Source organism: Candidatus Salinivivens marinus, assembly GCF_965655845.1.
Classification (GTDB): domain Bacteria; phylum Pseudomonadota; class Alphaproteobacteria; order Rhodobacterales; family Rhodobacteraceae; genus Salinivivens; species Salinivivens marinus.
In genome coordinates this window covers 124915-179869 of record NZ_CBFHHX010000005.1, presented here as the reverse complement: position 1 = coordinate 179869, position 54955 = coordinate 124915, and the positions used below count along the sequence as shown (strand labels likewise).

48 protein-coding genes and 1 tRNA gene are annotated in these 54955 nt (G+C 41.5%); 22 read left to right on the top strand and 27 right to left on the bottom strand.

Annotated elements, in window-relative coordinates; translation table 11 throughout:
• Nucleotides 1-5: 5 nt before the first annotated feature.
• Nucleotides 6-101 (top strand) — tRNA-Sec (locus tag ACTF5Q_RS06540).
• A gap of 80 nt (nucleotides 102-181) precedes the next feature.
• Here ACTF5Q_RS06540 and selD read toward each other — a convergent pair.
• The 8 genes from selD to ACTF5Q_RS06500 form a co-directional block, all read right to left on the bottom strand.
• Complete coding sequence (selD, locus tag ACTF5Q_RS06535; protein WP_155537883.1) at nucleotides 182-1249, bottom strand: selenide, water dikinase SelD; 1068 nt, start codon at nucleotides 1247-1249, stop codon at nucleotides 182-184.
• Between the two features lie 219 nt (nucleotides 1250-1468).
• Complete coding sequence (locus ACTF5Q_RS06530; protein WP_438953833.1) at nucleotides 1469-2113, bottom strand: hypothetical protein; 645 nt, start codon at nucleotides 2111-2113, stop codon at nucleotides 1469-1471.
• A gap of 135 nt (nucleotides 2114-2248) precedes the next feature.
• Nucleotides 2249-2704 carry a glycine/sarcosine/betaine reductase selenoprotein B family protein gene (locus ACTF5Q_RS06525; RefSeq protein WP_438953832.1) on the bottom strand — a complete coding sequence of 152 codons (456 nt, stop codon included), beginning with the start codon at nucleotides 2702-2704 and terminating at the stop codon, nucleotides 2249-2251.
• Nucleotides 2705-2826: 122 nt separating this feature from the next.
• Nucleotides 2827-3687 carry an HpcH/HpaI aldolase/citrate lyase family protein gene (locus ACTF5Q_RS06520; protein WP_153902188.1) on the bottom strand — a complete coding sequence of 287 codons (861 nt, stop codon included), beginning with the start codon at nucleotides 3685-3687 and terminating at the stop codon, nucleotides 2827-2829.
• A gap of 9 nt (nucleotides 3688-3696) precedes the next feature.
• Nucleotides 3697-6000: a molybdopterin guanine dinucleotide-containing S/N-oxide reductase gene (locus ACTF5Q_RS06515; protein ID WP_438953831.1), complete on the bottom strand. Its 2304-nt coding sequence runs from the start codon at nucleotides 5998-6000 to the stop codon at nucleotides 3697-3699.
• Between the two features lie 2 nt (nucleotides 6001-6002).
• Entirely contained in the window at nucleotides 6003-7217 is a 1215-nt protein-coding gene (locus ACTF5Q_RS06510) for an aminomethyltransferase family protein (protein WP_438953830.1), read from the bottom strand.
• Between the two features lie 2 nt (nucleotides 7218-7219).
• Nucleotides 7220-7603: a VOC family protein gene (locus ACTF5Q_RS06505; RefSeq protein ID WP_438953829.1), complete on the bottom strand. Its 384-nt coding sequence runs from the start codon at nucleotides 7601-7603 to the stop codon at nucleotides 7220-7222.
• 22 nt (nucleotides 7604-7625) lie between these two features.
• Nucleotides 7626-9281 carry a choline dehydrogenase gene (locus ACTF5Q_RS06500; RefSeq protein WP_438953828.1) on the bottom strand — a complete coding sequence of 552 codons (1656 nt, stop codon included), beginning with the start codon at nucleotides 9279-9281 and terminating at the stop codon, nucleotides 7626-7628.
• A gap of 137 nt (nucleotides 9282-9418) precedes the next feature.
• Here ACTF5Q_RS06500 and ACTF5Q_RS06495 point away from each other — a divergent pair, with 137 nt between their 5' ends.
• A complete protein-coding gene (locus ACTF5Q_RS06495) occupies nucleotides 9419-10330 on the top strand; it encodes a DMT family transporter (protein WP_438953827.1) in 912 nt (303 codons plus the stop codon).
• An 8-nt stretch (nucleotides 10331-10338) separates the two neighbouring features.
• On the opposite strand, the gene betI is transcribed toward ACTF5Q_RS06495, so the two are convergent.
• Entirely contained in the window at nucleotides 10339-11010 is a 672-nt protein-coding gene (betI, locus tag ACTF5Q_RS06490; RefSeq protein ID WP_164377392.1) for a transcriptional regulator BetI, read from the bottom strand.
• 170 nt (nucleotides 11011-11180) lie between these two features.
• On the opposite strand from betI, the gene ACTF5Q_RS06485 reads away from it, so the two are divergent.
• From ACTF5Q_RS06485 to ACTF5Q_RS06470, 4 genes are all read left to right on the top strand, one after another.
• Complete coding sequence (locus ACTF5Q_RS06485) at nucleotides 11181-12128, top strand: ABC transporter substrate-binding protein (protein WP_438953826.1); 948 nt, start codon at nucleotides 11181-11183, stop codon at nucleotides 12126-12128.
• Nucleotides 12129-12289: 161 nt separating this feature from the next.
• On the top strand, nucleotides 12290-13375 hold the full coding sequence (locus tag ACTF5Q_RS06480; protein ID WP_438953825.1) for a quaternary amine ABC transporter ATP-binding protein: 1086 nt from the start codon (nucleotides 12290-12292) through the stop codon (nucleotides 13373-13375).
• Nucleotides 13372-15444 carry an ABC transporter permease gene (locus ACTF5Q_RS06475; protein ID WP_438953824.1) on the top strand — a complete coding sequence of 691 codons (2073 nt, stop codon included), beginning with the start codon at nucleotides 13372-13374 and terminating at the stop codon, nucleotides 15442-15444. Before ACTF5Q_RS06480 ends, ACTF5Q_RS06475 begins: the two co-directional genes overlap by 4 nt.
• Before the next feature lie 16 nt (nucleotides 15445-15460).
• Nucleotides 15461-16885, top strand: a complete 1425-nt coding sequence (locus tag ACTF5Q_RS06470; protein WP_438953823.1) for an aldehyde dehydrogenase family protein — start codon at nucleotides 15461-15463, stop codon at nucleotides 16883-16885.
• Between the two features lie 13 nt (nucleotides 16886-16898).
• On the opposite strand, the gene ACTF5Q_RS06465 is transcribed toward ACTF5Q_RS06470, so the two are convergent.
• The 10 genes from ACTF5Q_RS06465 to ACTF5Q_RS06420 all read right to left on the bottom strand — a co-directional run bounded on the left by ACTF5Q_RS06465 (nucleotide 16899) and on the right by ACTF5Q_RS06420 (nucleotide 27493).
• Entirely contained in the window at nucleotides 16899-18065 is a 1167-nt protein-coding gene (locus tag ACTF5Q_RS06465; RefSeq protein ID WP_438953822.1) for an aminomethyltransferase family protein, read from the bottom strand.
• 165 nt (nucleotides 18066-18230) lie between these two features.
• The gene (locus ACTF5Q_RS06460) at nucleotides 18231-18956 is read right to left on the bottom strand and encodes an MBL fold metallo-hydrolase (protein WP_438953821.1); all 726 of its coding nucleotides are present in this window, start codon (nucleotides 18954-18956) and stop codon (nucleotides 18231-18233) included.
• A 97-nt stretch (nucleotides 18957-19053) separates the two neighbouring features.
• Nucleotides 19054-20382 carry a GH1 family beta-glucosidase gene (locus tag ACTF5Q_RS06455; protein WP_438953820.1) on the bottom strand — a complete coding sequence of 443 codons (1329 nt, stop codon included), beginning with the start codon at nucleotides 20380-20382 and terminating at the stop codon, nucleotides 19054-19056.
• A gap of 56 nt (nucleotides 20383-20438) precedes the next feature.
• Nucleotides 20439-20912, bottom strand: coding sequence for a phosphoribosyl-AMP cyclohydrolase (locus ACTF5Q_RS06450; protein WP_438953819.1), 474 nt, complete (start codon nucleotides 20910-20912; stop codon nucleotides 20439-20441).
• A 158-nt stretch (nucleotides 20913-21070) separates the two neighbouring features.
• On the bottom strand, nucleotides 21071-21715 hold the full coding sequence (locus tag ACTF5Q_RS06445; protein ID WP_438953818.1) for an HD domain-containing protein: 645 nt from the start codon (nucleotides 21713-21715) through the stop codon (nucleotides 21071-21073).
• The gene (locus ACTF5Q_RS06440; protein ID WP_438953817.1) at nucleotides 21705-22559 is read right to left on the bottom strand and encodes a phytanoyl-CoA dioxygenase family protein; all 855 of its coding nucleotides are present in this window, start codon (nucleotides 22557-22559) and stop codon (nucleotides 21705-21707) included. Before ACTF5Q_RS06440 ends, ACTF5Q_RS06445 begins: the two co-directional genes overlap by 11 nt.
• Nucleotides 22560-22660: 101 nt before the next feature.
• Entirely contained in the window at nucleotides 22661-23698 is a 1038-nt protein-coding gene (locus ACTF5Q_RS06435; protein WP_438953816.1) for a lipocalin-like domain-containing protein, read from the bottom strand.
• Nucleotides 23688-26066 (bottom strand): ABC transporter permease, encoded by a 2379-nt coding sequence (locus tag ACTF5Q_RS06430; RefSeq protein WP_438953815.1) that lies wholly within the window; start codon nucleotides 26064-26066, stop codon nucleotides 23688-23690. The genes ACTF5Q_RS06435 and ACTF5Q_RS06430 overlap by 11 nt, the downstream gene beginning before the upstream one ends.
• Nucleotides 26063-26719 carry an ABC transporter ATP-binding protein gene (locus tag ACTF5Q_RS06425; RefSeq protein WP_438953814.1) on the bottom strand — a complete coding sequence of 219 codons (657 nt, stop codon included), beginning with the start codon at nucleotides 26717-26719 and terminating at the stop codon, nucleotides 26063-26065. The genes ACTF5Q_RS06430 and ACTF5Q_RS06425 overlap by 4 nt, the downstream gene beginning before the upstream one ends.
• Nucleotides 26720-26857: 138 nt before the next feature.
• Nucleotides 26858-27493: an SGNH/GDSL hydrolase family protein gene (locus ACTF5Q_RS06420; protein ID WP_438953813.1), complete on the bottom strand. Its 636-nt coding sequence runs from the start codon at nucleotides 27491-27493 to the stop codon at nucleotides 26858-26860.
• A gap of 304 nt (nucleotides 27494-27797) precedes the next feature.
• Between ACTF5Q_RS06420 and ACTF5Q_RS06415 the strand changes: the two genes are divergently transcribed.
• Nucleotides 27798-28466, top strand: a complete 669-nt coding sequence (locus tag ACTF5Q_RS06415; RefSeq protein WP_438953812.1) for a transaldolase family protein — start codon at nucleotides 27798-27800, stop codon at nucleotides 28464-28466.
• On the opposite strand, the gene ACTF5Q_RS06410 is transcribed toward ACTF5Q_RS06415, so the two are convergent.
• Complete coding sequence (locus ACTF5Q_RS06410) at nucleotides 28463-29221, bottom strand: IclR family transcriptional regulator (protein WP_438953811.1); 759 nt, start codon at nucleotides 29219-29221, stop codon at nucleotides 28463-28465. The genes ACTF5Q_RS06415 and ACTF5Q_RS06410 overlap by 4 nt on opposite strands.
• A gap of 103 nt (nucleotides 29222-29324) precedes the next feature.
• Between ACTF5Q_RS06410 and ACTF5Q_RS06405 the strand changes: the two genes are divergently transcribed.
• From ACTF5Q_RS06405 to ACTF5Q_RS06375, 7 genes are all read left to right on the top strand, one after another.
• A complete protein-coding gene (locus ACTF5Q_RS06405; protein ID WP_438953810.1) occupies nucleotides 29325-30920 on the top strand; it encodes a GMC family oxidoreductase in 1596 nt (531 codons plus the stop codon).
• Nucleotides 30921-31040: 120 nt separating this feature from the next.
• On the top strand, nucleotides 31041-32135 hold the full coding sequence (locus tag ACTF5Q_RS06400) for a TRAP transporter substrate-binding protein (RefSeq protein ID WP_154036812.1): 1095 nt from the start codon (nucleotides 31041-31043) through the stop codon (nucleotides 32133-32135).
• Between the two features lie 125 nt (nucleotides 32136-32260).
• Nucleotides 32261-34723: a TRAP transporter large permease subunit gene (locus ACTF5Q_RS06395; protein ID WP_438953809.1), complete on the top strand. Its 2463-nt coding sequence runs from the start codon at nucleotides 32261-32263 to the stop codon at nucleotides 34721-34723.
• A gap of 9 nt (nucleotides 34724-34732) precedes the next feature.
• Entirely contained in the window at nucleotides 34733-35797 is a 1065-nt protein-coding gene (locus ACTF5Q_RS06390; protein ID WP_438953808.1) for a DUF475 domain-containing protein, read from the top strand.
• A 2-nt stretch (nucleotides 35798-35799) separates the two neighbouring features.
• On the top strand, nucleotides 35800-37107 hold the full coding sequence (hisD, locus tag ACTF5Q_RS06385; RefSeq protein WP_438953807.1) for a histidinol dehydrogenase: 1308 nt from the start codon (nucleotides 35800-35802) through the stop codon (nucleotides 37105-37107).
• Entirely contained in the window at nucleotides 37100-37861 is a 762-nt protein-coding gene (locus ACTF5Q_RS06380; RefSeq protein WP_438953806.1) for an SDR family NAD(P)-dependent oxidoreductase, read from the top strand. The genes hisD and ACTF5Q_RS06380 overlap by 8 nt, the downstream gene beginning before the upstream one ends.
• On the top strand, nucleotides 37858-38838 hold the full coding sequence (locus tag ACTF5Q_RS06375) for a zinc-dependent alcohol dehydrogenase (protein WP_438953805.1): 981 nt from the start codon (nucleotides 37858-37860) through the stop codon (nucleotides 38836-38838). Before ACTF5Q_RS06380 ends, ACTF5Q_RS06375 begins: the two co-directional genes overlap by 4 nt.
• A gap of 2 nt (nucleotides 38839-38840) precedes the next feature.
• Here the strand turns inward: ACTF5Q_RS06375 and ACTF5Q_RS06370 are convergent, their stop codons facing one another.
• The 3 genes from ACTF5Q_RS06370 to ACTF5Q_RS06360 all read right to left on the bottom strand — a co-directional run bounded on the left by ACTF5Q_RS06370 (nucleotide 38841) and on the right by ACTF5Q_RS06360 (nucleotide 42000).
• Nucleotides 38841-40217, bottom strand: coding sequence for a TRAP transporter large permease (locus ACTF5Q_RS06370; protein WP_438953804.1), 1377 nt, complete (start codon nucleotides 40215-40217; stop codon nucleotides 38841-38843).
• 10 nt (nucleotides 40218-40227) lie between these two features.
• A complete protein-coding gene (locus ACTF5Q_RS06365; RefSeq protein ID WP_438953803.1) occupies nucleotides 40228-40917 on the bottom strand; it encodes a TRAP transporter small permease in 690 nt (229 codons plus the stop codon).
• An 81-nt stretch (nucleotides 40918-40998) separates the two neighbouring features.
• Nucleotides 40999-42000, bottom strand: coding sequence for a DctP family TRAP transporter solute-binding subunit (locus ACTF5Q_RS06360; protein WP_020043825.1), 1002 nt, complete (start codon nucleotides 41998-42000; stop codon nucleotides 40999-41001).
• Nucleotides 42001-42234: 234 nt separating this feature from the next.
• Here ACTF5Q_RS06360 and ACTF5Q_RS06355 point away from each other — a divergent pair, with 234 nt between their 5' ends.
• A complete protein-coding gene (locus ACTF5Q_RS06355) occupies nucleotides 42235-43014 on the top strand; it encodes a methyltransferase domain-containing protein (RefSeq protein ID WP_438953802.1) in 780 nt (259 codons plus the stop codon).
• Between the two features lie 42 nt (nucleotides 43015-43056).
• Here the strand turns inward: ACTF5Q_RS06355 and ACTF5Q_RS06350 are convergent, their stop codons facing one another.
• Together ACTF5Q_RS06350 and ACTF5Q_RS06345 are read right to left on the bottom strand one after the other, a co-directional pair.
• Entirely contained in the window at nucleotides 43057-43773 is a 717-nt protein-coding gene (locus ACTF5Q_RS06350) for a cupin domain-containing protein (RefSeq protein WP_438953801.1), read from the bottom strand.
• A gap of 34 nt (nucleotides 43774-43807) precedes the next feature.
• The gene (locus tag ACTF5Q_RS06345) at nucleotides 43808-45838 is read right to left on the bottom strand and encodes an FAD-dependent oxidoreductase (RefSeq protein WP_438953800.1); all 2031 of its coding nucleotides are present in this window, start codon (nucleotides 45836-45838) and stop codon (nucleotides 43808-43810) included.
• A 103-nt stretch (nucleotides 45839-45941) separates the two neighbouring features.
• Between ACTF5Q_RS06345 and ACTF5Q_RS06340 the strand changes: the two genes are divergently transcribed.
• The 7 genes from ACTF5Q_RS06340 to ACTF5Q_RS06310 all read left to right on the top strand — a co-directional run bounded on the left by ACTF5Q_RS06340 (nucleotide 45942) and on the right by ACTF5Q_RS06310 (nucleotide 54195).
• Nucleotides 45942-47060 carry an aminotransferase gene (locus tag ACTF5Q_RS06340; RefSeq protein ID WP_438953799.1) on the top strand — a complete coding sequence of 373 codons (1119 nt, stop codon included), beginning with the start codon at nucleotides 45942-45944 and terminating at the stop codon, nucleotides 47058-47060.
• A gap of 64 nt (nucleotides 47061-47124) precedes the next feature.
• Complete coding sequence (locus ACTF5Q_RS06335; protein WP_438953798.1) at nucleotides 47125-48084, top strand: ornithine cyclodeaminase family protein; 960 nt, start codon at nucleotides 47125-47127, stop codon at nucleotides 48082-48084.
• A 12-nt stretch (nucleotides 48085-48096) separates the two neighbouring features.
• Nucleotides 48097-49065 (top strand): pyridoxal-phosphate dependent enzyme, encoded by a 969-nt coding sequence (locus ACTF5Q_RS06330; protein ID WP_438953797.1) that lies wholly within the window; start codon nucleotides 48097-48099, stop codon nucleotides 49063-49065.
• A gap of 100 nt (nucleotides 49066-49165) precedes the next feature.
• Nucleotides 49166-49591 carry a hypothetical protein gene (locus ACTF5Q_RS06325; protein WP_153691818.1) on the top strand — a complete coding sequence of 142 codons (426 nt, stop codon included), beginning with the start codon at nucleotides 49166-49168 and terminating at the stop codon, nucleotides 49589-49591.
• A gap of 144 nt (nucleotides 49592-49735) precedes the next feature.
• On the top strand, nucleotides 49736-50608 hold the full coding sequence (locus ACTF5Q_RS06320) for a phosphotransferase (RefSeq protein WP_438953796.1): 873 nt from the start codon (nucleotides 49736-49738) through the stop codon (nucleotides 50606-50608).
• Between the two features lie 9 nt (nucleotides 50609-50617).
• Nucleotides 50618-53050 carry a GcvT family protein gene (locus ACTF5Q_RS06315; RefSeq protein ID WP_438953795.1) on the top strand — a complete coding sequence of 811 codons (2433 nt, stop codon included), beginning with the start codon at nucleotides 50618-50620 and terminating at the stop codon, nucleotides 53048-53050.
• Between the two features lie 161 nt (nucleotides 53051-53211).
• Nucleotides 53212-54195, top strand: coding sequence for a DMT family transporter (locus tag ACTF5Q_RS06310; RefSeq protein WP_438953794.1), 984 nt, complete (start codon nucleotides 53212-53214; stop codon nucleotides 54193-54195).
• A gap of 18 nt (nucleotides 54196-54213) precedes the next feature.
• Here the strand turns inward: ACTF5Q_RS06310 and ACTF5Q_RS06305 are convergent, their stop codons facing one another.
• Together ACTF5Q_RS06305 and ACTF5Q_RS06300 are read right to left on the bottom strand one after the other, a co-directional pair.
• Entirely contained in the window at nucleotides 54214-54612 is a 399-nt protein-coding gene (locus ACTF5Q_RS06305; RefSeq protein WP_438953793.1) for a gamma-butyrobetaine hydroxylase-like domain-containing protein, read from the bottom strand.
• Nucleotides 54613-54755: 143 nt separating this feature from the next.
• Nucleotides 54756-54955, bottom strand: a 200-nt coding sequence (locus ACTF5Q_RS06300) for a M20/M25/M40 family metallo-hydrolase (RefSeq protein ID WP_438953792.1), incomplete at its 5' end; no start/stop codon positions are given.

Here is a 54955-nt window from a genome sequence, read left to right as displayed (position 1 = left end):
TATGTGGAAGAGGATCGCACCCTGGTGGGGCGCCTAGACTTCAAATCTAGTGAGAGGCGTACCACGTCTCTGGTGGGTTCGACTCCCACGCTCTTTCGCCAAATATTTTAATTAATTTGTAGTCAAAAATTTAACTTAAGAAGAAATTTTGGTTATTGGCTTTTTAATGGCCTTTAAAGTGTTAGCTTTCGACCTGTATCTGACCTGGTTCTTTAGTCTCTATAACTTGGCCAATTACTGCACAAGGTACAACACTATTTTTTTTAAGGTCGGTCAAAAGTGTCTTAAGCCGGGCTTTTGGTACCGACATCAGTAAGCCACCTGAAGTCTGCGCATCTGCTAACAAGAGTTGAAAGTTATGGCTTATGTCGGCCGAAAATGTTGTTAGTGGAGCTGCAGTTTTGAGATTGCGCTCAGTACCTGATGGGCAGAGGCCTTTATCAAGGAGATCCCCTACACCTTTGAAGAGGGGTATTTGAGAATAGAACAGCTTGGCACCAAGTTTTTTTTGATTAGTAATTGAGGATGCTTTCAGCATATTACCAAGATGTCCAAGCAAACCGAAACCGGTAACATCAGTAGCAGAGTCTATATTATTATCTATCATTACTGAGGCTGCAGTATTATTGAGAGTGGTCATCGACAGGATGGCCTCATCTAATCTGCTGGAGGTTAAGTATCCTCGTTTGGCGGCTGTAGTTAACACACCTGTGCCAATCTTTTTAGTTAAGACTAAATAATCACCTTCTTTTACGCCAGTATTATCGATGATTTTGTCTGGATGTACTACGCCTGTCACAAAAAGACCAAATTTTGGCTCTTTATCAACAATTGAATGGCCACCTGCAATCGAAATTCCAGCTTTGCTACAAATACTGGCTGCGCCCTTTAGAACGGCACCGAGCTGATCTACGCCTAATACTTCAATCGGCCAACTAACAAAACTGAGGGCACTAATCGGCTTTGCGCCCATGGCATAGATATCACTAAGGGCATTGGCGGCAGCAATCCTCCCATAATCAAATGGATCATCAACAATCGGTGGGAAAATATCGACGGTCTCGACTAGTGCTAGTTCAGCAGAAAGCTGATAAACTGCAGCGTCATCAGATCCAGCGTGGTCTACCAATAAATTTGGGTCATCCGCCTTGGGAAGATGGGCTAGCGCTTGGGCTAGATCAGCTTGTGCAATCTTTGCAGCGCAACCCGCCGATTTTGCCATGCTGGTCAGAGAGGGTGCGGTGGACATTGTCTTTAACCTTTCATAGCGACTTTAAACTAAACTAATTCTGGATCATAAACTTGAAATTGCCTATCCTTGAAATCCTGTGTCATGGGAATGTAGACATTTTGCCAGCGTGTTGCAGTAATACGCAATAGTAAAAGTTCATATATTAAATAAAGATAAGATATCCTTAGACTGGCAATTCTTAATCTTATATCCATTTTCGATAATGTCGTTTTGGTATTACCAACCTGCTGCGGACGTTCCTGGCAACGGACCCTCAGACCAAAAACGAGGTGCCATAAGGGACATCTCGACGATCTGAAGCATAACCTTATCTTTGGAGGTGAGAGATACAGCTTCAAGTAATAAAAGAAGCCGCCCTGCTTTGGTTTTTTCCCAAAACCACTCTCCCATTAGTTCTAAGTCATCGATATTGTCGCGGTGGGTGCGTGTTTCGGTGTAGTAGGCTTCCAGATCCTCGACTACTAGTTTCAGAAGTGGAATTGCAGGCATGCCTTTTCTAGGACTTTTTGGAATTTCTCCGTCGAGAAAACTAGCAACGAAGGGCGCTAACTCTTCGATCGCAAGCCCGCTGGCACCAACTGTTGTGCGCCCCCGCGCTGCGATTGCGGCGGCGTAATCTGGTCTTAAAGCCTCCATTTCGTTTCTGACTTCGGATAGAATAACATCTACATCGCCAATGTCACTTACATTCAGAACCAACTCAGGTGGTAGCGCATAGCCCATGCGCCCCTCCTTAACAGGAATAATTTCGGGGAAATCTTCGATGACAGGGCCGTCGCTTGCCTCCAGTAATTCGAATGCTGCACGAATTACTTTTTTCTGAAATTCTGGGTCGTTAGGCTTTCCCATGCTTCTTCCCATTGGAAAATCCAAGAACAAAGAACGAGGGGGGCGAATTACTTCAATGTGTTCTCTTACGAAACCTACCAGTATTGTTGATAAACCTTCTGATTCAAAATAATGAGCCAGCCCGCACACGGCGCGCGTGCAAAACGGTCATATGGGTATTAGAAAGACCGTGTTTACACCTTCCTCCTTCATTTGAGCCGCAACTGCTCGTGCTGATTTTTCCATCGTAACAGGATCTGCTGCACCCATGAAAGAATAATGCTCGTCTGCAACTGAAGCAATTTCTCCATCGGCTGCCATTTCTTCTAGTCTGTCGAGTGGTATAATTGTGTTTAGATCTTGTTGCCATGCAGATCTGTCAAATTCTACAGCGACGTGTGTCATTACCAAGTCACGGTCAGTTTTGTGAATGGTCCTTGAATCCTTCGCAAGCCAAGAAAATGGCTTGTCGCCTCGTCTTGAAACGGCTGCTGTCGAAACGATTGATACACGCCGCTCATTGGCGGGTACTGGTTTTGTCCATGAATAATTAGTTGGAACTGTAAGCTCAAGATTTGATATAAAGCGTCTGCCGACAGCTGGCATTTCGGATATTTTGGTCAATTAATTTTTCCCATCTTGGAATAGCAATATTTTAGTCTCAGAATGAATTATCTAGGCATATTCAGCAACTAAAATCTACTAAATTGTTAATTAAGTTTATCTGAATATTTGGTAAGAGAGTCCTAAAGCCCCATTCTATCAGCGATGCTTACCATTCTATACATTTCCCTCAATACAGGTTTTTCGATCAATTTTCCATCAATTACAACAAGACCAGTATCTGCTTTTTCAAATTCAGCAATAGTCCGTCTTGCACGAGTAATTTGGTCGGGCGATGGTGTGAATACTTCATTTAGAATAGGAATTTGTTTGGGGTGTATTGAGCCCTTACCAGAGAAACCGAGCATACGTGCTTGCTCGGCGGCTACTCTCATACCATCGAGGTCCTCTAAATCCATATATGGTACATCTATAACGTCTAGACCAGCACTAGCTGCTGCATGAACCACCTTTGAACGTGCATAAAGCAAAGGTTCCCAAGCCATGTCACAACGTAATTCAGGCGCCATATCAATAGCACCAAAGAACATAGCATCTATTCGAGAACTCGAATGGGCAATTTCGTAGGCGGCTTCTAAGCCCTCATTGGTTTCAATGATGACGTGTAAACGGGTATCATGCCCTGCTTCCGATAATAGTTGATCCAACATTTTTACTTCGTCTGGGCTCCGCACCTTTGGCATCATAAGTGCGGGAGGTGGGGTTTTGGCAGATAAGATGGCATTTACATCTTCAATCCCAAATTTCTCCCGCATTGAATTGATACGAACAATGCGTTCAACACCATCATTGGGCTGTGGTTTACTAAATAGAGCTAGGGCTTTTTGTCGAGCCTCTGCCTTATCCTTTGGTGCGATACCATCTTCTAATTCCACACAAACAATATCTACACCACTGGCGAGGGCCTTGGGAAACATATCAGGTCTAAGTCCTGGCACAAAAATGAAACTTCGACGTGGCTGCATGGAAGTATTTTTAATCATTGGTCTTTCCTATTTCTTTTCAATAATTTCTGGTGGGTTAAAAGCAGTTATATCTTGAACAGGGCCATCATATATTTCGATTTCAGTTAGACAGCTATGAGCTGCTGGGCCTTGGCCCAGCTTTGAGGTGCCGATATCAGGTGATAACACATTAGGGTTCCCATGCTTACACATGCTTTTAGGATCATTAGGCTCAGCAGGATCATACCACGAGCCAGTGCTTATGATAACCACTCCTGGCATAACATCAGCTGTGATGTTTACTCCACATAGACAGGAACCTCTACCATTGAATACTCTAACGATGTCACCCTGAGTAATACCGCGAGATTTTGCGTCATCGGGGTTCATTTCTAATGGCTGGTGGCCTTTTATTTTTATCGAGGAACTCAAAGTCCCGTTATCCATCTGTGAATGGAGCTTTGTCTTAGGTTGGTTTGAGATGAGATGCAGTGGATAGGCTTTCTCTTCTGCGCCTAACCATTCGTCTGGTTCCATCCATGTCGGATGGCCCGGGCAGTCATTATAATTAAAACTATCAATTGTCTTAGAAAATATTTCAATTTTTCCACTGGGAGTTTTTAAGGGATTTTTGTCAGGATCTTTAAAGAAATCTGATAGAAAAATGCGGTCTTCTTTTAAATCGGGTGATTTATAGAAGCCGGCTTCACGGAAACTTTCATAATCGGGCATTTGAACATTTAATTTTGCAGCTCGCTTACATGACTGTTCCCAAATCCATTTTTGCCAGTCTTCTGCAGATCGGCCTTCGGTAAAAGAATCTTCGGTGTTCATGCGGCGCGCTATTCCAGCAAAAATATCATAATCGTTCTTAGCCTCACCAACAGGCTCAATGGCCTTGTCCATCGAAATCACAAAAGGATCACGAGGTGTCATTCCAATATCTTGCCTTTCAAGCGTGGTGGTGCAGGGAAGGATTATATCGGCATGCCGCGCTAGAGCATTCCAGCACCATTCATTTACAACGACAGTCGAAGGTTTCTCCCAGGCTTTTCTCAATCGACCAAGATCTTGATGGTGATGAAACGGATTACCTCCGGCCCAGTAGATCATATCAATATCTGGATAAGTGTACTCACGACCATCATAATCAAACTTCTGGCCAGGATTCAGTAACATATCGCTTACCCGAGCAACCGGAATGAAATCAGTTACTAAGTTTTTCCCCTGAGGAAGGGGAGCATATGGCATTTTGAAAACATTGTTGCCTAGGTAATTTGTTATAGTATAGCCATAGGCTACTCCACCGCCAGGTTTGCCCATTTGACCAAGCATTGCAGCCAGAGCAGTTACTGCCCAGAATGGCTGCTCACCATGCTGCTGGCGGGTCAACGACCAACTGACTGTAAGCATAGTTCGTTTCTTAGCCATCTCACGCGTCAAGGCAATGATGTCTTCTTCAACCATACCGCTGATATCAGCGGCCCACGCAGGTGTTTTGGGAACGCCATCTTTCCGGCCAAGCAAATAGGCTTGAAATTTTTCAAAACCCTCGGTGTATTTATTTAGGAAATAGTCATCGTGCAAATCCTCAGTAAGCAACTGATAGGCCATAGCCAGCATTACAGCTACATCGGTATTGGGTCGCAACGTATACCATGCTTCGTCAATATCTGATTTTACATCAGAGCGACGTGGGGACAGATTTATAAATTTTGTACCAGCTGAGGCAGCCTCTATTACCCCGAGCCGTTGGATGTGAGCACCAGTTCCACCGTTGCTGATCTGACTATTAAATGCAGGCAATCCTCCAAAAGCTACCATTAACTCAGTATTTTCACAAACAGATTGCCAGCTTGTTTGCAAAGTCAATAATTCCATTAAATTACCGCCCAAAACATGTGGGATGATGACTTCAGCGGCAGCATAACTATAAGTGTTTTTCGATGAGGTATACCCGCCGATCGAATTAAGGAAACGGTGAACCTGGCTTTGAGCATGATGAAAACGGCCAGCGCTCGCCCATCCGTATGATCCAGCATAAATTGCCTGATTACCCTTTGTTTTGATGACGCGCTTTAGTTCATCTGCTACAAGTTTTTCAGCCTCATCCCAACTTAATGTAATGAAACGTTCACTACCCCTTTTATGTGTTGCTGTTCCGGGCCCACCTTTCAGCCAACTCTCACGTACTGCTGGTTTGGTTATCCTTGTGCGATCCTCAAGTAAATCAATTATTGATGGACCAATTGGCGATGGATCAGGATCTTGGCTGAAGGGATTAAGTTCTGAAAGCCGTCCATTTTTGACTACAAACTCATAAACTCCCCAATGTGAACTAGTGAGTCCCATAATTAATTCATTCCAGTTTTGTTGGTAATATCAAGAGTTATACTTTCCTGTAAGTCAAGTTTTGCCATTTTAGATTTTTTCTTATTTTTGTCGTAAAAAGGTAAAGCAATAATCTTACAGGTATGCTTAGAGCTATCCAAATTGCCAATATAATAATTGTTTCCTATGTGATCCTCTGCCAAGTTAAATCTGACATAACCAATTCCTGCATTGAATTCAGGTGAATAGGTGCCGGTCGTTACATATCCCACAATATTTTTGCCATCATGAATAAAATCACCACCCTTCGGTGTATAGCTCCGTGCTAGCATCCCATGAATTCGGTTGCCCGTATTCCTCTTTTTAAGGGCTTCGTATCCGATGAAATATTTTTTATCCCTATCGACAAATCTGCGAAGTCCCGCTTCATCGGGTGCCATGCTTGTATCAAAATCACTGCCACTATCTAGAATACCTGCCTCTATTCTGCGAATATTCATAGCCTGCATACTACTGAAAATCATTCCATATTTTTTACCAGAAGTGATTAGCTCGTTCCACAAACGCATATAATCTGTATTTTGGCCAAGTGTGTATATTTCATACCCTAATTCACCAGTCCATCCCGTTCTCGATATGAATACTGACTGTTCCCCAATTGTATAAAACCCAGCTTTAAAATATCCCATGCAATGATCGACACCACCATTTGTGGCTAAATTTATGACTGCAAGCGACTTTGGCCCTTGCAACTGAAGGACGCGCGATTGTGGGTCAGAAATTGACACATTATAATTATGTTTATGAGCGAGAAACCAGGTATCTAGGTCACCATCAGGATGCACGAACCAATACTTTTTATCATCGAGGCGAAATAAGATGCCATCCATAAAAAGGCCACCTTGGTGGGTGCAGGCAAGCGTATAATGTCCGCTACCAACTTTCAGCTTGTCGCTGTTGCGAGTAAAAATTCGGTTTAAAAATTCAACAACATCTGGTCCGCTTATCTCAAGGGGTCTTTCAGGAACATCAAAAAGGGCAGCTCTATTTCGCAACGCCCAGTACGCTTGCTGGATGTCTTCTCCATTGTAATGGACAAAAAACCGACCAGCCGCCAATCGCAGAATGGTATTTCTGTTAGCATAGCACTCGTGAAAAGGTGATAATGAATTACTACCCGTATAAACGGGATGCGCATTACCTAAATTAGGGAGGGCTAGCCCAGGTTTAGTCATCATGATCACCCTTTGTCATGTACGAAACAGAGTTTGTTTCCGTCGAGATCTCGAACGTAGGCATAGTATATTTTTCCATCCGCAGGTCGATAACCTGGAGCGCCCTCATCCTTTCCTCCTGCATCAATACCTGCTCTATGACAGTTTGCTACGATTTCAATGTTTTCTACCGAGAATGCGATCATAGTCCCATTTCCAGAATTTGCGTGGTTACCGTCAAAGGGTTTGGTTATATAAAATTCAATATTTTCTGGTTTGTTTAGAAGAGAGTAAGCAGCAAAATCGTTATTAAGTTCTACACGGATCATATTCATTTTTGGCATTAATTGATCATAAAATTTAACTGCACTTTCCAGGTTGTTTGTCCCAACCATCACATATGCAATCATTTCTTAATTCCTCTAACAAGCATTAACGCTGGCAAGTTTCGTAATTTTTGTTTTGCCATACTGGCACCTCTATTCGATCAAGAGGTGGTTTCCCTAGAACAGAGTCACTGAGTTTTTCGGCAATCATTATGGTGGGACTGTTGGTATTTCCATTGGTTGCCGCAGGCATGATTGATGCATCTATAATTCGTAGCTTTGAGATGCCATGAACCAAACCATTCGGATCGACTACTGCTTCGCGGTTGTTACTAGCTCCCATACGAGCAGTCCCGGAAAGATGCCATTGTGTATTAAGTTTTTCTTCAATACAGACATCTAACCCACTATCTGATTGCGTGGCATTGCCAGGATAAATTTCTTCGCCGCAAAATGGCTTGAATGCAGGTTGTTTCACAATCTCACGTACAATTCTTATGCCTTTGCGTAACAGGTCGCGATCACGAGGGTCCTTCAAGTAATTTGCTAGAATTTGCGGTGGTGTTGCGGGGTCAGCATTCCGAAGAGTGATATTGCCTCGACTGAAGTTACGCATAAGTCCAACATGGATTTGAAAAGCATGCTCAGGTAGAGGTTTCCATGTTTGGTCATCTACTGCGGCGGGTGAAAGCGTTAATTGAATATCAGGATATTCAACTCCGGCTCCTGATCGTACGCAGGCTACAGCTTCGAATTGATTCGAAGCACAGATACCATCACGGCGTAAGATCCAGCGAATCCCGGCAAATGTTCGACCAATGAGCCGAGTCTGGGGCCAAATAGAAACTGGCTGTAGGCACCGATATTTGAGGACAAAATCAGGATGATCGTTGAGATTTTGGCCAACGCCTGGCAGATCTGCAACAATAGGGATGCCATGTTCCTTTAGATGTGAGGCGGGGCCTACTCCAGATAGCATCAACAACTGTGGACTGCCCACCGCACCTGCACTTAGGATGACTTCTTGCAATGCCTCAACTTTAATGGTCTCTCCATTTGCTTTGTTGTAGCTAATACCAATAGCTTCATTGCCATTGAAAAGAATCTTTTGAACTTGCGCATCGGTTATAACTTTTAGATTTTGTCTTGGTCGGGCTGGATCAAGATAGGCCTTCGCCGTGCTGTTTCTCTCGCCATTATCGATGCTCATGTCAAAAACACCAAACCCTTCTTGGCGATACCCGCAGATATCATCGGTGACTGGATACCCTGCTTCACTACCAGCGTCGAGAAATGCCTTATATAACGGGTTTTGAGGTTTGGGCCTGTGAACTACTAAAGGACCATTACCGCCCCGATATTCGCTCTCACCTCCGGAGTAATTCTCAAGGCGTTTGAAGTAAGGCAACACGTCTGCATAGCCCCAGCCCTCGCAACCCGATTGTCGCCATCCTTCAAAATCTAGTGCATGACCACGAATAAAGCATAGGCCGTTTATAGATGAGGACCCACCCAGTGTTTTGCCACGATCATGGGTGATTGTACGTCCCCCCAATTCAGGTTCAGGTTCACCGAGGTAGGCCCAGTTATATTTGGTAGTTTGGAGATTTTTTAGAACTGCAGCTGGAATTTTAAGAGACAAAGCATTGTTTTTTGGTCCAGCTTCAACGAGAAGAACACGATTTCTACCGTCTTCGGTGAGACGATTTGCTAGCACACAGCCAGCCGAACCGGCGCCAACAATTATAAAATCATACTTCATTAATTCTCTCGCAATTCGTAAAAACAGTAGTTAAAAATTCTACTAGTTAAAATAAGCTTAATCTAAAACTGACCCTTTGACAATTAACTTACCAATAGTTAGTTTAAATAAGGTTTGCATACAGGCATGAATGATTAATGGAAAAATGGTCCACGATAGCCTTGGCTCGCTTTGCTTGCCTCTACGCAGGGGCTATATGGGGAATTTTCTGGATCCCAGTGCGAGCCATCAATGATGCTGGTATTCATGGGTTATGGAGCTCGGCGATTTGGTTCGCTGTTCCTACGATAATTCTTTTGCCAGTAACGGTTTTAAGATTTAAATCGATAAAAATTGCAGGCATTAGTCTTCAAATTACTGCCATTCTTTCGGGTGTTGCTTTGCTCTTTTACACGCTTGCATTTCTTTACACTGACGTTGTTCGTGCAATGCTCCTTTTCTATTTGACACCCGTTTGGAGCACATTATTGGCAGCCATAATTCTTCACGAAACCATTACATGGCAGCGCATTCTTGCCATAATTCTTGCAATAATGGGGATGTTGATCATTTTTGGTTTGGGGCAAAACTTTCCCATCCCTAAAAACGTTGGTGATTGGTTAGGTATTCTTTCTGGAATTATATGGGCGATTGCTACCATTCGTATACGCAAGCATGAAGGACATTCAGCGGTGGATATGACAATCGGCTTTTTTTTCTGGAGCTTGATTGCTTCTCTCATTTTATGTTCTTTTTTGGATGCTAATCAATTTCCATCAATTGAAAAAATATTTGGTATTCTACCCTGGCTTTTTGCTTTTATGGCTATTTTTGTTATCCCGGGGGCTTTTGCATCATTGTGGGGCCCAAAGTACGTCAGTCCAGGCCTTGTTGGCTTACTAATGATGACTGAAATAATCTTTGGGTCTATCACAGCTGCACTATTTGCCAATGAACCGTTCGGTATTAGAGAAAGCCTTGGTATTATCTTGATAATATCGGCAAGTGTGCTCGAACCATTGTCTGAGATTATTAGAAATCGATCTGTTAAGAATAGTTCTGCTGACTAAGCAAACATTTATTGCGGTCGAAATAGCTCTGGACTTAGGGCGATCTTAGCGATGGTTTTGATTTTCTCGCGAGCATCTTTATGATGTTTTTGTTCGTCTAAAGATGCTCCTACAAGATAGAGTGTAGTAAACTCAAATTCATTGAGTGCCTTTTCGCAATCAGGTGTGATGGCAAATAATCCCGCACGCACCCATATTCCATCAATTAAGGTGCCAAGAAGATTGGCGACTTCCGGCACTCTGTCCCCCTCAAGAAAATGCCTAAGTTCATGTGATAAATTACTTTTAATACGAGCATTGTTGGCTGCCTGTACTCTTTGACACATGGCATTGTGGGGAACTTCTGCTAAGAGAGATACCCAGGCTTGGCAGACTTCCCGGTTGTAAATTGTTTCTGAAAAGTTTGCGTAAGCAATGGCCCAAAATCTTTCATACGGACTTTCAGCGTGCCGATAAAGACGCAATAGAGACATACTTAATACTGAATTTGAGCGTCTAAAAACAGCCTCAAGTAATGCGCTTTTGTCCTTAAAGTGATGAAGAACAACGCCTTTTGATACGCCGGCTATTTCGCCAACTTTCTCAAGTGTTGTGCCTCGTAAACCATATCTGATGACCGCTTCAAATGCTGCTTGTGAGAGCTCTGATCTTCTGATTGAACTAATTGATCGCGCCTGCATTTTAAAAATATCACATAAATTAGGATCTTTTTAAGGGATAACTGTACTGAAGTGAGAGGTCAACTCAACACTATTGACTTATAATACTTTCTAAGAGAAAGTTTCTATACCACAGGAAAGTTTTGCATCATTGCTGATGTACCTTTGTAATGTGTCGAAAGGGAGGAATAATGTTTAAAAAGTTTAAGACTGCGGCACTTGCCGCTTCAATAGTTGCTTTTGCTAATGGGATAGCTGTGGCAGGAAACGTGCCAGAGTCCTCTGATCCAATCAAAGTGATTAAAAATGACTGGACAGGTCAGCTATTTTCTACAGAAGTAGTTGGTGAACTGCTTAAGGAAATGGGCTATAATATTGAATATGTAAGTGCTGGGGCATTACCACAGCATCCAGGAATTGCTCAGGGTAATCTTCATCTTCAAACTGAAGTTTGGACCAACAATGTTGGCGACCTTTATCCTAATTTTGTAGATAAAGGTGAGATTGTAGTAGTTGGCGATCTAGGTCTCGATCCTAAGGAGGGTTGGGTCTATCCCCCATATATGGAGGAGAAATGTCCAGGTCTGCCAAATTACATGGCGCTTTATGAATGTCAGCAGGCGTTTGCTACTGCTGCAACTTTTCCCAATGGTAGAGTTATTACTTATCCAGCGGATTGGGGTACTCGTTCCCGTGATCTAGTTGCGAGCCTTGAGATGCCGCTTGAACCTATTCCAGGTGGTAGTGAAGGCGCCATGATGGCTGAATTGAAGTCAGCCTATGCCGCCCAGGATCCAATACTGATGATGATTTGGCAACCACACTGGATTTTTGCCGATCTAGATCTCAACTTTGTCGAATGGAATCCAGTAGACGGTGAATGTATTGAAGAGACTCAACAAAAAGAAACCGCGTGTGGCTTCCAGCAGGCTGCCGTTCACAAGGTAGTCTGGGGCGGTTTTGAGGCAAAATGGCCGGCTGCATTCAAAATGGTTTCAAATTTCAAACTCACTAATGAGGATGAGAACTGGGCCATTTTTGAAGTCGATAACAACGGACGAGATGTTGAGGATGTAGCAAAAGAATGGCTTAAAACGAACGAGGCACTGTGGAGGTCCTGGATCGAAGCTGCGATGTAATTTGATTGCATGTTAGAAATTGTTGGAACGGCAGAAACTTCTGCCGTTCTTTGCTTCTTATTAAATTTTTAATGTAATTTAATTTGCATTATGGATTTGATGTGTGTGTAATCAGATGAGCACCTCTATTAGTGGTTCAAGTTTTATTGGGAGGACGCCGCGTGGAGAATTATGATGCTGGTCAAACTGTAAAGCTCTCATGCCGCAATGTATGGAAAATTTACGGTGATACTTCTGATTCATTTTTTATGGACAGAAACGGCAACGTTGATGATCCGCAGGCACATGTAAAAAAAATCCTAAAAAGTGAACACATTGTTGCCAATGCTGATGTTAGCTTTGACGTTTATGCTGGAGAAATTTTCGTTATAATGGGCCTTTCTGGCTCCGGTAAATCAACAATTGTCCGTTGCCTATCTAGGTTGGTTGAACCAACAGCTGGTGATATCATTCTTGATGGCGAAAATTTACTTGAAAAATCAGCAGAAGAGCTCATTGAAATTCGTCGTCACAAAATGGGTATGGTATTTCAGAGCTTTGGTCTTATGCCGCATCTTAACGTGATTGATAATATAGCATTTCCATTGAAGCTTCAGGGTATTGAAAAGGCAGATCGGTATGCTCAAGCTGAAAGAGTTATTGAGCTAGTTGGTTTGCAGGGCCGCGAAAATAATTTTCCAAATGAATTATCAGGAGGCCAACAGCAACGCGTTGGTATTGCGAGGTCACTTGCTGTGGAGCCGGATATTTGGTTACTTGATGAACCTTTTTCTGCTCTTGATCCATTAATCCGGAAACGGATGCAGGATGAGTTTCTTCGTATCCAATCAAAACTTCAAAAATCAATTGTCTTTATTACCCATGATTTTCAGGAGGCCCTACGATTAGCTGATCGAATGGCCATAATGCGTGACGGCATGATCGTTCAAATTGGCCGTCCTGTTGATTTGATCCTTAATCCTGTCGATGATTATGTCAGAGAGTTTACAACCGATGTGCCTTGGGAGTCTGTGCTGTGTGCATCAGACGTTTGCCATAAAACTTCTGCATCTACGAAAGGACTGGGGCGAGTACCTGCAGCTACACAGATCGATAGTTTGCTTGGATATCTTGCCAAGAATGATAAAGGAGTTGCAGTTGAAGCTGAAGACGGCTCGATAATTGGCATTGCAACGGCAAGCGGTGTTCTTGAAGCACTTGCGAACAGCAGCAATGTGCCACCAGCAAATGTCAAAGGAACAAAATGAGTAAGTTTAAACTAGATCCTGGGTTTTTCCCTTGGCTAGTTATCATTTTTATTACCTTAGCGTTGATCGTTTTGCAGGATCACTTAAAATGGCTGGCAAATTATCCGAAGGATTTGGTCATTCCATTTGATCGTTGGCTAAATTCTGGGATGGGTTTTTTGATTACTTATTTCGGCTGGTTTTTTAGAGGTGTATCCTGGTTACTTGAATGGCCTATTGATGGTGTTCGCATAGTACTACAATCTCTACCCTGGGCTGTTATTAGTTTCCTAATCTGTATGTTTGCCTTTATTGCAGCCGGTTGGCGGCTCTCTTTATTTGCACTTATATCATGCCTTTATATGGTAATTATAGGCTATTGGTCTGAAAGCATGAATACACTTTCACTAGTTGCCATTTCGGTTCCTCTTGCTGTGCTAATCGGTTTTGGTTTTGGTGTTTGGGCGTTTCAGTCGCAAGCTGCCAAAAGAATAATAATGCCAATGCTGGATATACTACAAACGGTTCCAGCATTTGCTTATCTTCTGCTAATTTTAATGCTGTTTGGCTTTGGTACAGTCGTAGGACTCATTGCTAGTATCCTATATTCCTTCCCACCGATGGCGAGAAATGTGATTGTTGGGCTTGGTCGAGTTCCTGCAGAGGTCATTGAGTCAGGCCTTATGTCGGGTGCTACACATCGCCAGTTGTTTTGGCAGGTTCGTATTCCAAGTACAAAAAGGCAGCTTCTTTTGGGTGTTAATCAGACGACAATGGCATCGCTTAGTATGGTAATAATTGCCTCAATTATAGGTGGTACGGCAGATATAGGATGGGAAGTTCTATCACAAATCCGTAAAGCTCAATTTGGTGAAAGTCTGCTTGCAGGATTGGTTATTGCACTCATGGCCATACTCATCGATCGTGCAACCTATGGGTTCGCCAAAAATTCCAGTGATTACCAACCAAAATATAGCTCACCTATGTTGTGGTATGGGCTCATAATCATTGGAGGAACTCTGATATTTTTCTTCCTCTCAAGGTTTATACCTGCTCTTGATGTTTGGCCTCGAGAGCTTGAGCTCAATCCAGCGCGCAGCATGAACGAAGGTCTTGAATATATAATCATCAATTACCGGGCGGCTATAGAGACTATAAAGACTGTGGCGTTCTTCTTTGTTATGCTTCCAGCAAAAATTGGTCTTCAGGGCTCGGTAAGTCCATTTACATGGGGCTTTGAATTACAGATTTGGCACTCAGCTAGTTATGCAATCGCGATGACTGGGCTGTCGATTTGGTGCGGTGTTCGCTTTAATATTCAGCTCGGTTTCATGATGTTACTTTTTGCAATTTTCTTTTTTATTGGTCTCACAAAAATGCCGTGGCCAGCAATTCTGATCATCTACACATATATTGCATGGAAACTTGGAGGATTAACTCTTGGCGTCGGCACTTTCCTCGGGCTAGGCTTTCTTGTTGTCAGTGGTATTTGGCCTGAAGCCATGTTATCCCTCTATTTGTGTGGTATCGCCGTTATACTTTCTTTTGTGCTGGGTTCTGGGCTTGGGATATGGGCCGCACATAATTCAACAGTGTCGGCTATTTTGCGACCGATCAATGATACTCTTCAAACTATGCCGTTATTCGTCATTCTCATCCCGTTTGTAATGATCTTTAAAATTGGTGAATTCACCGCTCTGCTTGCAATTATTGCGTATGCAATCGTCCCATCTATCCGATACACAGAGCATGGTTTGCGCAATCTGCCAGAGGGTGTTATCGAGGCTGCCCAGATGATGGGCTGCTCTAAGCAACAGTTATTATGGACTGTAAAGATACCGTTGGCTTTACCGGTTATGATGCTAGGTCTGAATCAAACTATTATGTACGGAATAGCTATGCTTGTTATAGCTGCGCTGGTTGGAACAAATGGGCTTGAGCAAATCGTTTATATAGGTTTGAGCGACGGAAATTTTGGATTAGGCCTGATTGCTGGAATTGGGCTTGCAATTATTGCCATGACAGCAGACAGGATGACTCAGGCATGGAGTTATAAGAGACAAAAAGATCTAGACCTTCAAATTGATTAGATGGAAGCAACCCATAATGGAAAACTTGAGGAAATTTTATATAGACGGTCAATGGGTTGATCCAATATCAACCCGAACAATGCAGGTGGTTAACCCAGCAAGTGAGGAAAAAATTGGTGATGTTGCGCTTGGTAATGCCGAAGATGTTGATCAAGCCGTAGCAGCTGCAAGTTCAGCTTTTGAAAAATTTTCTCAATTCAGTAAGAAAGATCGACTAGATCTCTTAAAAACTTTACTGTTTATCACAGATCGCCGTTTGGAAGACTTAGCCCAGGCTATGAGCATGGAAATGGGTGCCCCGATAACTATGGCAAGGAGTGCTCAAGCTGATGCTGCGACTGGGCACCTCAAGGGGTTTATCGATGCTCTTGAAGATTATGAAGAACGTATCAAATTAAAAAATGGTGATATTATAGTTCGTGAGCCGATTGGCGTTTGTGGGCTAATTACGCCATGGAATTGGCCGATAAACCAAATTACCCTGAAAGTTCTACCTGCATTGGCAACTGGGTGTACTTGTATTTTAAAGCCGAGTGAATATACCCCGATCTCCGCCATGATTTATGCAGAAATCTTAAACGAGGCAGGTTACCCAAAAGGGGTTTTTAATCTCGTTCATGGAGAGGGTCCAGTAGTGGGGACGGCAATGTCTCAGCACCCGGACATTCAGATGATGTCATTTACTGGTTCAACCCGAGCGGGTACTGCTGTCACTTGTGACGCAGCAGAAACCGTCAAGCGTGTCACACTTGAACTTGGCGGTAAATCGCCAAACCTTGTTTTTGCTGATTGTGATCTTGAAGAACGAGTTATCGCTTCTGTAGATGAGTGCATGTTCAATACAGGTCAATCCTGCGATGCCCCCACAAGGTTGTTGGTTGAACGTGCTTGTTATGATGATGTCCTTAGTATTGCAAAGCGAGCAGCTGAACAGACAAATGTTGGCAATCCAGCTGAGGAAGGGGACCATATTGGTCCTTTATTTGACAAGCTTCAATTTGAGCGAGTTCAGAGGATGATCAAGGTTGGGATCGATGAGGGAGCAACATTGTTAGCAGGAGGTTTAGGAAAACCAGAGGGGATGGATAAAGGCTGGTTTGTTAAACCAACAATCTTTTCAGATGTTTCGAATGATATGAGAATCGCTCAAGAAGAAATATTTGGTCCTGTTCTAGTGATAATCCCCTTTGAAAATGAAAGTGAGGCTGTTGCCATCGCCAATGATACACCCTACGGGCTTGCTGCATATTTGCAGACTGGTGATCCAGATCGTAAAGAACGGGTTTCTGCCAAGCTTAAAGCGGGTGCCGTGCATATTAATGGTGGTGGCATTGAATACGGCACTCCCTTTGGCGGCTACAAGCAATCAGGCAATGGTCGTGAAGGAGGTTTGATGGGCCTTGAGGATTATTTAGAAACAAAAACACTTCATGGTCTTTAGTGAACTGAGATTGTTATGGGATATTCCTATCAATACCGCGGACAATATGGTGATCTCTGTCAAAGAATGGAGTTTCTACGATTGTAGATGAATGCCGACTTCCATCAGGTAGCTGAAGGATCATCGTTCTGCCAGTCCATTCACCAGGATTAAAAAATCGAGCGTAACCAATTCCCAGTCCAAGAGTTGGAGATGGCACTCCTGCAGTGATATTGCCGACGTGGGTTTCCCCATCGAGGATCATACTTCCTGATGATGGAGTTGCTGTGCCGCAGGTTAGTCCCAATAAAGTAGTCCGTTTATCGGCATCTAACAAAGCAGATCGACCGATAAAACTATCCTTTTCCATATCTACAAAATTACCCAGACCTGCTTCAAAAGGTGTCATGGTTGTATCCATGTCAGTAGTGTTGCCGAGAATGCCACCTTCGATTCGACGTATCGTCATGGCCCGGGTCGACGAAAATTCCATCCCGAATGGGGTACCTGCCTTTATCAGATGGTCCCAAAGCTGGAGATGATCTGTATTTTTACCGTCACAGTAAATCTCAAAGCCAAGTTCATTTGTAAATCCAGAACGTGAAACGTATAGCTTTTGCCCTCCCAGTTCAAAATACCCAGACTGAAAATATTTCATATTTTCGTCAATTTGTCCTGCAGATGCTCTGTTCATAATATCAATCGATTTGGGACCTTGAATTTGAAGCACTCTTGAATGAGGATCGGAAATTGTTACATCAAAGCCATCGCTGTGTGCTATCAGCCATGTTTCAAATGGTCCATCTGCCTGAACATACCAGAAGCGGTCATCACCTAGTTTAAACAATACGCCATCCATGAAAATACCACCTTGTGGCGTGCAGGCCAGTGCGTAATAGCCGCGACCCTCTTTAACCGTAGAAATTTTGCGAGTCAGAACTTTATTTAGAAATGGGATGGCATCTGGGCCAGATATTTCAATTGGCTTTTCGGGTACATCGAAGATCAACGCTTTGCGGCGCAGGGTCCAGTATTTGGCTAGATAATCTTCACCATTGTAAACTGCAAAGAATCTTCCTGCGTATACCCCTCGGACCATATTTTTTGTATCATGACGCTGTATAAATGGAGATTCTTCATATCTTCTGGCACTAATTGAAACGTTATTCTCTAGATCCTTTTCTTCCTGCAAATTTACCATTTCTATGTCTCCCTAGCTGCAATATTTACTAGATTGCAAAGTAAGTCTAATGAAAAATTTTACACTGGACTAAAAACTTACCATTGAATAGTATCAAGTTATATCTTGCGCTATGGTATGATATTCTTATCACTTAAATTTAGAGGATGTCTGACTGCTCATTATTTAAGGAGTGGGGCAAAGCATGCTTCTCTTACCATCCATGTATTCTTGGACAATAATCTTGGCTCTGTCTTTATCAAAACTTTGAAAATGTCCTGCATGGACGACATTGAAATCCATTGAAAGTATCTTGTTTAGGCTCTCTACTAGTTGATTTGGAACTGAATGATAAAGATGGTCATAAAGCACCCCATCGTAGATTGCGTCTCCCGTTAAGATTATCCCAGTTTTTGGTTCAAAGATCGCAACTGATCCGGGTGAATGCCCGGGCACATGAAAGATGTGAAAATGGCGGTCACCAAGATCAATAATATCACCATCATCGATCAGCCCAGTTAATGGTGCAGGTTGATAACACCAAGTGCTAATATCAAATCCTTTATAGGGTGATTTGCGAATTACCGATGCATCAAGAAGGTCAGCAACAATAATTTTTCTGGAAGGCTCCGCAAAGATTTTTGCCTCTGAGTGGTGGCCACATCTATTTTCAAACTGACACAGTCCTCCTGCATGGTCATGATGGCTATGGGTGCAAACTGCAATGATTGGCCGATCAGATATTTCTGTAACAGCCGCTGCTAGCGAGGTGAGCCCGAAACCTGTATCAATTATTAGGTCTCGTTCACGACCTTGGATATGCCAAATATTGCAGCGCCAATCAGCTGAGATAAATTTCTCACGAATTCGAGTGACTCCATTATCTAAGCTTGTAATTTCATAATTTTCCAAAATAAGTCCAATTCTTTGGTCAGGTATTTATGATTGTATAAAATTACCTACTATCGCGTCTCTACAAGGAGTTTAGATTGGCACATTTATATTAAAATCAGGAAGTTAACGCTAGCGCCAAGTCATGAAAAGATGCTTTGGGTGTTCGTTTTTGTGTTTCAAAGTCGACATGAACTAGCCCGAAGCGCTTTTCGTATCCAAAAGCCCATTCAAAATTATCCAGTAGAGACCAGTAAAAAAAACCTTTTAAATTTACTCCTTCATCAATTGCTGCTTTAGCAGCGGCAAGATGAGACGAAATATAGTCTGCGCGAATTGGGTCATAGACTTTTTCATTTAACACTGCGTCTTTCCACGCCATACCATTTTCAGTAACCAGCATTGGCAGTTTACCGCTATAATCCCTACTGACCCGGACTAATGAATTTTTTAGACCATCTGGATAGATTTCCCAACCCATTTGAGTCCGTTCCAATGGACCTTTAACCTCCTTTATAGATGGCCAAGACTCGTTTGAATCTTCGGCTACTATTGTTCTAGTATAATAATTTATACCTATCCAATCGATTGATGAAGAGATTAATGTCATATCATCTTCAAAATTTTCGGGCATAAATTGAATAAGATCTTTAAGAATATCATCGGGATATGCCGCTTTGAATATTGCATCCAAAAACCATCTATTGTGGATTCCATCTAGGCGATCTTTCGCAGATACATCCGATTGACTATTGCTCGCTTGCTGCACTTCTGTAAGATTTAGAACAATACCGATATTCGAAGTCCCCAATGAACGCATTGCATCAATTGAAAGTCCATGTGCAAACAAGACATTATGCATAGCTCTAGCTGCAGCTCTTATATCTCTTAAACCAGGTGCATGATGTCCAAGAAAGTAACTTAGCCAGGCTACACACCAAGGCTCATTTATAGTTGCAACCGCGTCCATGCGGTCTCCAATACATTTAATAACAGCATTGGTATGATCAACAAATCGTTTTGCTGTTTCACGATTTGCCCAGCCTCCGATATCAGCTAATGCAGATGGTAAATCCCAGTGATAAAGCGTAAGGTTTGGCAGTAAATTTCGTTCGCAAATAGCATCCGCTAAACGATCATAGTAGTCCAAACCGTCTTTGCTTATTGTTTTGCCATCAGGCATGACCCTAGCCCAAGATGTGGAAAATCTGTAGGAGTCGAACCCGCCAGATTTCACTAAATCTAAATCCTCTTCAAAACGATGGAAATGATCACATGCGATGGAGCCGTTTTCTCCATTATGTACATTACCAGGTGTCATAGAGAAGGTATCCCAATGAGAGGTTCCGCAGTTTCCATTTTCTGAACCCTCTATTTGATAAGCAGCGGTTGCTGCTCCAAACGTAAATCCTTTTGGGAAATCTTTACGAGAATATTTAATTGGCATTTTCTATTGTTATTTCCGAGTTTCGTAGAATAAAGGGCACATTTTTGTAAAGTGCGCTAGTCTTTATAAGGAAGGGAGGAATGGTGTAGGATGATCTTAAGATTACCTTTGGAATCTTTTTTATAACCCCAGCTTTTATCAACTTTGGTAACATTTCCATCCTTGTCTTCAAAAGATACCCACCCCATCCACATAGCGATAGTATCTTCAATAAATGTGCTTGAAGTATCAAAGCGAACATTTCTCCAATACTTAAGGCCAAACCCAGTATCTTTTGGGTACTTTGGGTTTTGTCCAACAAAATATGATAAGGTGCCTTCTTTATCTTGTCGAAATGTTTTAGGGCCACCGCTTAATGTTGGTTTGAATAAAATTGGACCAAAATCAAAGCCATAAAGGTTGTCTGTAAGACTACTTGCGAAGGACTTGGCCTCATCTATACCACTACTCTCGAATATTTGTGAAATTTTAATCAGGCCATCACCCCAAGATTGCCTTGCATCAGCAAGATCATGTTCTGATATTTGCATATTTCCCCCATACCTTGAATTTTGCCACTATAGTTGAATAACCTATCCTAAATGCAAAGAACTAAGTCAAAGTACACTGGCACAATTTGAAAAAATCTAACAGGAGAATTGCATGTCGTAAATGATATGGAGCCTAGTTCACCCATTTTTTTACTGATCTATATGGAGCGCATTTTCTCTTCTTTTCTGGTAAGAGATGATATAAATCCCTCACGAAGTACTGCCGGGTCATATGCCTTTCTATTGAAGACCTGTCTTACCATTGGTTCAAAGGTTTCTAATGGTTCCGTTGGGTAGTCGGGGTCAAAACTTGATTGATCCCAGCGTTCACAAAATTCCTCACACGTCTTAAAAAGAGGATGATCTCGAAATTTGTCTCTCGCATTGCGATCCCAATTGTAATGATGGGCATAATATATCATTTGAAAAACGCCATGATGCTCAACTGTCCACGCAACATCCCATCTAACGAATGGTCTAATAACTTCTGCTGACATACGGTCGTGGTTCTGAGGTGCTAGTCCGTCACCGATATCATGAAGAAGAGCTCCGACAATCCAGTCTATATCCGCTCCGTCACGCATTGCACGAGTGCCTGATTGTAAGCCATGCTCGAGACGTGTAATCTTATACCCCTCAAGAGTGGCATTTCCTGCTTCACGCAGTTCGTTTAGAACTCTATCTGCGGTAAGAGATAAGAATGGCTTTTCTAATTCCGCTAAAAGTTGATAATCTTCGCGGGTTCCGTTCTTCATTGCAGTAAAATTTACTTTTTTATCCATCTTTTTCAGTTCACGATCCATAAAGTTTGACTTGGTTACTAGCACCTTCTGCAAGTGTCTTTGATTGTCCAGACAGAATGCGATCGTAAAGCATTAAATCATTTGGATGAAAAAGACCACGAGGTCCTGCAATGCAATCCCATCCACCCCTAGGTATTTCGCCCCGTACAGGCATGGCCCAATCACGTCCAGGGGCATGATCTCTGACCTCTGGTGTCACGTATCGAATTGCTATCCCAATACGCCTATTTTTAGATCTGTTTTTACCCGAGGCGTGAAAGCATCTTCCATGGTGTAAAGATATTTCTCCAGGCAGTAGTGGTCCGAACTCAGCATCTTCTTCTTTCACATTTGAAATTTCCTGTCCTCTTGATAATAGGTTGTTTTTATCAAATGTATCGTGATGTTCGACTAAGCCTTCTTTATGGCTTCCTGGGATAAAGCGCATGCAGCCAGCTTCAATGCTCACATCAGACAAGGCAAGCCAAGCGGTAATTTCGTCATCTGTCTCACCCATACCCCAATAAGTTATGTCTTGATGCCAAGAAACAGTTTTTGCGCTGTTCGGTTCTTTAATGAATAATTCAACTGACCAAGCTAATAGATTAGGTCCAAGTAAAGCTTCAATAATGTCCAAGATAGTTGTGTTGCGTGCTATTTCGGCAAGCTTTGGAATAACTACGTGCCCATTTACACGAAAAAATTGATTAAGGGAATGCCCACCAGCACCCTCTTTGTGCTTTTCTTCAAGTCCTTCTATGTAATTTAGTATTTCGTCCGTTTCAGTTCTTGAGAATACAGGCAGCCCTGAAACAAACCCTTTGTCACGGTATTTAGATACTATCTTATCTAGTTCTAGCGTCATTTTCAAAGACCCTTCGGTATAATTGGGTCAGAAGATATAATTCCGACTTCTTGGTATCTTTTCCAATTGCGACTTCAATGTCGTTTGAAAGCGGGTGTCTTTTAATAGCCAGTCATTTCCAAATATCCTCTTCCTGAATGACTTCCGGAAATATCCACGGGGCCTTCCCAGTAGGGGATCGAAAGGTTCATCCAAGCATTTGGGTTGATTGCCTTGACTGTTACATCAACATTTTTATCTTCGAGTAACAAGCGCCAATGCGTTGGCAGTTTCTTTTCTCCAATAGTATGTAAATTAAGTGGCTTCGCGATAAATTCTGTATTTCCGTATGAGGTTAATGAACCGTCTGGCTCAATCCAAGATGAGGAACTGAAAGTGGAACCATCAGTCTGACGAAGTTGAAAGCCCATTAATTTAACTCCGTCGTCAAGCGAAAGTGAAAACCAATCCCATCCTGATTGATTTTCAGATAGAGGTTGAGATGACCACTCACGGTCCAGCCATGCACTCCCCGATACATTAATAGATCCTTCTGGAAGTATGAGAGTCCCTTTTATCTTAAAAAAAGGCTGAGAGTAGTAATAACTTGCTTGTCCTGCAGACGACTTTATGGAGTAGCCTTTATCACCATGAAAAACTAGTGGTCCGTTTGCTTCTAAAGACATGCGGTAGGAAAAATTTGACCCCGTGGCTGTTACGCTTAATTCGTCAAAATTCTCTCCACTCAATGACCATTCATCAATCCAAGCCTCAAAGGGTTTAGCGTTGACGCCAGCTTGGCCAATTCCCCCTCGGGCAAACCGTTCTGTGGTGAAATGTTCATTGGGCGTGGTTACCGCTGCATGGGCGAACCATATCTGATTAGAAAGCCAACTATTTCCTTCAGTTGGTGAGCGCGCTGTGCGAAAAAGAGTCCATTGGATACCATAAGGTGTTCCGTCCTCACCTATTAAATTTGCCGTGAGGTACCACCACTCCACTCTATATTCGTTGTGTGATCCATGGTCCAAAGGAAAGTTAAAACTTTTATTCGGTATAGGGTTAGTAAAGCCTTCAGCTGTACTTCCTAGACCTGAAAAACTTTGGGCTATTAAATTACAGGGTAAAAAAACTAATAAAATTAGAAGCTTAACGTTCACTGGCAAATACCTTCAATAAATCGCTTGGAGGCGTTTTGATTAGTCTTAGGCTGGGCCATGTCGCCGCCAGAAACGCAGCACATACCGCGTATAAGCCAAGCTTAAGGTATTCAAATGGGAATAGAAACATTGGTAATTGCCAGCCGAAGGCTTTTACGTTGATCACATTCAACAGCACCCAAGCCAGCACCAAACCTGTTGGTATAGAGAAAATAACCACGAATAAAGCAAGTAAAACTGCACGGACAAGCTCTAGTTTTCCTAATTGTGACCGTGTAAGTCCCAATGCCCAAACTGGGGAAAGTTGTGGGATCCGTCTGTCAGCCAAGGTGAGTAAGCTCATTAAAATGGCGAAGCTGGCTACTCCAAGTGTTAGAACGTTTAAGGCAGAGGTAACAAGAAATGTTCTCTCAAAAACTTCCATTGAAAATGCTTTTAGAGATTTTTGGTCTATAATCGAATTTTTATCGATACCGATTTGATTTATTATTTGAGACTGCAGCTCAGCCGGGTTATCTGTCCTAATTCCAAAGCGAGCCGGGTATAGTTGGGGAAATAAATTACTGAATAATTCTTCATTAACTATTACTTGGCCTTTAGGGTTCCCATAGTCTCCAACAATAGCAGCAATTGGTAGCGTAAAATCAGGGCTGATATTCACCCGATCACTCACCCAAAGATCTGCTCGGCGCGCAAATTGCTCATTAACTATGATAGCTTTACCCAACTGCACTCTATCCCATGGATTTTCAACGGCATCGAGAAAACGCCAATTCTCTCTATAAGTATCTCCAATTTTGATGCCAAAGAGTTCAGCTGGTTGCTTAGATATTACCGTTTCAACGGACATTAATGGCAAAACTTCAATACCACGCTCAGAAAGAAAGGTGTTTAATTCGGAGCTTTGATCTTTACTAGCTACCTGTAAAAAAAGTTCTGGTGCAAGACGTTGATCTAAAAAACTGATAAACGTTAATCTGAAACTTGAAACCATCGTTGAAACTCCGATGTTAGCTGATACAGCAAGTAACAAGGCCATCAATGCAAGACTTAAACCGGGTAACTGCTGTCGTGTGTCAGCCCAGAACCAGTCCCACAATGGAGTATTAGCAGATTTTTGAAGTTTTCTCAGACACCATGCTAAAAATGCCGGTAGTGCTATTGCAGCGGCAATAAGTAGAGCACCCAATAATGCAAAGCCGGCTACTAGTCCATCAATTAGTATTGCAAAAATTGAGCCCAGAGTGAGTAACACGACAGAGGCCTTCATCTGCAAAGTAAAATATGAAGTGGTAACAACCATCCAAGCCCTAGGTTTTGCACTGGCTAAAATGGGCAGTTTAGTTATCTGCCAAATTTGGGATGACATTGCTACACCAGTTCCGAGCAGTGCAATTACCAAACCTGACAGCCACCAATCTGGTCTTAATTGTAGTGTTCCAGAAATATTTGCGCCGTATAGGCCGCGTAAGGTTGCCGCAACATCTGGTAGCAAAAGACCAGCGATTAAGTAACCTAAAACTATCCCGAAAACTGCACCAATCATTGCTAAAATCATCATTTCAGTTGTAACGGAGATGATCAGTGTTCGTATTGACACTCCCATGGATCTCATTGAACGCATCATGGCCCGTCGCTGCTCAAAAGCGAGACCAATCGTACTATGCACAATAAACAAACCTACAGCAAAGCTAAGCAAACCAAATGCTGACAAGTTTAAATGAAAACTATCAGTGAGTTGCGAGATATTGGTCATTTGCTCAGTATTAATTATTGCTAAATGAGGCGCGATTTCTTCTAATTCTGTTTGTTCTAAAGGTTGTGTAGGGTTAACAATCAGGTAACTAATGCTATTTTTGTTAAGTAATCTTTGAACTAAACTTATATCGCCCACCGCCATACCCGGTGCAACATTTTTATCAACTATTACTTTAATATTTGGTCCGAAGTTTTTTGAAGTATTTTCATTGGCCATTAGTAATTCGAAAAAATCATTTCCACTAATGGAACTAGTAAGATTAGCATTAGCAAACAAAAAAGATGAGGGTAACGTTAATGGATCCATGCCCAATAACCGCACGTTATCAAAATATCCATCAACTACTGGAGATACTAACCACCCTGATTTTCTGAGGTTAACATAATCTACAACTGAAATGGTCTTATCTTGCTTGGGCCGAATTAAGTTGTACTGACCTTCGCCCAAAGTCTGCGCAGCAGCTCTATAGCTGACCTTCGCTTCATGATTAATTGCCTGCACTCCTGACCACAGTGCAGTAGCAAGCGCAACACCTGAAAGATAAGCAAATATTTGCAACGGGTTCCTATACCAATGTGATAGAAGCGTAAAAAGGCATGAAACTATCACTTCAGCCGTCCTCCTATTAATCGGAGCTGTTTATCCATTCTAGCTGCAACATTTCGAGAGTGAGTTACAACCATCAAGGCAGTGTTAGTTTCTGCTACCAAAGTTAGCATTTGCTCAAGCACAGATTCTGCGCTTTGTTCGTCTAAGTTTCCAGTTGGTTCGTCGGCCAATAAAAGTTTGGGCTCTGTTACTAACGCTCGAGCAATCGCAACTCTTTGTTGTTGTCCGCCAGACAATGCTTCCGGATATTTCTCCATTTGGTCGGTTAACCTAAGAGAAGACACAATTTTTTCTAATTTAATTTTGTCTACGGGCCCTGACAAACTTGCTTGGAAATTGATGTTTGCGGCAACATTCAAAGATGGAATAAGATTAAAGTGTTGGAATACTATTGCGATGTCTTTGCGCCTGACGGCCGCTCTTCCCGTATCATCCATTTTGGATAACTCTTTGCCGCCTATTTCTACGCTGCCTTCGTCGGGCAACTCTAATGCGCCGGCAATGTGCAAAAGGGTACTTTTCCCACTACCCGACTCACCTCTCAGAGCGAGTGTTTCGCCTGCGAAAAGAGTTAAGCTTACATCATTTAGAACTGACACTTTGCCTTCGTTAGTGCGGTATGATTTTCGTATAGAGTTTAAGTTAAGAACCATTGCTTCCCTCGCATAAATGCAAAATAGAGCAGTAATGTAACTTTGAAAGACTACATCAGCTGTGGCTTGCTGATAATGGATCTACTAATATGAAATATCTAGTTAGTCTTAATTCACTAATCTGCACATGATTTAAGTTTATTTTAGTATAGTCTTACTAATGCGTTTTGCCCAAGCACTATAGAAAAGTTCGTTAGGGTGAAAGCCATCGATTGCCATTGTTTGGTTTGATACTGGCAAATCAATATCAATAAAGCAGCATTCTTCATTGTTTTCACAAAATTCTAGTAGAGCGTTCCCAAAAATATATGCTCTAAGACTTAGTATGTGTAATAGTGGGTGGGGTACTTGGGTTAATTTACGAACAGGTGGAATTCCAGAGAATATTATCTCTGAAGTATCATATTTTTTTATTATTATTTCGCGTAATTTTAAAATATCACGCATCCAGGTTTCAACACTTTTCCCATCTGTAATATCGTTCATGCCAATACACACTATTGCTATGTCGAACTTTCTTTTTTCTTCCTTCGAAATTAACAGAGTAAGCTCTGAAGTCATTAATTTACTTCTGCCAAAAACTTCCCAAACACATGAATATTTTTGACTTAAAATATTAATGAGTTTACCAGATAGTGCCTGGTCTAGATGAGAAACACCAACACCACATGCCGAGGAATCCCCCAAAAAAATAAGTCTGAGATTATTTCCTTTTCCAATAGTCCCCCGCTGGTCTCCAGTTGCTTCTGGCAGTTCAATTATATTTTTCCTCAACTTCCACCCCTGAAACAAGAGAACAGGCAACAGAAGAGTTTGAAGTATTTGTGAGTAAACAGAATGCCAGTTTATTTTCATCTTTAAATTAGAAACATGATAATAAAAATTGTAATTAAAAGGCGTTTGACAAGTCGCAATAAACTTTTACGCCTATTTCCCTACCACCGATATAAAATTGCATAGGGAAGGTTCAAGATCGACATTAAAGATTGGTTTTCTCAGGTGCTTGAGAAACATGACTAAATTAATTATCGTTATTCGGTAAAGTTCATAGATTTAGATATTTTTTGGAAGTTTTTACGTGAAATTATACTTGGACTCTTTTGATGTTGAATCGTGGCAGGAATGGATTCCTTCTGGTCTTTTCTATGGTATTACAACAAATCCTATTTTGGCAGAACGAGCTGGTTTATTTTACCCGAGTATAAATTGGTCCTCAAAAATGGCCTTGGCTGAAAAACTCAACGTAAAAGAGTTCCATATTCAGCTGCCAAGTTGCGATGAAACGGCAATTAGTTTTGCAGCGCAGCGAAAAGAAGAAGCGCAAAATTTTAATTTTAAGTTTGTAGTTAAAGTTCCTTTGACTAAAGAAGGTGTAAAATTAGTGCCAGAAATGAAAAGGCTTGGGCTCTCTATCTTGATGACAGCATGCTATCATTCTAAACAATACATTACGGCAGATGCCATAGAGGCTGATTATATAGCACCATACTTTGGTCGGATGGAAGAAGCCGGGTTGGACGCTTATGATCATATGTCTCTAATGAAAGATTTGGAAAGGCATTCTACCAACCGGTGTAAAATTCTTGTAGCTTCCATTCGTTCTGTTGAACAAATGATTACACTTGCAGCACAAGGGCATCTATATTTTACGATATCCCCCGCCATTGCAGACGAACTACTAACTGCGGAGTTAACTGTCAAAGCAGTAAGTGAGTTTGATGAGGCGGCAACCAAAGTAGAAGTTTAAAACAAATGTTCCCGCAATTTCTGAGAGGCAGTTAGTAGTATTTCTTTTCTTGCAATTGCATTTTCGATTGAGATGCGCTGGGTTGGGCCATGAAATGCCAATGCCCCTATGAAACGATCTTCTTTATCTTTTATTGGAACAGCGATGGCGATCATGCCTTCCATAAATTCCTCTCTGTCTAACGCATATCCTTGTTTTTTTATTTGATTTAGTTCCTGCATTAGAGCTTCGATAGTCACATGAGTTTTTTCTGTAAGTGCCTCAAGTTTTAGCGAAGATAAAATGCCATTTCTTTCTCGTTTGTTTAAACTTGATAGAAAACATTTTCCGCTTGCTGTGCAATGAAATGGAACGTTTGTGCCGATTGGTAATTGAATTCTGAATGCCCAATCTGTTTCAACACGATCTACATAGCTCATCCCATTATCTTCTGGGACAGCGAAGTTTACTGTCTCTTTAACTTGTTCAGCTACTGTTTTTAATATTTGCCGACGTATTATATGATCTCTGGATGAATATAGTAATCCAGCGCCGAGGTCTCTCAATCGCCGTGCGGGTAAATATTTCTTTGAGTTACCCTGGCGTGCCAAAAAGTTTTCTTTTTCAAGAGTAGCACATAGCCGATGCACAGTTTGCTTCGGCAACCCCAGTGAGGCATTAATTTCAGTTGCCGTCATGGCCTTATTATTTTTGCCGAGCACCTCCAAAATCATAAGCGTTCTGAGATTAGTGGCTATTCTATCATCGGTCCTCATTTTCAGTTCCAAATAAAACGGTTGCTTTCCTCAAGATTCGTTGTAACGTAATTATTCGCAATAATCGAGAAAAAAAGTCTCATTTTTTGATATTCGGGGGTTTATGGAGTTTGATTACGTGATTGTTGGCGCTGGCTCGGCTGGTTGCGCATTGGCTAATCGTCTTTCTGAGTGTGGTCGGTATACAGTCGGTTTGCTCGAGGCTGGGCCGTCTGACTGGAACCCTTGGATACATGTACCTGTTGGTTATTACAAAACAATGGGTAATCCAGCCTATGATTGGTGTTATGAAACAGAAAATGACTCCGGTATTGCAGGCAGGTCGATTCCGTGGCCTAGGGGTAGAGTTTTGGGTGGTTCAAGCTCGCTGAACGGCCTTCTATATGTACGTGGGCAACCTCAAGATTTTGATGTTTGGGCACAGCTTGGTTGTTCCGGTTGGTCTTGGGAAGATGTTCTGCCTTTCTTTAAAAAATCTGAGAAATGGTCAGGCACGGACGACACAGGATTGAGGGGAAGTGATGGTCCACTTTCGGTTCAGCCTGCTCGGTTGAAACGTGATATTGTAGACATATGGGTGGATGCCGCTGTAAATGCTGGGTATCGACGTAACCCTGATTACAATGGAAGTGACCAAGAAGGTGTTGGTCATTTTCAACTTACAATGAGAGGGGGACGAAGATGTTCGTCAGCTGCAGCATATCTTTATCCAATCAAAGGAAGACAAAATCTTTCTGTGGTGACTAATTCGCATGTGCAGAAAATAAATATTCAGGATGGTCGAGCTAAGTCGATCGACGTTTCAATTAAGAAAAATGTAAGTTCAATTTCGGCAAGGCGAGAAATTATTTTATCGGCAGGGTCTATAGGTTCTCCACAAATTTTGATGCTATCGGGTATTGGGCCAGGAGCTGAACTTCAAAGACTTGGAATAGAAGTTAAAAGTAATCTTAAAGGTGTGGGTGAGAATTTGCAGGATCATCTCCAGGCACGCCCAATTTTTAAAACTGATTTGAGCACAATAAATGTGGAGACCAGTAATTATTTCAAGCAGGCTTTAATTGGGTTGCAGTATATCCTTACTCAGAGAGGGCCGATGACAATGGCTGCCAGTTTAGGGACTGCTTTTCTCAAAACTGAAGCTCACCTAGAAACGCCGGATATCCAGTTCCATATTCAACCGTTCAGCGCTGATATGCCATCTAAACTAACACATAATTTTTCTGCCTTCACAGCTTCCGTATTACAACTCCGTCCTGAAAGTGCTGGCCATTTAAAGTTGAGATCGCCCAATTTTATGGACTCTCCAGAAATTCATCCAAATTATTTATCTACCGATACAGATTGCAAGACAATCGTAAAGGGCGTCAAAATTGCAAGAAAAATAGCTGACTGCCAACCTTTGAAATCGCATTTAACCGGCGAGTATTCACCAGGTCCAGAGGTTGCTATCAACGATGACGATGCAACGTTGGATTGGATACGCCGGACAGCGGTAACGATTTATCATCCAACAGGGACATGTAAGATGGGCACTGATGAAATGGCCGTCGTCACGCCAAATCTAAAAGTGAAGGGCATAGAGGGTCTGCGCGTTGCCGACGCATCTATTATGCCAAGAATAACGAGTGGGAATACTAATGCGCCAGCTATAATGATTGGTGAAAAAGCGAGTAATTTAATTTTGAAGGAGGCATGATAGCCAATTTTAAAATTTTAATAAGGGTGCTTTTGCATCTTTGAAGAGAGCCAAGTAACGTCCTCGACTTGGCGGCTTTCAAAATAAACATCGAGGGCATTGAACTATGGGAGGAAGAACATGTTCAGTTTAAAATCTGTGGCGGCTGGAGCAACAGCTTTAGCACTTTTAGCCACGTCAGCGACAGCCGAAACTGTCATTCGTATACAATCAGTGCTTGGTAATTCTAGCGATGAAGTATTTATGCTTCAAAGCTTTGCCGATGACGTTGAAGGATTGACTGGTGGGTCTGTTAAAATTGAAATTTTACCAGCCGGAGCAGTAGTTGGCCCGCGGGATATTATGGATGCAGTAGATGCAGGCCTTGTAGAGGGTGGGTTTGCTTGGACCCACTATTGGGGTGGAAAACATCCGGCTGCCAATTTATTTGGAGCACCTATTGCAGGCGCGGGAGTAGGGTTAGACGCCATGTCTTTTCTAGCTTGGTTTCAGTACGGCGGCGGCAGAGAGCTTTATGACCGACTTTGGGATGAGATGGGTGTAAACGTAAAAGGCTTCATGTTGCAGCCCGTTGGTCCAGAGGCGCTTGGTTGGTTCCCAAGCAAAATTGAAACTATGGATGATTTCCGCAAATTACGTTTCCGAGCTCCTCCAGGTATGGTTGGTGCAGCTTATAACGAGATCGGGGTTGCTGCTGTTGCTATGGGTGGTGGTGATATCTTGCCAGCACTTGAGAAAGGTGCGATTGATGCCGCAGAGTGGTGTTGTCCACAACCGGATTCCGTTTTTGGGTTTCAGAAGGTATTGAAGCATTATTACCTACAAGGTCTTCATCAGGTTGTGGTAAATGCTGACTTTTATCTAAATGGCGATGTTTATGATAGTCTATCGGCTACTGAGAAAAAAGCGTTAGAAGTTGCAGCGAATGCATCCTTGTCAAAATCTCAATCCTACCGCATCGGAACAAATGGTGCAGCTCTTAAAGACCTCACTGAAAATCATGGTGTAATTTTAGAGGATACACCAGCAGATTATTTCACTGAGTATATGGCGGCAGCCAAGAAACTCCTTGAGGAAGCAGCTGCGGAAAATGAATTCTTTGCAGAGGTTTGGCAGTCACAAAAAGATTTTGCAGACATAGTGGTGCCATTTTGGGCTGGAGCGCAAACTTCAAATGCGAGTTTGGGTAGAGCGCATGCTGAAACTTTAAAATAATCTTCTTATTTAGAACGGGGCTATTTGCGCCCCGTTCCTTTCTTTTTTTGGTAAGTACGGTAATATTTTCCTAAACAAGAATTTCTCCCTTTAAAAAGGGTAGTGGTGTAAAGGGAGTATGGGATATGGCTGATGAAGTTGACCCAGCAGATTTAGAAATCGCAGACGAGCTGATCGCGGAAAGGCGCAAAGAAAAACCAGGCGAAACCCCTGCTGATATGACCTCTTGGCAGCGCCCAATTACTGGATCAATTGATCTATTAAATAATTGGGCAGGAAAGTTTTTGTGCTTATTAATGATTCCATTAATTGGGGTTGTGGTTTTTGAGGTTATTGCAAGAAATTCTTTTGGAATTATGGCAAGCAATGGCTGGGATGATACCGCTCGAGCATTAGGATTAGGTCCAACTGTTTTCGCCTATGATATTAGCCGAATGATATCAGGTGTGCTATTCATGGGTGCTGCTGGGTATGGTCTGATGCGCGGCGTTCATATTCGTGCTGATTTTTTGTATAGAAATTGGTCCAATCAGACGCAAGCTACGGTAGATGCGCTACTTTATATGCTATTTTTTATACCTTCTATGATTTTTTTTACAATCATTGCAGCTCAATATTGGGAACTAGCATACAGAACAGGTGAAACTGCCTTTGATAGTCCATGGGAACCTCTTTTGTGGCCCGCTCGATTGGCAATGCCCGTAGGTGGTCTTCTTTTGTTACTACAGGGTCTTCCTGAACTCTTTCGAGCCTTCCATAAAATGGGTAAAGAGCGCGAACGTTATTTTGTGATGGCTCTACCAATTTATTTCATCACTCTTTTTTGGTTGGTAATGGCCGTTTTCATCCCAGATGTCACGCCGGGTGGCGAATGGTTTACTGACATTATGTCATCACGCCCTAGTCTATCAAAGCCGACTATAGGCCTAATAATGTTAGCTGCAATGATATTTGTCATTTTCATTGGCTTCCCTATTTCTTTCACTTTAATATTTCTGGCTTTTGTCTTTGGTATTTGGGGATCAAATTTTAAGCTTACAACACTTTTGATGACTCTAAACACCAACTCAACCATGCTTAACGATCAGTTGATGGCAGTGCCGTTATTTATCCTAATGGGTATTGTGATGGAAGCTGCTGGATTAATGGAAAGATTATTTTCGTCTATTCAGATGATAATGGCGCGTGTACGTGGATCACTTTATATTGCAGTCTTGATTGTTTCTACAATTTTTGCCGCTGCAACCGGGATCGTTGGTGCTTCGGTGACACTACTGGGAATAATGGCAGGTGCAACAATGACTAGAGCTGGTTATAATGTTCAGCTTGCTGCTGGGACAATAACTGCAGGAGGTACATTGGGTATTCTAATTCCTCCGTCAATTATGCTTATTGTAATGGGTCCAGTTCTGGAAGTCTCAACATTAGATTTGTTTCGCGGCGCATTTATACCTGGAGCATTACTTGCAACTTTATATTTATTATATACCTTGGGTCGCTGTTGGCTTAACCCAAGTTTGGGTCCAATTCTTCCCACCTCCGTTCAGCCCAAAACATCTGATTTCTATGGTGCCGAAGTCGCCTTAATATCTCTCGGAATACTTACAATTTGTCGTGTATTTGGGTTGAGTATAGGTGGTGCATTTGGGGGCTTTATTCCATTTGGAGGATTACTAGTTCTCACAGCTTCTATTTTATTAGCTCACAGAGCTTACAGAAGCACTAATGCTCTTAGAATTGTTCTGCCACTGGCTATTCTTTTCCATGTTTATATATTTTACATAAATTGGATCGGGGGAAGTGGAACCATCTCGTTTATATTGCTGGCGTTTATCTTGTTTCTAGCAGCACTAGCCTTACCAATTTACCGTAATGATGCATACGAGCGCTTTCAGTTTTCAGAGATATGGGATGAGTTTTTTGCCGGTCTCATGCCACCCACGATTCTGATCTCCTTTGCCTTAGGTTCAATTTTACTTGGTTTTGCAACTCCTGCGGAAGCTGCTGCAATGGGTGCATTTGGCGCAATTCTTCTATCGATTGGTTACAGAAAGTTCACCATTTCTGGCTTTTTTGACAATATGATTAAAGCACTAGAAATCACGGTATTAATTATGTTCTTAGTGGCAGCGTCAAACTTTTTCGGTGCCGAGTTTTCCTCTCTTGGAACGCCAAAGATGATGACAGAAATGCTGTTAGGCATGGATATGTCGCCTTACCTTATCTTGATATTAATAATGGCCCTTATTTTCTTATTAGGATGGCCATTAGAGTGGGTGCCTATAGTACTAATTGTGGTGCCTATACTACTTCCCACAGTTTTGTCATTAGATGTTCATGGGTTGAGCCAATATGACTTGATGGTTTGGTTTGGTATTCTAGTTGCGGTTAATCTACAAACCGCATGGCTATCGCCACCGGTTGCCCTGTCTGCATATTTTCTAAAAGGCGTCGTCCCAAATTGGGACCTGAAGGATATATATTTGGGAATGATGCAGTTCATGGTAATTCAGTTGATTGGACTGATACTCATTTTTATTTTCCCTCAAATTGTCCTTTGGCTGCCTAACCAGGTGTTTGGATCATAAGGTGCTTGGATGACTAGATCAGCTTTATCATACCAGAAATGGCCAATAATAGTTACCGTAATCGGATTAACTTTATCAGCTTGGTTGGGTTGGGTAACAACTGGCACTTTATCTGGGTTAATCGGGTTTCTCATTATTGGAGGAATATTAGCAGCCTTGGAAATAGCTTTGTCCTTCGATAATGCGATTGTTAATGCCAATAAATTAGTGGAGATGACACCTGTTTGGCAAAAAAGGTTTTTAACCTGGGGTATATTAATTGCCGTTTTTGGCATGCGTATTATTTTTCCGTTAGCTATAGTAGCAATCTTCGCATGGATTAATCCATTTGCCGCGATGCATTTAGCTCTGTCAGATCCAGATCAGTATTCGCATATCATCGAAGACGCCCATGGTCCGATATCGGCTTTTGGCGGAACCTTTTTAATGATGGTTGCTCTAAAATTTTTTGTTGATGAAGATAAATCGGTGGATTGGTTTGTTGGACTTGAGAGAAATTTGCGTAAGTTTGGTTCAGTAAGGGGTTTTGAAATCGTAATCGTACTTTGTATGATACTTGGAATTTGCCAATTTTTACCAGAACCAAAGCACGCTTCCTTTCTAATGTCTGCACTTTTTGGACTTTTAGTATTTATGCTGGTCGATGGTTTAGGGTCTTATCTTGATGGTATGGCTGGATCCACAAGCTCACTTGGTGCGAGGGGTGGATTGGGTGCTTTCCTATATCTAGAAGTTTTAGATGCTAGTTTTTCTTTTGATGGAGTTATTGGAGCTTTTGCACTTACAACCAACATTTTACTAATCGCAATAGGTTTAGGTATTGGTGCGATGTACGTTCGTTCAATGACCATAATGCTGGTAGAACGTGGCACTCTTGCTGAATTCCGTTACTTAGAGCATGGAGCTTTTTATTCCATATTTGCCCTTTCGGTTATCATGTTCTTACAATCACTTTTCCATGTACCTGAATTGATCACAGGTGGCATTGGTTTTTCTCTAATTGGCTATGCCTTCTACCGATCAATTCAACACAATAAAAATGAAGCTGCAGTTAAAGCAGCAGCAGGAATATAATTATGACTATAAAATATTTGAAAAAAGCGCCTCTTCATTCCCGTAGTGATGATACAAAGACTCAGCAAATTGTAAGAGATATTCTACACGATATTGAAAATGGTGGTGATGAAAAGGCATTAGAATACGCGTCTAAATTTGATAAATATGAAGGCGAAGTTATTCTTTCTAAAAGCGCCATTGAGGCAGCAGCTGAATTAGTTCCAGAGAAGATGAAGCAAGATATTGAATTTGCTCATTCCAATGTTGAGAGATTTGCTAGAGCTCAAAAATCAACTGTTGCAAATTTTGAAACTGAAGTTGTACCTGGACTAATAGCAGGGCAAAAAGCTATCCCAGTGAATGCAGCAGGGTGTTATATTCCTGGCGGTCGTTATAGCCATATTGCAAGTGCCATTATGACGGTCACAACAGCGAAAGTTGCAGGTTGTGAAAATATTATAGCGTGCTCTCCTCCTAGACCCGGTGTTGGGGTGGCTCCAGCGATAATTTACGCTGCGCATATTTGTGGTTCTGATAAAATACTCGCAATGGGCGGGGTCCAAGGAATAGCAGCAATGACATTTGGTCTGTTTGGTTTGCCAAAAGCAAATATTCTGGTCGGCCCAGGTAATCAGTTTGTTGCGGAGGCAAAGCGCATGTTGTTTGGACGCGTTGGTATTGATATGATTGCTGGTCCTACGGATAGTCTTATTCTAGCAGATGGGACGGCTGATCCCATGATAGTAGCTGTTGATTTGGTGGGACAAGCAGAGCATGGCTATAATTCACCTGTTTGGCTCGTAACGGATGATCAAGCATTGGCTGAAAAAGTTATGGAGCTTGTTCCTGGATTGATAGAAGATTTGCCAGATACGAACTGTGAAAACGCATTTGCAGCTTGGCGAGACTACGCCGAAGTAATTCTTTGTGATAACCGTGAGGAAATGGCGCAAACATCAGATGACTATGCACCTGAACATTTAACAGTGCAGGCTGCAGATCTAGACTGGTGGTTAGAAAATCTTAGCTGTTATGGATCTTTATTTTTAGGTGAAGAGACGACGGTTGCTTTTGGAGATAAAGCATCCGGTACCAATCATGTTCTGCCAACTTCGGGAGCGGCTAACTATACAGGTGGGCTAAGTGTTCACAAATATATGAAAATTGTTACGTGGCAACGCGCAACTCGAGAAGGTGCCCGCCCTATAGCAGAAGCTACGGCACGTATTTCAAGGCTCGAAGGTATGGAAGGTCATGCAAGGACAGCCGATGTTAGGCTGGCTAAGTTTTTTCCAAATGAAAAATTTGATCTAACAGCAAATGGTTAGTCTAAACTCGCTCTTTGACCTTAAAAACAAAGTTGCACTTGTTACAGGAGCAAGTTCAGGTCTTGGACGACGCGCTGCAATAGTCTTATCAGCCGCGGGGGCAAAAGTAATAGGTGTTGCCCGGAGAAGAGATGCACTTGAAGAACTAAGAAAAGAAATAGGGAATAGTTTCTCTTTCGTTGTGGGAGATGTTGCTCAACGCGATAAAATTAAAAACCTTTTATCTGAAGCCTCCAAGGAATTTGGTATGCCAGATATTTTAGTACATGCAGCTGGCTTAAACCCAAGGCAGAATGCTAATGAAGTAACTTCAGAGGGGTGGGACAAAACACTTGAAATTAATTTATCAGCACCATTTTTCTTATCGCAGGCTGCAATCTCTGTGATGAAAGAGAGGGGCTGGGGTCGAATAGTAAATTTTGCTTCGTTGCAATCTACCAGAGCATTTCCCGGCGGTTTGGCATATGGAGCGTCGAAGGGTGGTATTGTTCAGTTAACTAGGGCAATGGCAGAAGAATGGTCAGGAGACGGCATTTGCGTTAATGCTATTGGGCCTGGTTTCTTTCCTACAGAACTTACAAAATCAGTTTTTGATGACTCAGAGCGAGCTGAGCGAAATGCTATGCAAACTTGTATTGGAAGGAATGGAAGACTAGAGGACATTGATGGTCCCTTATTATTTTTGTGCTCTGAGGCTTCGGGATATGTTACTGGCCAAGTTCTTATGGTTGATGGAGGGTTTACCTCAAAATGAAGGCACTTGTTTATAATGGCCCTAAGCTACTTTCTTATTGTGATGTTAACGAACCAAGATCGGGTCAAGATAACGTTCTTATAAAGATCGAAGCAGTGGGGATTTGTGGCTCTGATATGCATGCGTATTTAGGTCATGATGAAAGACGTCCAGCTCCGCTTATACTGGGCCATGAAGCAGCTGGAATTATTTGTGGTGGTGCTCGCGATGGTGAACGGGTTACAATTAACCCTCTAGTTTCGTGCGGTAACTGTTCAGCTTGTACGACTGGAAGAGAAAACATCTGTCCTGACAGGCAAATTATTTCCATGCCTCCAAGAGAGGGTGCATTTGCACAATATGTTACTATGCCTGAAAGAAATTTGGTTAATGTACCAACTGAGTATTCTCTTGATAAAGCAGCCTTAGTCGAGCCCTTGGCTGTTGGTTGGCATACTGCCAAATTAGCTACCAATGCAATTGACGCTAAGATGGAAAAAAAAGCTCTAGTAATTGGAGGTGGTGCAATTGGTCTTGCGACTGCACTAGCGCTTAAGGCGATGGGTATTACTGAGCTGACTATATCTGAATTTAACCCTTTGCGCAGAAAATATTTGCTAGAACATATAGATGCCAAAATTGTGGAAAAAACAGAGAATTCATTTCCAATAGTTATCGACGCAGTGGGCTTCGCTTCAACTCGGGCCGTAGCATCACAGCTAGTGTCCCCTGGTGGGGTCATTGCACACGTGGGTTTAGGAGACAACACTAATGGTCTTGATGTTAGGCGTATGACCCTTCAGGAAATAACCTTTATCGGGACCTACACCTATACTGCACAAGATTTTAAAGATACTGCAGAAGCATTATTTGCTGGGCGTCTAGGTACATTAGATTGGATCGAGAAGCGCCCACTTTCGGAAGGTGAAAGTTCCTTTCAAGATCTCCTTAGGAATAAAGTTGCAGCGCCAAAAATAGTTCTTGAGCCGTGGCAATAATTTCACTTGGTGATAATTTCAGGCCCCATGAAGTACGTTGGCAAAAATGTAGAGATTATTGGAACGTAAGTTATCAAAATTAAGAATATAAATAAGACACCCAAAAATGGTAGAGCCGCTCTTACAACTGACATCATTGGCATTCTGGCTACACCAGATGTAACAAATAGGTTTAAGCCAACAGGTGGGGTAATCATACCAATCTCCATATTTACGACCATGATAATTCCAAGATGTATTGGGTCAATTCCAAGCTCGATTGCAATTGGAAATACTAATGGTGCCACAATTACGATTAATCCTGATGGTTCCATGAACTGACCACCAATCAGTAAAATTATATTTACGATCACTAAAAACATAATAGCGCCGAACCCCGCAGAAAGCATTGCACTAGCAATCTGTTGCGGTATTTGTTCGTCAGTTAAAACATGCTTAAGGATAAGAGCGTTGGCGATTATAAACATCAATGTAACTGTCAGTTTTCCAGCTTCGAATAAAGTATCTCTAGTGTCTTTATGGAAAAAAGCCGTTATTAATGCTGATGGGTTTTGTATTAAGTTTTGTCGCGGTTTGCCTTCCCTCGCTGCAAGTGGTCCCATATCGCGGTAAACGAAAACTGCAATGAAAAATGCATAAACGGATGCAACTGCAGCGGCCTCTGTAGGGGTAAAAATTCCACCATATATACCGCCTAGAATGATAACTATGAGAAAAAGCCCCCAAACTGCTTCTCTTGCAGAAGCAAAAATCTCATTCCAACCCAACCAATCACCTTTGGGTAAGTTACGCATTTTGGCTATTATATATATCGTCACCATTAACATGATACCAGCCAACAAACCGGGTATCACCCCTGCAAGGAACATTCTGCCTACTGACACATCTGTAGCGGACGCGTATACTACCATTACAATAGATGGTGGTATTAATATTCCTAGTGTGCCTGCGTTTGCAATTACGCCTGCTGCAAACTCTTTCGAATACCCAACCTGCCTCATTCCCGCAATAACGATTGTACCGATAGCCACAACGGTAGCTGGCGACGATCCGGACAAAGCAGCAAATAGCATGCAAGCAAAAACGCCCGCTATTGCAAGCCCCCCAGGGAAATGTCCTACAACCGCAATTGAGAAGCGAATAATTCTTTTGGCGACACCCCCAGTGGACATGAATGATGATGCAAGAATAAAAAATGGAATGGCCAATAGTGTGTAATGTCCAGCCATCGCCTGGAAAAAGGATTGGGCGATGGAGGCGAGTGAAGTATCACTTAATGTTAAAAGAAAAAAAATGGAGGACAAGCCAAGAGATATTGCAATAGGAACGCCTATTATTAGCATTGCAATTACTAATAGGAATAAAATAGCGACTTCCATTAATTTGCCTCTAAACTTCCGGTTCGCTTATTTTTTCAACTCTATCTTCTGCCTCATGACTTACTATTAGTGAATCTTGTTTGCCTTCAATTATTTTAAACATTACTTGTATACACCTTAAGAGCAATAATGCACTTCCGACAGGCAACATTACGTATGGAATAAATCGCGGTATTTTTTCATACGAATCGCCAGAATTTATAAGCGGTTCTATCCATCGCAACCAGTCTGGCATATGAATATCAATAACCTCATACCACGAACGGTACGAAGTTCTTTTCATCTCTTCAAACCCTGTTGGAAACCATCGCCCGGTAGTCTGCGGTAAGTTTGCAAAATTTGCCCAGTAATCCCAAGAACCTTTAAATAATAATAGGGCGTACAAAATACATAAAATTGCTGCTGTTAAGGCCAAAATACGCTTACTTGGGGCTGAACAAATGTTTAACAGAGCATCTACACCAAGGTGTAATTTTTTCTTCACCGCGTAACTAATTCCAAGTAATACTAACCAAGCAAAAAGGAAGGTGACCATTTCCAGACCCCAGATCAAACCTGAATTAAACCCGTAGCGTAATACGACATTTATAAATGTAATTGTCACCATTAGTGCCAAAATGATGGCAATAATAGTTTCCTCAATTTCGTCAATAAAGCGCGAAACTCTCGACTTTCCGTTATGATGTTCTGTATCCTGCATTTTAAAATATATTATTGATGGCTAATTATAAGATTTTATGACCGGCCATTTTACGAATGGCCGGCATTTATTTGCATCGATTTAATGATTAGCGTTTATTGCTTGCGCAGCAGCAATATTTTCTTCTCCAACATCATCTTTAAATTGATCCCATACTGGCATCATGGCAGCGACCCATGCATCTCTCTGTGCCGAAGTTAATTGGCGAACTACACCACCTGAACTAATGATCTCTTGCTTTGCTGATTCATTAACAGCAGTAGACTCCGAGTTACGAGCTTCAGTAACTTCATCAACTATTTTAGAAAGCTGATCACGCATTCCCGCATCCAAGCTATCCCACCAATCTGTTGATGTAACTAGCATGTAGTCAATGATACCGTGATTTGTTTCAGTGACCCCATCCTGAACTTCGAAGAATTTTTTGCCATATATGTTTGACCAAGTATTCTCTTGGCCATCTACAACGCCAGTTTGTAATGCGCCGTACACTTCAGAAAACGCCATTGGCTGAGGTGAGCCTCCAAGTGCAGCCATTTGTGCTTTTAGAACTTCAGAGTTTTGAACGCGAAATTTCAGACCATTCGCATCTGTTGGCATTTCAAGTGGTTTGTTAGCTGACATTTGCTTCATTCCATTATGCCAAAATGCAAGCCCTAGTAATCCGCGACGTGTCATACTTTCTTTCATTGCCTGGCCAGTTTCAGAATTTTGAAATTCATCAACTGCATTGATGTTTTTGAACATAAATGGAAGGTCAAAAATACGAAAAACTTTCGTGAACTGCTCAAACTTTGAGAGCGATGGTGCAGCCATTTGTACGTCACCTTGTAGCATTGCTTCCAGAACCTGATTATCATTATATAGTGTTGAGTTTGGGTAAACTTCCATACAAGCTTTACCGTTCATTTCGTCATTTACACGCTGTTGAAGTAGTGACGCGGCAATACCCTTTGGGTGCTTGTCGGTATTGGTGACGTGGGATAATTTAATAACCATTTCACCGTCGTCGCATGCGGCCATTAGCACATTGCCTGATATTGCGATGCCTAAAGCCGCGGTAGCGGCAAGTATTATTTTCATGTGTTTTTCTCCGGTTTTTTCTCAAAAAAAAACAGATAACACGATCGCTGACTTTGTAAATATAGATTTCGTCAGTTATTTGCAAAAATGCGCGGCAAATTTGCGCGATAACGTTTGATTAGATCTAGCAAATCGTATTGATTAAGTAACAAGTGCTGGTGCTTTTAGTTGTTTCACTACAGTATATACATTAAGGTAGCTAAAATTTTTTTCTTAAAATAAGAGGAATAGTTATTGTCTGACGAAGTACTATATGATCAACAAGTTATAGAATTTTTAGAAGATATCTGGGGCGATGGCTTTCTGTCGCCAGGTGGAGCTGGCGAGGTGCGTCGCGTATTAGAAGGTGTTAATGTCGACGGCAAATTGGTAATTGATATTGGCTGTGGTTCTGGTGCTTGCGCAATACTATTAGCTAAAGAATATCACGCTAAACGAGTGGTGGGTATAGATGTAGAACAGCCTGTTTGCGATGCTGCGACAAATCGAGTTAAAGCAGAAGGGGTTTCTGATAAAGTACAGATTCAATTAGTTGAGCCTGGTCCTTTACCTTTTACCAATAATGAAGTTGATGTTGTTTTTTCTAAAGATGCCATAATTCATATTCCTGATAAAGAAACCATGGCGCTTGATGCGTTCCGAATTCTCAAGCCCGGTGGACAATTTGCAGCGTCTGATTGGTTGATTAGTCATGACAATGATCCTTCGCCTCAAATGGCGGATTATATTAAAGCAGAGGGACTTGACTTTGCAATGGCATCACCGACCAGGTATGCAAACGCAATGAAAAGAGCAGGTTTTATAGATATTGAGTTGGTAAATAGAAATTCTTGGTATGCCACCGAAGCTGACAAGGAACTGCAATGGTTGAAAGGACCAAAACGCTCCGAACTACAAGAGCGTCACGGAAAAGATTTCATTGATCATCAGGTGGAGATTTGGTCAAAGCTGGTTACTGTTTTAAAGAGTGGTGAACATTGTCCACATCATATCCGTGCTCGCAAACCATTCTGAATGGAAAATTTAATAAATTTTTAAGTAGGCTTACTAGAAAGGTTAAGGGGCTTGATAGCAAACATTTATCATTTTTGTCTTAACATCTGCTTTCATACTGATTTCAGAATCTTTTTTTATGTAAAATGTCTCACCGGTTTCAAATGTTGCCGCACCGTCTGAAGAACCAATTTCTATGGCGCCCTCTAGAATAGTCACTAATTTGTTTTCGGTTGCTTTTATACTTGGCTGTATCAATGAACAAAGCTGCTCTACTTCAACCCACATTGTTCCAGCTGCATTCAAAAACTGAATATCCTTATTTGAAATATCAGAATTGATATTTTGTTTATCAAAATTTATTACTGTTATCCTTTCAAGTGATGGATTTTGCGCTTTTAGAATATTTTCGTCCACAATCATAAATATTTTTTTTACGTACCCAGGTTGCCTCCATTGGCATACAAACCCTTTAGGAATGATGAATGCATCTCCAGCTTTTATGTGAACTGTTTTCTCATTGGGAACATCTAAAAACAATTCGCCTTCTAAAAAGAGCATGAATTCATCGACAGGATACGGTCCCATTTGATCCACGAATTCCGTGCAGTCCCACACGCCTGTCATGTAACCAATGTTTGGATTTTCATGATATATGTGACCCCGTTGTATAGGATTGCCAGATATTAGGTTATTGGGATCTATTGTTTCCCATTCTTTTAATCCGTTATTTGAGGAGCCCTCTGCTTCAAACTTAAAAAAACTTGCCTTGTCAGTCATCTAATATCACCCCTGAGATATTCTTTATACCAAATTAACCCATTGACAGATTAATCAATTCTCGTCGAAAAGGTACTTCGTTAATTGTTGGGTTACCAAACTCGCGGGCATAAAGGTGCCCACTGTAGATTGCAGCCGCTATAGTTGACGGACCCATAGCATCACCAATACGATCAAGTTTAGGATTTGATTTCCAAAGATCATCGACCGGTATTCGCATTGTAACTAAAATAGTTGCAGAGCATTCAATCTCTTTTTTTCTTCCTGTGTATATACATTCTAGCTCTGCACTAGAAGATCTCACAGATTTAAGGTTATGTGACATCTCCAAAGATACTCCAATTTCTAGTAGCTTCTTTTGTATAGCGTGCTGCTCCAAAGTTTTAGTCGTATAAGATGAAATCTCTGATGCTGGCGTGACTAAGGTCACTTCACAGCCAGATTTCCTAAGAAGCTCGGCGATGGCTCCTCCCATATAAAAGTGGTCATCATCAAAAACTACAACCGGACCGTCGGGACGATATCCCTTAAAAATGTCATCTGGTGTATAGGTTTTGGTATCCTTATTTATTTTTATTCCCAAAGGATTTTCGCGTCCAATTCCATCATTGACCCATTTGGAACCAGTTGCGACAACAATATGATGATCCTCAAATTCAGTAAGTGTATCTGAGCTCATTTCGCTCTCCAGATATACGTCTACATTTGCCATTTGCCGAATTTGATATTCGCGATAAGCTATTACTCGACCCCATTCGCCAAAACCCGGCAAACGACTTTCTTTTACCACCCGACCTCCGAGCTCTGTTGATCTTTCGGCAACAACAACATTATAACCCCGCTGGCCAAGCGCTCTTGCCGCTTCAAGACCAGTTGGCCCAGCGCCAATTATTAAAACGCGCTCATTACTAGTCTTTGGGTTAATTCGTTCTGGGTGCCATCCTCTTCGCCACTCTTCTCCCATAGTTGGATTTTGAGTACACCTAATGGGCACATAACTTTCATCACCTGAAACGCATATATTGCAGCCAATGCATTCTCGAATATCTTCCACACGACCTTCTTCAATTTTTTTCGGTAAAAAAGGATCAGCAATTGAAGGGCGTGCTGCCCCGATCATATCAAGTTGACCTGACTTAACCAACGAAACCATTGCATCTGGAGAAGTATAACGGCCAACCCCTACTACTGGCTTGGAAGTAATTTTTTTTACAAAAGACACATAGTCATCTTGATATCCAGATTGCTTAAAACGGGAGGTAGCGCTGTCATGTTCCCACGAACTAATATTTACATCCCATAGGTCAGGTTCTTCGGCCAGCATTTCGATCAAGTCATACCCTTCGCCAGTACTAGTAAAACCCATTGAACCTTTCAGTTCATCAACCGCAAACCGAATTGCAATACCGCAGGTATGACCAACTGCATCTTTAGTATCAGCTAATATTTCTTTTAAAAGACGAGCTCTGTTCTCTAGTGAACCACCATAATGATCTGATCTTCGATTTCGATAACGTGATAAAAAGTGAGATATAGTAGAAAGTTGATGTCCTGCATAAACGTACACTATATCGAAACCTGCGTTTACAGCGCGAATAGCGGCATCTCTATGCCATTTTCTTAAATTTTTTATATCTTGTAGATCCATCTCTCTTGCTTGTAGCGGCTCGTGACCTGCAACTGGTATGTGTGATGGTGAAAGAGGAACAGATCTACTATACCTGTTTGGTGACATTTGACCTGCATGGTTAAGTTCGGCACCAGCGAGGCTTCCAAATTCGTGAATTCCATCACACATTTTGGCAAGAACTGGTATATCAGTATCGTCCCATAATCGCCCTCCAGCCCACGGTGAATGATCACCAGATGGGTGTATTTCAATTTCTTCCGTGCAAACTACGGCCCATCCTCCCTCTGCTTTAGTGCGTCGCATTTCCGCCATTGAAGATGGAAAGCTTCGGCCCATTCCGTTGCAGTGTGGAACCTGAAAAAAACGGTTTTTTGCTGTAACAGGACCAATTTTTACAGGTTCAAAAAGAATATCATAACGAGAGTGACGTGCCATGGGTTTACCAGTTAGAAGTTCGAGACTATTCTGCTCCAAGATAATTATATGATCCGAAATTTTTTCATATAATTCAACCGCTAAGGCACGTGAGGTTACCACAATGAAAATTGATACATTTGGTGTGGAAATGTGGATGAATGAATGGGAAACCAAATGTGAATTCAATCTAGCTGAAACGTGCGTAGAAAGTTTGACAATTGATCAGTTGTTCCAAATTACGGGCAAGAATAAAAAAGATTTATCTGAAATACTGAGCCTTAAAATGACTTATGGTGAGATTAAAGGTTCTGATCGGCTCAGAAAAGCAATAGCTGCTTTGTATGAGAAGCAAACTCTTGAAAATGTGCTTGTTACCCATGGTACGATAGGTGCTAATATGTTGGTTCATAAAACACTGGTCGATAATGGTGATCATGTGGTTTCAATAGTACCAACATACCAACAACATTTTTCAATTCCAAAAAGTATCGGTGCCGATGTGCACTTTTTGCAGTTGCGGGAAGAGAATAATTGGTTGCCTGATCTGGATGAGCTCAAACGGCTAGTTATTCCCGAAACAAAACTAATTGCTTTAACAAATCCTAACAACCCAACAGGTTCATTAATTGACAAAGAAATGCTAAATGAAATTGCCGACATAGCAAATACTGCAGATTCTTGGATCCTGTGTGATGAAGTTTATCGTGGCACTGATCAGCATGGAAGCGGCATGACTGCCTCAATCGCTGATATATATGAAAAAGGAATAAGCACGGCAGGAATGTCTAAGGCTTACAGTTTGGCCGGACTACGGCTCGGTTGGGTAACGGCTCCCAATAGCGTTATTGAGGATGTGATGATCCATCGTGATTATGATACAATCAGTGTTGGCATGATTGATGATTATCTTGCTACGATTGCATTAGAGAGTGTTGATCGATTATTAAAACGTTCCCATGAAATTACCCGTGGGAACTTGAGCTATCTGTCTTCTTGGGTAGATGGTGAAAAAAAACTTTCGTGGGTCAAGCCAAATTCTGGCACAACTGCTTTAATAAAAATTGAGTTACCAATTAAATCTCATGATTTTTGTGTAAAGTTACTTCAGAATACTGGGGTAATGTTTACACCAGGAGCAGCTATGGGAATGGAAGGTTTCATCCGAGTTGGTTATGCAAATAATCCAGAGGTATTAAAAACTGGTTTGAGCCGAGTGTCAGAGTATCTAAAAAATATCTAAAATGCTTAACTAGTTAAATCAGGTTTTTGTTAGGATATACACCAAGAGAAGGACTTAAAATTTTATGTATGATTTAAATAAGTCTGAGATTATGGAGCTTTTTCACTTCGACACTGCGGCAAGAGTTATAAGCGAAGCATATGTCGCATCGTCTAGCGGACATGTTCAAACCGGTGATGTCGTCCACTTAAGTTTTCCAGAATTTAATGGTGACTGCCATATAAAGTCCGGTCATATTCGTCATACGGATACATATGTTGTAAAAATTGCATCTGGCTTTTACGATAATCCGTCAAATGGACTTCCATCTTCAAACGGCATGATGTTAGCTTTCTCTGCCATGACAGGAGAACCATCTGCAATTTTAAGGGATGAAGGTTGGCTCACAGATATGCGAACTGGTATAGGCGGTGCGATAGCCACCAAGGCTTTGGCGTCTAGAAATGCAGAAAGAGTTTTAATAATTGGGTCTGGTATACAGGCGCGATTTCAAGCTACTTGCCTGGCGTCTTTGATGCTTGAAAAGTCATTTAATTTTTTTATTTGGGGCAGAAATGAAAATGCTGCTGCCACCCTTGTGGAGGAGCTTCGAGGCCAAAATTTAAATGTAGATCTTGCTTTAGATTTAAAGCAGCAAGTTTCCTTATCAGATATTATAATTACCACAACTCCCGCGACATCTGCTTTGTTTGGGGACAATTTAGTCCGGCCTGGGACGCATGTTACAGCTATTGGAGCTGATACTCAAGGTAAACAAGAGCTACCAACAAGCCTACTCGAAAGCGCCTCGCTGTTAGTTTGTGATATGGTCTCACAGTCGCTCAACCATGGTGAGTTTCAGACTATTAATGATACTAATCTCTCTAAAAATGTACTAGAATTGGGAAACATTCTGTCTAATAGTTGTGCAGGTCGCACCTCTGATAATGATATTACTATTGCAGATCTCACTGGCATAGCTGCTCAAGATATTGCAATCACAACAGGAATTATTGATGCTGCGGCTTTAGGAAAAAAGAATTAAGGGATATTATTTATGAGTGCATCTTCGGCAGTGCTTCAACAAGCTGCTCTATCAGTATCAGCATATAGTCGAATTAAGCCTTGGCTGAGCCCAACACCATGCATTCCATCACGACAGGTGTTTGAAGAAAAAACTGAACTTTATTACAAGGCGGACAATTTCCAAAAAACTGGTTCCTTCAAATTTAGGGGAGCCCTATCAAAATTGACTTCACTTTCAACCGACGTCCCAGCAATTACTGCCTCATCTGGAAACCATGGTTTGGGTCTTTCAACTGCTGCAAAATTAACAGGTCATAATTTGACTGTCGTTTTACCTGAAACAGTAGCGCGGGAGAAGTTGGAGAAAATTAAGGCCCTTGGTGTTAAAATCATTTTGCATTCAAATGACTCCGGCGTTGCTGAACAGCATGCGCAAAAACTAGCCAAAGAACAGGGAAAAATATACGTCTCACCTTACAATGATCCACAGATTATTGCTGGTCAAGGAACATTAGCAATTGAGTTACTAGATCAACTTCCTCGGCTAGATGTGGTTTATGTATCTATTGGAGGAGGTGGTTTGATTTCGGGTATTGGGTGTGTGCTAAAAGCTTTTTCACCAAAAACAAGGGTCGTTGGTGTTAGTGCTAAGAATTCAGCTGAGTTGGCTGCCAGTATCAGGGCTGGTAAGATGGTAAAAGTAGACCATTATGAGACATTAGCGGATGGATGTGCTGGCGGTGTTGATAATGATACCATAACACTTGGTTTGGGCTCAGAAGTTATCGATGATTTGATTGATTGTTCTGAAGGCCAAATAGAGGTGGGCCTACAGCAGATTGCTTGGAATGAAAAAATGCTAGTCGAGGGGTCTGCTGGTTTGGCTTATGCTGCTTGGCAAGAAGATGCTTCAAACAATAAAAACAAGATAAGCGCAGTAGTTTTATGTGGGGCAAATTTTGATAAAGAAACATTATCTCCAATTTTTAATCGCGACTAAGCAGATATAAAAATACTACAACTCAAAACTTAATTTATATTTTTCTCCACCTGCACGAATTGGTGTGATAGTTTACTTCCAGCCAACAAGGGAGAAAAAAATGGTAGAAAATTTTGGTGGTTCTTTAAATTTAATTATATGGATTATTGCGACGCTCGGCGCCGGGTATTATTCATATCGATGCCTCTTTGGAACCAGAGGAATGATAGATCAGTATGGTGCCGGCGACGGAGCGGCTTTCCCATTAGTGTTAATTGGAACCTTCACCGGTGCTGGTTTCATAATGGGGATTGTAATTTTAATTTCTGGCCCTCAATACGCATGGGCGTTTTTAACATATAGTTTCGTTCAATCAGTTTTAGGAATTATATTTGGTTTCAGAATCCTCAGCAGTGAATGGGCACAGGTCGAGGGAGTAAAAATGACCAATGAATTTTGGATTGCTCCTTTGGTATTCACAGTTCTTTATGGTTTCCTTTTATTCAACATGCAGGAAATTTTGTACGTGACGGAAGTGGCCAGCTAAGCTTAAATTTGAGGCCATCTTATTTCATAATAGACCATTAAGGTGGCCTCTGGCGTCCTAAAAATTAAAATACTGGAAGTTCCACTTCTTTAATAAAAAATTAATTTTATATTATTGTCTGGCACGTAGGGTTTGTCGTTAATTATGAGTGATCTAACAGAACTTATTACGGGCCTACCATGTTTCAAAGCCCCATCAAATATTACCCCGTTGGGCGGTGGAATTACCAATACTAATGTGACTGTTGAAGACGAAGATTGTAAATATGTTGTTCGCATTGGGAGTGATATTGCAGAGCATGGTGTAATGCGTTGGAATGAACTAGCACTCAGTCAAGCAGCGTATAAGTTGGGTATTTCCCCTAAAGTCATTTATCATAAGACAGGTGTTTTAGTTCTTGAGTTTATTGATGCATACACTCTTGACGAAGCAGCCGTTCGTGAGCCAAAAAATTTAATACGAATTATAAACCTTGTGGCGAAGACACACCGAGGAATTGGAAAATGTTTGCATTCTCCAATTCTTACTTTTTGGCCATTTCAAATTAATCAAACTTATATGTCCCGATTAGAAAAAGATGGTTCACCCCATGTTTCAAAACTTGTGGATATGAAACGTCAACTTGAGGTACTAGAAATAGCTACGGGGCCAGTAGAATTAGTCGTTGGGCATAATGATCTTTTGGCTGCAAATATATTGGATGACGGAGATCAACTTTGGTTGATTGACTGGGAATATGGTGGCTTTAATACCCCACTTTTTGATTTAGCAGGTCTTGCAGGGAATAATGGTTTATCTGTTCTTCAGGAACAGCAAATGTTAGAGCAATATTTTAAGCAAGATTGGCAGAACTATTGGCGCCCTTATAATGCTATGAAATGCGCCTCTCTAATGCGAGAAACCTTATGGTCTATGGTTTCTGAAATATATTCTGAAATCGACTTTGATTATGCGGCGTACACCGTAGAGAACTTAAATCGATTTAATGTGGCAATGTCAGATTTTAAAAATACTTAGGGGTGTTAAATGAGTCTACCGACTTCATCAAAAGTCATAATTGTAGGAGGTGGTATTGTCGGTTGCTCCACTGCTTATCATCTCGCTAAAATAGGGCATGAAGTTTTATTGTTGGAAAAAGCATCACTTAATTCAGGTTCTACATGGCATGCGGCGGGTTTGGTTGGGCAACTACGTTCAAATGCTAATATCACACAGCTGTTAGGGCACTCAATAAATCTTTATGATCAATTGGAGGCTGAAACAGGTCTTGCAACTGGCTGGAAAATGAATGGTGGCTTGAGATTAGCATGTAATAACGAGCGTTGGACTGAGGTCAAACGTCAAGCCACTACAGCGCGTTCATTTGGACTAGAAATGCAATTGTTAACACCTAAGGAAGCACAAGACTTGTGGCCACTTATGGACATTAGTGATGTTGTGGGCGCCGCTTTTTTGCCAACTGACGGACAGGCCTCACCGTCTGATATAACTCAAGCTTTAGCCCGAGGAGCGCGGACATCTGGAGCCAAAATAATAGAAAACTGTGTAGTAACCGAGATCATAACAGAAAATGGAAATTTGGTTGGAGTTAAAACAAAACTTGGTAGCATTTCCTGCGAGAAACTTGTCCTCTGCTGCGGTCAGTGGACCCGTGATTTTGCGGCAACTGTAGGGGTAAACGTTCCACTCGTTTCAGTTGAACATCAATATATGATAACTGAAGAATTTGGTGTTCCATCGGACTTACCAACCCTTAGGGACCCTGACAGACTTACATATTATAAAGAGGAGGTTGGGGGGTTAGTTTGGGGAGGTTATGAACCAAATGGGATACCTTGGGCCATTGAAGGTATTCCAGAACCTTTTGATTTCCAATTACTAGAGTCGCGATATGATCATTTTGAGCAATTGATGGAGCTTGCTTTGCCTCGTGTTCCTAAACTTTCAGAAGTTGGTGTGAAGCAATTATTGAACGGACCAGAGAGCTTTACGCCTGATGGCAATTTTATATTAGGAGAAGCCCCGGAATTAAAAAATATTTACATAGGCGCAGGCTTTAATGCTTATGGGATTGCAGCTGGTGGTGGCGCAGGAATGGCTTTGGCTGAGTGGGTTGCAAATGGAGCACCACCATTTGATCTCTGGCCAGTTGATATCCGCCGGTTTGGGCGCCCACATCATGATACAAATTGGGTAAGGTCGCGTACTCTAGAGGCTTATGGAAAACATTATACGATGGCTTGGCCATCTGAGGAACACACAAGTGGGCGGCCATGTCGTCGATCGCCATTATATGATACTTTGAAATCATCTGGTGCAGTGTTTGGTGAAAAACTTGGGTGGGAAAGAGCGAATTGGTTTGCCGATACTGGTGAAGAACCGCGTGATATATATACGTTCGGACTGCCTAACTGGCATAGTGCGGTAGCACGTGAACACAAAGCAGCAAGAGAAGCAGCTGTTTTGTTTGATCAGACCTCATTTGCAAAATATATATTAACTGGCCCAGATGCAGAACAGGCACTTCAATGGATTGCTTCCAATCGTGTTGATAAGCCAGTTGGGTCTATAATTTACACTCAAATGCTCAATGATAATGGTGGAATTGAATGCGATTTAACCTGTGTTCGTACAAAGTTTAACGAGTACTATATAACTACGGGTACTGGGTATGCTACTCACGATTTTAATTGGATTAACGGAAATATCCCATCTCAGCTAAATGCTCAATTAATTGATGTAACATCATCTAATGCGGTTTTATCGCTTTTTGGGCCTAACGCACGGGATATTTTACAGGTATTAACTGTAAACGATGTCTCAGATAACGGTCATCCGTTTGGATCGGCAAGGCAAATTAGTATAGCGGGATGCCTAGTTCTAGCTATGCGTATTACATATGTTGGAGAACTTGGTTGGGAACTGCATTTTCCCGTTGAATATGCACAAACCGTTTACAATAAATTAATTGAAGCTGGATCGCCATTGGGCTTACGAAATGCTGGATATCGAGCAATTGAAACTCTTAGACTTGAAAAAGGTTATCGTGCCTGGTCGTCAGATGTTGGTCCCGATCATACTCCAGATGAAGCAGGTTTAGGTTGGGCAGTTAAAATGAAATCTAATATTTCGTTTAAAGGACGTGATGCAATAGCAAAACAGAGAGCTGAGGGCATTAAAAAGATAATGGCTACATTCACGACTGATAGTAATGTTATTCTATCAGGTCGAGAAACAATTTATCGTAATGGCGAGCGTTGTGGTTGGCTAAGTTCTGCCGGTTTCGGTCACACAATAGGAAAATTTATTGGAATGGGATATGTCCGTAGTGACCGCTATATCGATAACGATTTCGTATTATCTGGTGATTATGAACTTGAGGTGGCGATGAAAAGAGTAAGAGCAAATGTTTGTTTAAAACCGCTTTATGATCCTAAATTGGAAAAGGTAAAAACATAAGTTCATTAAGTTTAAAATACTTAACTAATTGATTTTAAGCAAGCTTCAGATCCATTTACGACAATTTGAATGGCGTTATTGAACGCGCCAATACATCTATCCTTGGTACTCTGAATACTTAGGCTAATTTAGTTTGAGATATTTTTTTAATTGGATTTAAAATGAACGATCGGCTCACCAAACTGTCTATCCTACTTTTAATGTTAGGAATGGCGCTGATTCCTTTAAATGACTCACTAATCAAGCTTTTGAGTTCGCGATATCCACTTGCTCAAATAGTAGTTATCCGTGCTTTATTCTGTATCTTGGTAATTTCAATAGTAGGAAAGGGTGCTAAAAAAGTTTTACTACTTCCACGGCGTACTGTAATCTTGTTTGCTATTAGAGGTATGTGTTTGGTAATCGCCATGTACTTTTTCTTTGTTGCATTAGCAAGTTTACCCTTATCCACTGTAGTTTCTATATTTTTTCTATCACCGCTTTTGATTACTTTTTTATCCTCAATAGTACTTAAAGAGAAGATTGGTATTCATAGGATCACGTCCGTTATTGTTGCGTTGATTGGTGTTATGTTTGTAATGAAGCCAGGAACGAATGAATTTCATCCGGAAATGTTGCTCGCTTTAGGATCTGCAATAAGCTATGCAATTTTTCAAATTTTTACACGTAGTCTTAAATCAGATGGAAATTTGCCGGCTTTAATAACAATACAACATCTGTGTTATTTCTTTTCTGCATTACCTCTTCTCGCATTTAATTGGAGTGGTGGCTTAAGCTCTACTGGGAATATGTCTTTTGATTTCTTATTGCGTGCCACGGTCTCGCCTACATTTATTGACGTTATATACATTGCAATCTGTGCTGGCGCTGTCTTGTTCTTATCCTTAGCATCATCTTTTGCTTACAGAAATGTTGAAGCCTCATTGATTGCTCCTTTTGAGTATGTTGCGATCCCTGTCAGCGTTGTATGGGGGATCTTAATTTGGGGCGATTATCCTTCTTCTACAGCATGGATAGGTATGTCGCTAATAATTTCCAGTGGAATTTATGTAATCTATAGAGAAAGGATTAATCAGGTTGAGACAACCTCAAGCGTCCCGATGCCAGGTTCTGCAGGTATGGTCCAGAACAAAAAAGACGATTAAATATTTATTATTTTTCTTTTAAACAATGACTATCAACCATCTTTTGGACCAGAGGAGCAAAATGCCAAAATGATGGGGTAACCATGTCTGGAATTTTACCAGCATCATCATACAGTCGAACTTTAAGTTTTTTATCTCGTCATAATTATTTTCCATGAGCCAGTCAAAATCGTAACGTATTACTTTATTCTCTGGTTTAAATGTTATTAACAAACTCTCAGCTTCTACTCGAGCATCAGAAACCCAGGTGTCAGATGGAATTTCTTTTAAAGCTATAAGTCTTTGGCCATTTATTTGATCGCGAGTTTCATCGTCTTGTGCATTATCGCGAAGCCAAATTGCATGAAATCGCATTATTTCGTTACCTAAGCATAATTGGACAACTGTGCCTCCAGTTTCAACAGTAACACGAGACATTGGTTTACCTCACAAAGACTATAGCCCTACGATAGAAAGTATTTCCTAAACTTTGATATATATTTGCGACTGATCAAGTCGTTTCTCACGATGAATTGAATGTTTAATGCTAATTGATGGATTTCTTATTTTCAGAACCCAAATCAATTTAAAATAGCTTTTGCCAGAACGGTTAACCCATCTATGAGATCTTGCTCATTTGTGTCCTCTGAAAAATCGTGACTGATACCCTCTATGGATGGTACAAACAGCATTGCTGCTGGCATTAGTTTCGCTACATTAGCTGCATCATGTAAGGCTCCAGATTGGATATTTCTCCACCGGTTTGGGCAAGCATTTTTAG

Bases quoted from the DNA above. Each gene is read 5' to 3' on its own strand.
- ACTF5Q_RS06305 (WP_438953793.1), bottom strand. From the start codon at position 54,612: ATGTCTCGTGTTACTGTTGAAACTGGAGGCACAGTTGTCCAATTATGC.
- ACTF5Q_RS06390 (WP_438953808.1), top strand. From the start codon at position 34,733: ATGACTAGATCAGCTTTATCATACCAGAAATGGCCAATAATAGTTACC.
- ACTF5Q_RS06400 (WP_154036812.1), top strand. From the start codon at position 31,041: ATGTTCAGTTTAAAATCTGTGGCGGCTGGAGCAACAGCTTTAGCACTT.
- ACTF5Q_RS06450 (WP_438953819.1), bottom strand. From the start codon at position 20,912: ATGCAAATATCAGAACATGATCTTGCTGATGCAAGGCAATCTTGGGGT.
- betI (WP_164377392.1), bottom strand. From the start codon at position 11,010: ATGCAGGCGCGATCAATTAGTTCAATCAGAAGATCAGAGCTCTCACAA.
- ACTF5Q_RS06515 (WP_438953831.1), bottom strand. From the start codon at position 6,000: ATGGGACTCACTAGTTCACATTGGGGAGTTTATGAGTTTGTAGTCAAA.
- ACTF5Q_RS06505 (WP_438953829.1), bottom strand. From the start codon at position 7,603: ATGATTGCATATGTGATGGTTGGGACAAACAACCTGGAAAGTGCAGTT.
- ACTF5Q_RS06380 (WP_438953806.1), top strand. From the start codon at position 37,100: ATGGTTAGTCTAAACTCGCTCTTTGACCTTAAAAACAAAGTTGCACTT.
- ACTF5Q_RS06440 (WP_438953817.1), bottom strand. From the start codon at position 22,559: ATGACGCTAGAACTAGATAAGATAGTATCTAAATACCGTGACAAAGGG.
- ACTF5Q_RS06310 (WP_438953794.1), top strand. From the start codon at position 53,212: ATGAACGATCGGCTCACCAAACTGTCTATCCTACTTTTAATGTTAGGA.
- ACTF5Q_RS06345 (WP_438953800.1), bottom strand. From the start codon at position 45,838: ATGGCACGTCACTCTCGTTATGATATTCTTTTTGAACCTGTAAAAATT.
- selD (WP_155537883.1), bottom strand. From the start codon at position 1,249: ATGTCCACCGCACCCTCTCTGACCAGCATGGCAAAATCGGCGGGTTGC.
- hisD (WP_438953807.1), top strand. From the start codon at position 35,800: ATGACTATAAAATATTTGAAAAAAGCGCCTCTTCATTCCCGTAGTGAT.
- ACTF5Q_RS06475 (WP_438953824.1), top strand. From the start codon at position 13,372: ATGAGTAAGTTTAAACTAGATCCTGGGTTTTTCCCTTGGCTAGTTATC.
- ACTF5Q_RS06365 (WP_438953803.1), bottom strand. From the start codon at position 40,917: ATGCAGGATACAGAACATCATAACGGAAAGTCGAGAGTTTCGCGCTTT.
- ACTF5Q_RS06510 (WP_438953830.1), bottom strand. From the start codon at position 7,217: ATGATGACTAAACCTGGGCTAGCCCTCCCTAATTTAGGTAATGCGCAT.
- ACTF5Q_RS06330 (WP_438953797.1), top strand. From the start codon at position 48,097: ATGAGTGCATCTTCGGCAGTGCTTCAACAAGCTGCTCTATCAGTATCA.
- ACTF5Q_RS06470 (WP_438953823.1), top strand. From the start codon at position 15,461: ATGGAAAACTTGAGGAAATTTTATATAGACGGTCAATGGGTTGATCCA.
- ACTF5Q_RS06410 (WP_438953811.1), bottom strand. From the start codon at position 29,221: ATGAGGACCGATGATAGAATAGCCACTAATCTCAGAACGCTTATGATT.
- ACTF5Q_RS06455 (WP_438953820.1), bottom strand. From the start codon at position 20,382: ATGCCAATTAAATATTCTCGTAAAGATTTCCCAAAAGGATTTACGTTT.
- ACTF5Q_RS06340 (WP_438953799.1), top strand. From the start codon at position 45,942: ATGAAAATTGATACATTTGGTGTGGAAATGTGGATGAATGAATGGGAA.
- ACTF5Q_RS06530 (WP_438953833.1), bottom strand. From the start codon at position 2,113: ATGGGAAGAAGCATGGGAAAGCCTAACGACCCAGAATTTCAGAAAAAA.
- ACTF5Q_RS06405 (WP_438953810.1), top strand. From the start codon at position 29,325: ATGGAGTTTGATTACGTGATTGTTGGCGCTGGCTCGGCTGGTTGCGCA.
- ACTF5Q_RS06360 (WP_020043825.1), bottom strand. From the start codon at position 42,000: ATGAAAATAATACTTGCCGCTACCGCGGCTTTAGGCATCGCAATATCA.
- ACTF5Q_RS06375 (WP_438953805.1), top strand. From the start codon at position 37,858: ATGAAGGCACTTGTTTATAATGGCCCTAAGCTACTTTCTTATTGTGAT.
- ACTF5Q_RS06315 (WP_438953795.1), top strand. From the start codon at position 50,618: ATGAGTCTACCGACTTCATCAAAAGTCATAATTGTAGGAGGTGGTATT.
- ACTF5Q_RS06500 (WP_438953828.1), bottom strand. From the start codon at position 9,281: ATGAAGTATGATTTTATAATTGTTGGCGCCGGTTCGGCTGGCTGTGTG.
- ACTF5Q_RS06325 (WP_153691818.1), top strand. From the start codon at position 49,166: ATGGTAGAAAATTTTGGTGGTTCTTTAAATTTAATTATATGGATTATT.
- ACTF5Q_RS06445 (WP_438953818.1), bottom strand. From the start codon at position 21,715: ATGGATCGTGAACTGAAAAAGATGGATAAAAAAGTAAATTTTACTGCA.
- ACTF5Q_RS06465 (WP_438953822.1), bottom strand. From the start codon at position 18,065: ATGGTAAATTTGCAGGAAGAAAAGGATCTAGAGAATAACGTTTCAATT.
- ACTF5Q_RS06395 (WP_438953809.1), top strand. From the start codon at position 32,261: ATGGCTGATGAAGTTGACCCAGCAGATTTAGAAATCGCAGACGAGCTG.
- ACTF5Q_RS06495 (WP_438953827.1), top strand. From the start codon at position 9,419: ATGGAAAAATGGTCCACGATAGCCTTGGCTCGCTTTGCTTGCCTCTAC.
- ACTF5Q_RS06425 (WP_438953814.1), bottom strand. From the start codon at position 26,719: ATGGTTCTTAACTTAAACTCTATACGAAAATCATACCGCACTAACGAA.
- ACTF5Q_RS06485 (WP_438953826.1), top strand. From the start codon at position 11,181: ATGTTTAAAAAGTTTAAGACTGCGGCACTTGCCGCTTCAATAGTTGCT.
- ACTF5Q_RS06370 (WP_438953804.1), bottom strand. From the start codon at position 40,217: ATGGAAGTCGCTATTTTATTCCTATTAGTAATTGCAATGCTAATAATA.
- ACTF5Q_RS06350 (WP_438953801.1), bottom strand. From the start codon at position 43,773: ATGACTGACAAGGCAAGTTTTTTTAAGTTTGAAGCAGAGGGCTCCTCA.
- ACTF5Q_RS06520 (WP_153902188.1), bottom strand. From the start codon at position 3,687: ATGATTAAAAATACTTCCATGCAGCCACGTCGAAGTTTCATTTTTGTG.
- ACTF5Q_RS06335 (WP_438953798.1), top strand. From the start codon at position 47,125: ATGTATGATTTAAATAAGTCTGAGATTATGGAGCTTTTTCACTTCGAC.
- ACTF5Q_RS06320 (WP_438953796.1), top strand. From the start codon at position 49,736: ATGAGTGATCTAACAGAACTTATTACGGGCCTACCATGTTTCAAAGCC.